The sequence below is a fragment of the Pseudomonas sp. NPDC087626 genome (genome assembly GCF_044743405.1).
Taxonomy (GTDB): domain Bacteria; phylum Pseudomonadota; class Gammaproteobacteria; order Pseudomonadales; family Pseudomonadaceae; genus Aquipseudomonas.
In genome coordinates, this window is sequence record NZ_JBIUWJ010000004.1 from 57,346 (window position 1) to 114,551 (window position 57,206).

53 protein-coding genes (2 of these 53 only partly in view) are annotated in these 57,206 nt (G+C 62.1%); 34 read left to right on the forward strand and 19 right to left on the reverse strand.

The window, feature by feature from the left end; all coding sequences use genetic code 11:
• Positions 1–989: the end of a TonB-dependent receptor gene (locus ACIOVD_RS05010; RefSeq protein WP_401126437.1), read on the forward strand. 1,108 nt of this gene lie to the left of the window's left edge; only the last 989 of its 2,097 coding nucleotides appear in the window; the start codon falls outside the window, past its left edge; the stop codon is at positions 987–989.
• Between the two features lie 52 nt (positions 990–1,041).
• On the opposite strand, the gene ACIOVD_RS05015 is transcribed toward ACIOVD_RS05010, so the two are convergent.
• The 4 genes from ACIOVD_RS05015 to ACIOVD_RS05030 all read right to left on the reverse strand — a co-directional run bounded on the left by ACIOVD_RS05015 (position 1,042) and on the right by ACIOVD_RS05030 (position 6,726).
• Positions 1,042–1,242 carry a hypothetical protein gene (locus ACIOVD_RS05015; RefSeq protein WP_095167425.1) on the reverse strand — a complete coding sequence of 67 codons (201 nt, stop codon included), beginning with the start codon at positions 1,240–1,242 and terminating at the stop codon, positions 1,042–1,044.
• A 245-nt stretch (positions 1,243–1,487) separates the two neighbouring features.
• Positions 1,488–2,594: an agmatine deiminase gene (gene aguA, locus ACIOVD_RS05020; RefSeq protein ID WP_095167427.1), complete on the reverse strand. Its 1,107-nt coding sequence runs from the start codon at positions 2,592–2,594 to the stop codon at positions 1,488–1,490.
• A gap of 5 nt (positions 2,595–2,599) precedes the next feature.
• A complete protein-coding gene (gene aguB, locus ACIOVD_RS05025) occupies positions 2,600–3,478 on the reverse strand; it encodes an N-carbamoylputrescine amidase (protein ID WP_401126439.1) in 879 nt (292 codons plus the stop codon).
• A 335-nt stretch (positions 3,479–3,813) separates the two neighbouring features.
• A complete protein-coding gene (locus tag ACIOVD_RS05030) occupies positions 3,814–6,726 on the reverse strand; it encodes an aminotransferase (protein ID WP_401126441.1) in 2,913 nt (970 codons plus the stop codon).
• 172 nt (positions 6,727–6,898) lie between these two features.
• Here ACIOVD_RS05030 and ACIOVD_RS05035 point away from each other — a divergent pair, with 172 nt between their 5' ends.
• The 3 genes from ACIOVD_RS05035 to ACIOVD_RS05045 are packed head-to-tail and all read left to right on the forward strand — an operon-like array spanning position 6,899 to position 10,612.
• Complete coding sequence (locus tag ACIOVD_RS05035; RefSeq protein WP_320334520.1) at positions 6,899–8,707, forward strand: ATP-binding protein; 1,809 nt, start codon at positions 6,899–6,901, stop codon at positions 8,705–8,707.
• Positions 8,704–10,107 (forward strand): sigma-54-dependent transcriptional regulator, encoded by a 1,404-nt coding sequence (locus ACIOVD_RS05040; protein WP_401126443.1) that lies wholly within the window; start codon positions 8,704–8,706, stop codon positions 10,105–10,107. The genes ACIOVD_RS05035 and ACIOVD_RS05040 overlap by 4 nt, the downstream gene beginning before the upstream one ends.
• Positions 10,108–10,156: 49 nt before the next feature.
• Positions 10,157–10,612, forward strand: coding sequence for a YiiD C-terminal domain-containing protein (locus ACIOVD_RS05045; protein WP_095167435.1), 456 nt, complete (start codon positions 10,157–10,159; stop codon positions 10,610–10,612).
• A gap of 23 nt (positions 10,613–10,635) precedes the next feature.
• On the opposite strand, the gene cysQ is transcribed toward ACIOVD_RS05045, so the two are convergent.
• Entirely contained in the window at positions 10,636–11,472 is an 837-nt protein-coding gene (gene cysQ, locus ACIOVD_RS05050; RefSeq protein WP_320333421.1) for a 3'(2'),5'-bisphosphate nucleotidase CysQ, read from the reverse strand.
• Positions 11,469–12,035, reverse strand: coding sequence for an ADP compounds hydrolase NudE (gene nudE / locus ACIOVD_RS05055; RefSeq protein WP_095167439.1), 567 nt, complete (start codon positions 12,033–12,035; stop codon positions 11,469–11,471). The genes cysQ and nudE overlap by 4 nt, the downstream gene beginning before the upstream one ends.
• An 88-nt stretch (positions 12,036–12,123) precedes the next feature.
• On the opposite strand from nudE, the gene yrfG reads away from it, so the two are divergent.
• Positions 12,124–12,786, forward strand: coding sequence for a GMP/IMP nucleotidase (yrfG, locus tag ACIOVD_RS05060; RefSeq protein WP_095167441.1), 663 nt, complete (start codon positions 12,124–12,126; stop codon positions 12,784–12,786).
• A 74-nt stretch (positions 12,787–12,860) separates the two neighbouring features.
• Here yrfG and lysM read toward each other — a convergent pair whose 3' ends face one another.
• Positions 12,861–13,301 carry a peptidoglycan-binding protein LysM gene (gene lysM, locus ACIOVD_RS05065; RefSeq protein ID WP_159993154.1) on the reverse strand — a complete coding sequence of 147 codons (441 nt, stop codon included), beginning with the start codon at positions 13,299–13,301 and terminating at the stop codon, positions 12,861–12,863.
• A gap of 136 nt (positions 13,302–13,437) precedes the next feature.
• Between lysM and ACIOVD_RS05070 the strand changes: the two genes are divergently transcribed.
• From ACIOVD_RS05070 to ACIOVD_RS05085, 4 genes are all read left to right on the forward strand, one after another.
• Positions 13,438–14,325, forward strand: coding sequence for a LysR family transcriptional regulator (locus tag ACIOVD_RS05070; RefSeq protein WP_320333419.1), 888 nt, complete (start codon positions 13,438–13,440; stop codon positions 14,323–14,325).
• A 94-nt stretch (positions 14,326–14,419) separates the two neighbouring features.
• Complete coding sequence (gene fdhD, locus ACIOVD_RS05075) at positions 14,420–15,259, forward strand: formate dehydrogenase accessory sulfurtransferase FdhD (protein WP_095167447.1); 840 nt, start codon at positions 14,420–14,422, stop codon at positions 15,257–15,259.
• Positions 15,256–17,604 (forward strand): FdhF/YdeP family oxidoreductase, encoded by a 2,349-nt coding sequence (locus tag ACIOVD_RS05080; RefSeq protein ID WP_401126447.1) that lies wholly within the window; start codon positions 15,256–15,258, stop codon positions 17,602–17,604. Before fdhD ends, ACIOVD_RS05080 begins: the two co-directional genes overlap by 4 nt.
• 234 nt (positions 17,605–17,838) lie before the next feature.
• Entirely contained in the window at positions 17,839–18,333 is a 495-nt protein-coding gene (locus ACIOVD_RS05085; protein WP_095167450.1) for a glycine zipper domain-containing protein, read from the forward strand.
• 63 nt (positions 18,334–18,396) lie between these two features.
• On the opposite strand, the gene ACIOVD_RS05090 is transcribed toward ACIOVD_RS05085, so the two are convergent.
• From ACIOVD_RS05090 to ACIOVD_RS05100, 3 genes are all read right to left on the reverse strand, one after another.
• Positions 18,397–18,828, reverse strand: a complete 432-nt coding sequence (locus tag ACIOVD_RS05090; protein ID WP_095167452.1) for a thioesterase family protein — start codon at positions 18,826–18,828, stop codon at positions 18,397–18,399.
• Between the two features lie 48 nt (positions 18,829–18,876).
• Entirely contained in the window at positions 18,877–20,112 is a 1,236-nt protein-coding gene (locus ACIOVD_RS05095; RefSeq protein WP_401126450.1) for a 3-hydroxyacyl-CoA dehydrogenase NAD-binding domain-containing protein, read from the reverse strand.
• 90 nt (positions 20,113–20,202) lie between these two features.
• A complete protein-coding gene (locus tag ACIOVD_RS05100; protein ID WP_401126452.1) occupies positions 20,203–22,152 on the reverse strand; it encodes an ATP-dependent DNA helicase RecQ in 1,950 nt (649 codons plus the stop codon).
• Between the two features lie 422 nt (positions 22,153–22,574).
• On the opposite strand from ACIOVD_RS05100, the gene ACIOVD_RS05105 reads away from it, so the two are divergent.
• Both ACIOVD_RS05105 and ACIOVD_RS05110 read left to right on the forward strand, forming a co-directional pair.
• Entirely contained in the window at positions 22,575–22,862 is a 288-nt protein-coding gene (locus ACIOVD_RS05105) for a hypothetical protein (RefSeq protein ID WP_095167457.1), read from the forward strand.
• Between the two features lie 102 nt (positions 22,863–22,964).
• Positions 22,965–24,095: a hypothetical protein gene (locus ACIOVD_RS05110; RefSeq protein ID WP_401126454.1), complete on the forward strand. Its 1,131-nt coding sequence runs from the start codon at positions 22,965–22,967 to the stop codon at positions 24,093–24,095.
• A gap of 72 nt (positions 24,096–24,167) precedes the next feature.
• On the opposite strand, the gene ACIOVD_RS05115 is transcribed toward ACIOVD_RS05110, so the two are convergent.
• Complete coding sequence (locus ACIOVD_RS05115) at positions 24,168–25,709, reverse strand: phosphoenolpyruvate carboxykinase (protein ID WP_401126456.1); 1,542 nt, start codon at positions 25,707–25,709, stop codon at positions 24,168–24,170.
• A gap of 179 nt (positions 25,710–25,888) precedes the next feature.
• Positions 25,889–26,791 (reverse strand): Hsp33 family molecular chaperone HslO, encoded by a 903-nt coding sequence (gene hslO / locus ACIOVD_RS05120; protein WP_095167464.1) that lies wholly within the window; start codon positions 26,789–26,791, stop codon positions 25,889–25,891.
• Positions 26,792–26,891: 100 nt separating this feature from the next.
• Here hslO and ACIOVD_RS05125 point away from each other — a divergent pair, with 100 nt between their 5' ends.
• Positions 26,892–27,701 carry a phosphatase PAP2 family protein gene (locus ACIOVD_RS05125; RefSeq protein ID WP_401126459.1) on the forward strand — a complete coding sequence of 270 codons (810 nt, stop codon included), beginning with the start codon at positions 26,892–26,894 and terminating at the stop codon, positions 27,699–27,701.
• Positions 27,702–27,752: 51 nt separating this feature from the next.
• Here the strand turns inward: ACIOVD_RS05125 and ACIOVD_RS05130 are convergent, their stop codons facing one another.
• The gene (locus tag ACIOVD_RS05130) at positions 27,753–28,157 is read right to left on the reverse strand and encodes an RNA-binding S4 domain-containing protein (protein ID WP_159993136.1); all 405 of its coding nucleotides are present in this window, start codon (positions 28,155–28,157) and stop codon (positions 27,753–27,755) included.
• A 280-nt stretch (positions 28,158–28,437) separates the two neighbouring features.
• Between ACIOVD_RS05130 and ACIOVD_RS05135 the strand changes: the two genes are divergently transcribed.
• Positions 28,438–28,860 (forward strand): ATP-dependent zinc protease, encoded by a 423-nt coding sequence (locus tag ACIOVD_RS05135; protein WP_237234996.1) that lies wholly within the window; start codon positions 28,438–28,440, stop codon positions 28,858–28,860.
• Positions 28,857–29,762 (forward strand): 30S ribosomal protein S6--L-glutamate ligase, encoded by a 906-nt coding sequence (rimK, locus tag ACIOVD_RS05140; protein WP_095167472.1) that lies wholly within the window; start codon positions 28,857–28,859, stop codon positions 29,760–29,762. The genes ACIOVD_RS05135 and rimK overlap by 4 nt, the downstream gene beginning before the upstream one ends.
• A gap of 130 nt (positions 29,763–29,892) precedes the next feature.
• Here the strand turns inward: rimK and ACIOVD_RS05145 are convergent, their stop codons facing one another.
• Positions 29,893–31,206, reverse strand: coding sequence for an ATP-binding protein (locus ACIOVD_RS05145; RefSeq protein ID WP_095167474.1), 1,314 nt, complete (start codon positions 31,204–31,206; stop codon positions 29,893–29,895).
• A gap of 108 nt (positions 31,207–31,314) precedes the next feature.
• Entirely contained in the window at positions 31,315–32,055 is a 741-nt protein-coding gene (gene ompR / locus ACIOVD_RS05150; RefSeq protein WP_095167476.1) for a two-component system response regulator OmpR, read from the reverse strand.
• 361 nt (positions 32,056–32,416) lie between these two features.
• On the opposite strand from ompR, the gene ACIOVD_RS05155 reads away from it, so the two are divergent.
• From ACIOVD_RS05155 to tauD, 7 genes are all read left to right on the forward strand, one after another.
• Entirely contained in the window at positions 32,417–34,741 is a 2,325-nt protein-coding gene (locus ACIOVD_RS05155; protein WP_401126462.1) for a Tex family protein, read from the forward strand.
• The gene (locus tag ACIOVD_RS05160) at positions 34,741–35,124 is read left to right on the forward strand and encodes a PaaI family thioesterase (protein WP_095167480.1); all 384 of its coding nucleotides are present in this window, start codon (positions 34,741–34,743) and stop codon (positions 35,122–35,124) included. Before ACIOVD_RS05155 ends, ACIOVD_RS05160 begins: the two co-directional genes overlap by 1 nt.
• Positions 35,125–35,396: 272 nt before the next feature.
• Entirely contained in the window at positions 35,397–36,980 is a 1,584-nt protein-coding gene (gene gshA, locus ACIOVD_RS05165; protein ID WP_095167482.1) for a glutamate--cysteine ligase, read from the forward strand.
• A gap of 261 nt (positions 36,981–37,241) precedes the next feature.
• On the forward strand, positions 37,242–38,219 hold the full coding sequence (gene tauA, locus ACIOVD_RS05170) for a taurine ABC transporter substrate-binding protein (RefSeq protein WP_159993134.1): 978 nt from the start codon (positions 37,242–37,244) through the stop codon (positions 38,217–38,219).
• A 15-nt stretch (positions 38,220–38,234) separates the two neighbouring features.
• On the forward strand, positions 38,235–39,029 hold the full coding sequence (tauB, locus tag ACIOVD_RS05175) for a taurine ABC transporter ATP-binding subunit (protein ID WP_401126465.1): 795 nt from the start codon (positions 38,235–38,237) through the stop codon (positions 39,027–39,029).
• Positions 39,026–39,865: a taurine ABC transporter permease TauC gene (tauC, locus tag ACIOVD_RS05180; RefSeq protein WP_159993130.1), complete on the forward strand. Its 840-nt coding sequence runs from the start codon at positions 39,026–39,028 to the stop codon at positions 39,863–39,865. The genes tauB and tauC overlap by 4 nt, the downstream gene beginning before the upstream one ends.
• Positions 39,866–39,909: 44 nt before the next feature.
• Entirely contained in the window at positions 39,910–40,746 is an 837-nt protein-coding gene (gene tauD, locus ACIOVD_RS05185; protein ID WP_401126468.1) for a taurine dioxygenase, read from the forward strand.
• 66 nt (positions 40,747–40,812) lie between these two features.
• Here the strand turns inward: tauD and ACIOVD_RS05190 are convergent, their stop codons facing one another.
• Positions 40,813–41,214, reverse strand: a complete 402-nt coding sequence (locus ACIOVD_RS05190; RefSeq protein WP_095167490.1) for a type II toxin-antitoxin system HicB family antitoxin — start codon at positions 41,212–41,214, stop codon at positions 40,813–40,815.
• 56 nt (positions 41,215–41,270) lie between these two features.
• Positions 41,271–41,453: a type II toxin-antitoxin system HicA family toxin gene (locus ACIOVD_RS05195; protein ID WP_182343081.1), complete on the reverse strand. Its 183-nt coding sequence runs from the start codon at positions 41,451–41,453 to the stop codon at positions 41,271–41,273.
• A 295-nt stretch (positions 41,454–41,748) separates the two neighbouring features.
• Here ACIOVD_RS05195 and ACIOVD_RS05200 point away from each other — a divergent pair, with 295 nt between their 5' ends.
• Positions 41,749–42,006, forward strand: coding sequence for a hypothetical protein (locus ACIOVD_RS05200; protein ID WP_401126470.1), 258 nt, complete (start codon positions 41,749–41,751; stop codon positions 42,004–42,006).
• A gap of 15 nt (positions 42,007–42,021) precedes the next feature.
• On the opposite strand, the gene betT is transcribed toward ACIOVD_RS05200, so the two are convergent.
• Positions 42,022–43,983 carry a choline transporter BetT gene (gene betT / locus ACIOVD_RS05205; protein WP_162530218.1) on the reverse strand — a complete coding sequence of 654 codons (1,962 nt, stop codon included), beginning with the start codon at positions 43,981–43,983 and terminating at the stop codon, positions 42,022–42,024.
• A 466-nt stretch (positions 43,984–44,449) separates the two neighbouring features.
• Entirely contained in the window at positions 44,450–45,376 is a 927-nt protein-coding gene (gene epsC / locus ACIOVD_RS05210) for a serine O-acetyltransferase EpsC (protein ID WP_095167496.1), read from the reverse strand.
• A 192-nt stretch (positions 45,377–45,568) separates the two neighbouring features.
• On the opposite strand from epsC, the gene ACIOVD_RS05215 reads away from it, so the two are divergent.
• The 12 genes from ACIOVD_RS05215 to ACIOVD_RS05270 form a co-directional block, all read left to right on the forward strand.
• On the forward strand, positions 45,569–46,564 hold the full coding sequence (locus ACIOVD_RS05215) for a D-cysteine desulfhydrase (protein WP_401126473.1): 996 nt from the start codon (positions 45,569–45,571) through the stop codon (positions 46,562–46,564).
• Positions 46,565–46,818: 254 nt separating this feature from the next.
• Positions 46,819–47,613, forward strand: coding sequence for a cystine ABC transporter substrate-binding protein (gene tcyJ / locus ACIOVD_RS05220; protein WP_095167499.1), 795 nt, complete (start codon positions 46,819–46,821; stop codon positions 47,611–47,613).
• Positions 47,613–48,278, forward strand: a complete 666-nt coding sequence (tcyL, locus tag ACIOVD_RS05225) for a cystine ABC transporter permease (protein ID WP_095167500.1) — start codon at positions 47,613–47,615, stop codon at positions 48,276–48,278. The genes tcyJ and tcyL overlap by 1 nt, the downstream gene beginning before the upstream one ends.
• Positions 48,279–48,282: 4 nt before the next feature.
• The gene (gene tcyN, locus ACIOVD_RS05230; protein WP_095167502.1) at positions 48,283–49,029 is read left to right on the forward strand and encodes an L-cystine ABC transporter ATP-binding protein TcyN; all 747 of its coding nucleotides are present in this window, start codon (positions 48,283–48,285) and stop codon (positions 49,027–49,029) included.
• Between the two features lie 469 nt (positions 49,030–49,498).
• The gene (locus ACIOVD_RS05235) at positions 49,499–50,275 is read left to right on the forward strand and encodes a hypothetical protein (RefSeq protein ID WP_401126476.1); all 777 of its coding nucleotides are present in this window, start codon (positions 49,499–49,501) and stop codon (positions 50,273–50,275) included.
• A 175-nt stretch (positions 50,276–50,450) separates the two neighbouring features.
• Positions 50,451–51,692 (forward strand): SfnB family sulfur acquisition oxidoreductase, encoded by a 1,242-nt coding sequence (locus ACIOVD_RS05240; protein WP_095167503.1) that lies wholly within the window; start codon positions 50,451–50,453, stop codon positions 51,690–51,692.
• 24 nt (positions 51,693–51,716) lie between these two features.
• The gene (locus tag ACIOVD_RS05245) at positions 51,717–52,910 is read left to right on the forward strand and encodes an SfnB family sulfur acquisition oxidoreductase (protein WP_401126478.1); all 1,194 of its coding nucleotides are present in this window, start codon (positions 51,717–51,719) and stop codon (positions 52,908–52,910) included.
• A complete protein-coding gene (locus tag ACIOVD_RS05250) occupies positions 52,910–54,277 on the forward strand; it encodes an LLM class flavin-dependent oxidoreductase (RefSeq protein ID WP_401126480.1) in 1,368 nt (455 codons plus the stop codon). Before ACIOVD_RS05245 ends, ACIOVD_RS05250 begins: the two co-directional genes overlap by 1 nt.
• An 82-nt stretch (positions 54,278–54,359) precedes the next feature.
• Positions 54,360–55,169 carry a MetQ/NlpA family ABC transporter substrate-binding protein gene (locus ACIOVD_RS05255; protein WP_095167508.1) on the forward strand — a complete coding sequence of 270 codons (810 nt, stop codon included), beginning with the start codon at positions 54,360–54,362 and terminating at the stop codon, positions 55,167–55,169.
• A 2-nt stretch (positions 55,170–55,171) separates the two neighbouring features.
• The gene (locus ACIOVD_RS05260) at positions 55,172–56,293 is read left to right on the forward strand and encodes a methionine ABC transporter ATP-binding protein (protein ID WP_401126483.1); all 1,122 of its coding nucleotides are present in this window, start codon (positions 55,172–55,174) and stop codon (positions 56,291–56,293) included.
• Positions 56,283–56,927: a methionine ABC transporter permease gene (locus ACIOVD_RS05265; protein WP_095167511.1), complete on the forward strand. Its 645-nt coding sequence runs from the start codon at positions 56,283–56,285 to the stop codon at positions 56,925–56,927. The genes ACIOVD_RS05260 and ACIOVD_RS05265 overlap by 11 nt, the downstream gene beginning before the upstream one ends.
• Before the next feature lie 55 nt (positions 56,928–56,982).
• A protein-coding gene (locus ACIOVD_RS05270; RefSeq protein WP_095167513.1) for a bifunctional 2-polyprenyl-6-hydroxyphenol methylase/3-demethylubiquinol 3-O-methyltransferase UbiG crosses the window boundary here: on the forward strand, positions 56,983–57,206 show its beginning. The gene runs 406 nt beyond the window's last position; the window shows 224 of its 630 coding nt (coding positions 1–224); the start codon lies at positions 56,983–56,985; the stop codon falls past the right edge of the window.

Below are 57,206 nucleotides of genomic sequence, written 5' to 3' on the forward strand. Positions count from 1 at the left end.
AACTGTACAACGCGGCCACCACGCCACCGGGCAACAGCCCCGTGCCGAACCTGGACCTGTACCACCCCGACCGGAACATCGTGCACACCGGGCGCATGCAGGTCTTCAGCGACTCCCACACCGAAGTCGAAAGCCGCGCCATTTACCTGCAGGACCAACTGCGCCTCAACGATCAATGGCAACTGCTGGCCGGCGTGCGTTATGACACCTTCGATATCGACTCGACCAACCAGCTCAAGAACATCTCCGAAGACCGCGACAGCCACAGCACCAGCCCACGGCTCGGTGTGGTCTGGACCCCGCTGCAGAACCACTCGTTCTACGCCTCTTGGAGCAAGACCTTCTCGCCCGTCGGTGGCGGCCTGATCGGCATCACGCCGGGCCTGACCACCAACGTCAACGACCTGAGCCCCGAGCTGACCAAGCAGAAAGAGATCGGCGTGAAGAGCGACTGGCTCGACGACCGCCTGAGCACCACCCTGGCGATCTACGAACTTGAGCTCTACAACCGTCGCACCAGCGATCCCAACGATCCGACCGTGACCCTGCTCACCGGCGTGCAACGTTCGCGTGGTATCGAACTGACTGGCGCCGGGAAAATCACCGGCAATTGGTATGTGCGCGGCGGCATGGGCTTTCAGGACGCCACCGTCGAGAAAGACAACAACGGCTTTGAAGGCAAGCGCATCAGCAACGTCGCCAAGCGCAACGGCAGCCTGTTCATCACCTGGAAACCGGAGATGGGCTGGTACGCCGAGACGGGCCTGACCCTGGTGGGCGATCGTTATGCCGACAACCTCAACACCACCGTCCTGCCCGGTTATGGCCGCTGGGACGCCCTGGCCGGTTTCCGCCAGAAAGACTGGGACCTGCGCGCAGCGCTGAACAACATCAGCGACAAGACTTACTACGAGTCGTCGACCAGCGCCTACCAGATCCAGCCTGGGGCACCCCGCAGCCTGGTCGTCACCGGGACCTACAGTTTCTAAAGGCAAAAAAAAGCGCTGCCATCCGGGCAGCGCTTGAGCAATCCATTGTTGTCTATCCTTGCATCACATCCCACAGCGCTTCCAGTTCTGCCTCGCTGAAAAAATCAGCGGGGTAGCGCTCGATCATCATCCTGCGCGGGTCGGGTTCCCTGACCTGTCGCGTTCCGTTGGACTTCAACCATTGCGCCAGCACTTGCAGCGACTCGCCATTGAGTGCCAAGGGATGTGCTGTCCGCTCGCTGACCCTGTTCATTGCAGCGCTCTCTCCCGGTTCTTGAGCGGCCAACTTATCCAAGGTTTATGACAGAACATCGCCGTTCTGCATTCCCGTGAATTACCCTCGGACCGATACAAGAGCTATGCCAAGGCGCCTGGCAGCCCGACGTGCGGCTATAAAAAAGCCCGCAGTCCTTCCGGGCTGCGGGCTGGCTGTGGATGCCTCGATGGCGCGGGCTAAAACGCCCGCTCATCGCCAGCCACAGGCTGTTACAACTTCACTCAACCTTTGTGCGGCGCAGGTTGCTGTTGGGTCAGGCAATGAATGTTGCCGCCACCCAGTAACAGTTCACGCCCCGGCACCATCACCACTTCATGCTGCGGGAACAGGTTCTGCAGGATTTCCTTGGCCGGGCCATCCAGCGGATCGTCAAAGCTGGGGGCAATGATGCCGCCGTTGACGATCAGGAAGTTCACGTAGGAACCGGCCAGGCGCACCGAAGGATTACGCTCCTGGCTGCCGTCTACCGGATCGACTCCCGCGCATTCTTCCTCGGTCGCATACAGCGGCCCCGGGATCGGCATCTTGTGCACGACAAACGGGCGACCCTTGGCGTCGGTGCTGTTTTGCAGGACGTTCATGGCCGCCTGGCAACGTGGGTAGTTCGGATCCTGCGGGTCATCCGTCCAGGCCAGCAGCACTTCGCCGGGACGCACGTAGCAGCAGAAGTTATCCACATGGCCGTCGGTTTCGTCGTTGTACAGACCGTCCGGCAACCAGATGATCTTATCCACAGCCAGTTGCGCGCTGAGCACCGCTTCGATTTCGCTGCGGCTCAGGTGCGCGTTGCGATTGCGGTTGAGCAGGCATTCTTCGGTGGTGATCAGCGTGCCTTCACCGTCGACGTGGATCGAACCGCCTTCGAGCACGAAGCCCTCGGTGCGGTAACGCGAACTGCGCTCGATCTCGAGGATCTTGCCGGCGACTTGCGCGTCACGGTTCCACGGCGAGTACAGGCCGCCGTCGAAACCGCCCCAGGCGTTGAAGTCCCAGTGCACGCCGCGCACTTCACCGCTGTTGTTGATGACGAACGTCGGGCCGGTATCACGCACCCAGGCGTCATCACTGGACATCTCGACCAGGCGAATATTCGGTACATCGAGGCGGGCGCGGGCGTTTTCGTATTGGCCGGCGGACACGGCAACGGTCACCGGTTCAAAGCGGGCAATGGCCTTGGCCACGGCCACGTGGGCGGCTTGTGCAGGCTTGCCGCCCAGGCGCCAGTTGTCCGGGCGCTCTGGCCAGACCATCCAGGCCTGGGTCTGGGGGGCCCATTCAGCCGGCATGTAGAAACCGTCGGCGCGGGGGGTGCTGTGCAAAGTGGTCATAACAATCAGGACTCCAGGGAACCGTCTAGGGTTTTCAGCGGGCCATACAGGTTCGGACGCCGATCGCGGAACGAACCCCAGGCGCTGCGGATGTGCTCCAGCTCATCCAGATCAAAACTGTGCACCAGTATGCCTTCTTCGGTCTGGTTGAGCTCCTCGACCTTCTCGCCGAACTGGTTGGCGATGAACGAAGAACCGTAGAAGGTGATGTCGTAGCCGTCCTGTTCCTCGTTGCCGATGCGGTTGCTGGCGATCAACGGCATCAGGTTGGCACCGGCATGGCCCTGCTGTACCCGCTGCCAGTGGTCGCGCGAGGAGATGCTCTTGTCGTGCGGTTCGCTGCCGATGGCCGTCGGGTAGAACAGGATCTCTGCGCCGAGCAGCGCCATGCTGCGGGCGCACTCCGGGAACCACTGGTCCCAGCAGATGCCCACGCCAATTTTCGCGTAGCGGGTGTTCCACACCTTGAAGCCGGTGTCGCCCGGATTGAAGTAATACTTTTCATGGTAGCCAGGGCCATCGGGGATGTGGCTCTTGCGATAAATCCCCAGGTTGCTGCCATCGGCATCGATGATCGCGATGCTGTTGAAGCGCGCCCGGCCAGCCAGCTCGTAGAAGCTGATCGGCAGGACCACCTGCAACTCCTTGGCGACTTTCTGGAAGTGCTTGATGGCCACGTTGTCTTCAACGCGGGTCGCCAGTTGCAGGTAGTCCGGGTTCGGCTTCTGGCAGAAGTACGGGGCCTCGAACAGCTCCTGGATCAGGATGATCTGCGCACCCTTGCCTGCGGCCTCACGGACCAGCTTCTCGGCGGTCTCGATGTTGGCTTCAAGGTCCCAGGAACAGGCCATCTGGGTAGCGGCGACAATAACGATACGACTCATGAATCATCTCCCGGGCGGGTGCAGGGGGTCGAGCGTGGCATCGACCGATGACAGTAAGGGGATCGGCCGGGCGCAGAAATCCACAGCGCGGCGTCAGGCGACTTTATAACCGATAAAAATCGGCTTTTGAAGTGACCGTAACGCGAACAGAACTTTTTTTAGCGATAAATACCGATAATAATCGGCATTTGTGGCTGATTGACCGATTCCATCGCGGGCAAGCCCGCTCCCACAGGATGACTTTGGGGGCTCAAAGATTTTTCAGGCACCCCTCAACCTGTGGGAGCTGGCTTGCCAGCGATGGCGGCCGAACGGCCACCCTCGCCAGCGCGGGTTTACAAGCCTTCGCCCAGCACCTTCACCAGCATGTCGACAAAAAAATCGACACTCTGGCGCGACGTGACCATCGGCGGCTTGATCTTGAGGACGTTGAGGAAGTCTCCGGTCGGCTGCATGAAGATCCCCAGCTCGCGCAGGCGGTCGCACAGCAGGGCGGTTTCTGCGGTGGCCGGCTCGAGCGTCTCGCGGTTGCGGACCAGTTCCACCCCTAGGTAAAAACCGGAGCCATGCACCGCACCGACCAACGGATAACGCTCGACCAAGGCCTCCAGGCGTTCCTTGAAGTAGCCGCCGACGACCTGGGCGTTTTCCCACAGCTTTTCTTCTTCCATCACGTCCAGCACCGCCATGCCGATGCGGCAACTCACCGGGCTGCCACCGGCCGAAGAGAAGAAGTAGCCTTCGGCTTCCAGCGCTTGGGCAATTTCCCGACGGGTAATCACCGCCCCCAAGGGCTGGCCATTGCCCATGCCCTTGGCCATGGTGATGATGTCCGGGACCACGCCCTGCTCTTCAAAGCCCCAGAAAAACTTGCCCATGCGCCCATAACCGACCTGCACCTCGTCGGCGATGCACACCCCGCCCCGCGCGCGGACCAGCCCATAGACTTGCTGCAGGTATCCCGCGGGCAACGAGATACCACCGGCATTGCCATACACCGGCTCGCAGATGAAACCCGCCAACGGGCGCTTCTGCTCGTCCAGTCGAGCCAGGTGGTGCTCGACGCTGCGCACGTAATCCGGCGCACTGTCGGGCCCGCGGAACTCACCCCGGTAGGTGTTTGGCGCGGTGACCGGGTGCACCCAGTCCGGGCGACTGCTCAGTGCTTGCGGGTTGTCGGCGATTGAGGTCGACACCGCGTCCGCCCCCACCGTCCAGCCGTGATACGCCTCCAGCACACTGAGCATGTCGCGAGCGCCGCTGTAGGCCCACGCCAGGCGGATCGCCAGGTCGTTGGCCTCGCTGCCGCTGTTGACCAGGAACACCCGGTCCATCGAGTCCGGCGCCAGCGCCAGCAGGCGCTCGGAGAATTCAGCGATGGCGGCATAGTGAAAGCGCGAGTTGGTGTTGAGCAGCGACCACTGCCGGCTGGCCTCGGCGGCCATGCGCGGGTGACCGTGGCCCAGCACCGCGACGTTGTTGAGCATGTCCAGGTAGGAGCGGCCCTGCATGTCGATCAGGTGGTTGCGCCAGCCCCGCTCGATGCGCGGCGGATCGACGTAATAGTGCTTTTGCGAACGGGCGAAGCTGGCATCCCGACGGGCCAGCAACGTGTGCGGATCGAGCTCGACCTCGGCATCGCAGGCCAACCCCAGCAACGCCGCCGGAGACGGGCACAATGCTTGCCAGGCCGGAGCCCGGGACGGCGTGCAGAACAGCGGCGGATCGAGTTCGGCGCCACGACACAATTGCACCCGCAACGCGCCGCCGGCCTCCCCCAGCACCTGGCCCTTGAGCACTGCGGCACCACTGTGCAGCGACGGGGTGACACCCCACAGGCGCACGCTCAGTTGGGCACTGTCGAGCTGCAGGCGGCCATCGGCGCTCAAGTGGATGACACCCGCAAACGGCGCCTCGATCGCAGTGCCCATCGGCACCTGCAAATCGACGTGCAGCGGGTAGGTGTCCGGTTCCACCGCACTGTCCGGACGGGTCCGGGACAGGCGGTACTGCCCGTAGCGACTGGCCGCCAGGCCGTGAGCCAGAGCCGCTTGCGCCAGTAGACGCTGATCGATGCCCTCCTGCTCCCAGTTACCGGCTTCGAAGTGTGCACTCAGCACACCCAGGTCGAGCAAGGCGAACTCGCGCCCCACCAGGCTCGGCAGCAAGGGCGCAAAGCCCTGGCTGGCGATCACCGGCAGCGACTCGCCGGCAGTCACCAGGATCGCCGCTTCCATCAGCTCGAAAGGCACCGACGTGGCGACGCGGAAGATCTCCCACTCGTGGCTCAAGTTGTCGCGGCTGTACTGGTTCTGCGGATCGATGCTCACCTGCTGTTCGCCGCTGAGCACCAGCACCGCCGCCCGCGCCACAATCAGTGGCCAGAGTGCCTGCAACTCTTCACGCTGCAGCGGATTGACCGCGTGGTAGGCGCGCACCGCCGGCAGGATCACCATGGGATCACCATCGGCATGGTGCAGCAGCGCCGCACAGGTCACCGACAGATCGGTGATGCGCCAGGTGCGGATCAGATCGCCGAAGTCGATCACCCCCTGCAACTGCCAATGCCGTTGCGCATCCCGCGTCCAGACCACGTTGTCGTCGGTGATGTCCATGTGGATCGCCTGCACCGGCAGCTTTGCCTGCAGGGGCCGCAAGCGCTGCTCGGCGTGCAGGGCGGCGGCGCTGATCAGCTCGCGCTGCTGCGGGTCGCCGATTACCGGCAGCAGGTGTTCGATCAGTGCACTGGCGTGGCGGGCATCCCACTGCAATGTGCGCTCCAGCCCCGGATGGGTGAACCCGGCCAGGGCCAGGTCCATTTCGCCGCAGAGCCGCCCGAACCCGGCCACCACCTCATGGCCCAGGTGATCGAGGTGGGTCAGGGATTGCCCGTCGATGTAGTCGAGCAAGCGCACGTGCAGGGACTGGCCGGCCAGCTCCAGGGTCAGCAGGTCGGCGCCGCTCTTCGCTGCGATGACCCGCGGCACATGCAGCCCCGGGCGTGTCGCCAGGTGTTTGAGCGCAGCGTGCTGAGCCTCAAGCTCCAGCGCGGCATAGTCGCCCCGGCAGATTTTCAGGACGAAGCGCCCCTGATCGCTGTCGAGCCGATAGTTGAGGTCCTGCTGGCTGCCCAGTGACTGCAGCGTCCCGCTCAGCCCGTAGTGCTCACGCAGCAACTCCAGTGCTTGTTCTGCGCTGACTTGCGGACTGGCCAGACTGGCGCGGTGAATCAACGTGGCGAGCAACATACAACGACCCCTGGAATTTTTGTAAGGCGTCTATATCGCCACTGCTCAGGGCGATACGCAACCCCCGGCAGCGGTCAGTGATCGGTCAGCGTGATGGAACGCGTTGCGCGAGTGTCTCGCCGCGCAAGCCTAGGCATAATGCAGCGGTACCCCCAGGCGATGCCCGATGCCCATGACTCCAGCCCTCCCCCGCAGACCCCGTTGGCGCAGCCTGGCCTTGCTTGCCCTGTGCCTGGCTCCCTTGCTGTGGCCGCTGGAGCACCTGGCCGAGCGTTATTACCGCAGCGAACTGGCCGGACAGAACCGCCAGACCCTGGACCTGTACGTCGCCAACCTGCTGGGCACCCTGCACCGCTACGAAGTGTTGCCGCAGATCCTCGGCGATCTGCCCGCCTTGCGCGCCGTCCTCGGGGCGCCGGACGATGGCGTGACCCAGGGCAACGCCAACCGTTTCCTGAAAAACATCAGCGCCCAGACCGGGGCCGAGGTCATGTACCTGATGGACGTGCGCGGCAACACGCTGGCCGCGTCGAACTGGGACAAACAGGACAGCTTCATCGGCCGCAACTTCGCCTTCCGCCCTTACTTCAGCGAAGCCATGCAGGGTCGCCTCGGACGCTTTTTCGGCCTGGGCACCACCTCCACCAAGCGTGGTTATTACTTCGCAGCTGCAGTGCGCGACGGCGAGGAAATACTCGGCGTGCTGGTGATCAAGGTCGACCTCGACCACACCGAAAGCCTGTGGGGCAAGACTCCGGAGCAACTGCTGGTAACCGATCACAATGGCGTGGTCATCCTCACCTCGCGGGCGGACTGGCGCTTCCGTGCAAGCCGGCCGCTGACGGAAGACGAACGCACCGCCATCGCTGCCGTGCAGCCCTACCCGACCCTCGATCCACGACCGTTGCAGATCGACCAGAACGCCTGGTTGACCCAGACCCAGCAGATCGATGAAACCGGCTGGCGCGTCAGCATTCTTGCGCCCAGGACCCTGATCGACCGCCCCGTGCGCACGGTGCTGGCCATCGGCGGCGCGACGCTGCTGGTGCTGATGTTGCTGCTGGGGCTGATGATGCAGCGCCGGCGCCACTATCTGCAGCGCATCGACTTCGAAGCCAAGACCCGGCGTGAACTGGAAGTCCGGGTGGCCGAGCGCACCAGTGACCTGGAAGGCCTCAACCGTAGGCTCCGGGAAGAAGTGCTGGAGCGTGAGCAGGCGCAACAGGAATTGGTCCGCGCCCAGGACGACCTGGTGCAGGCCGGCAAACTCTCGGCGCTGGGCACCATGTCGGCGAGCATCAGCCACGAACTCAATCAACCGCTGGCGGCGATCCGCAGCTACGCCGAGAACGCCGAGGTGCTGCTCGATCATCAACGCACCGACGATGCCCGCGGCAACCTCAAGCTGATCAGCGAACTGACCGGGCGCATGGCCTCGATCATCGCCCACCTGCGCGCCTTTGCCCGACGCGACCGCCATGCCCCGGAAAGCGTCGCCCTGCAACCGGCGCTGGACGATGCCCTGGCGTTGCTGGCCAAGCGTCGCCGCAGCATGGAAGTGGAGCTGATCCGCGACCTGCCGGCCGCCGCGCTGTGGGTCGAGGCCGGCGAAACCCGCCTGCGCCAGGTGCTGGGCAACCTGCTGGCCAACGCGCTCGATGCCCTTACCGAAAAAGGTCCACCGCGCAAACTCTGGTTGAGTGCCGAAACCACCGCCGAGGGCGTCAATCTGTACATTCGCGATAATGGCCCGGGGTTCTGCATGGAAGCCCTGGGCCGCGCCAGCGAGCCGTTCTACACCACCAAGACCCGCACCCAGGGGCTTGGCCTGGGGCTGGCCATCTGCGAAACCCTGATGCGCGCCTTCGGCGGTGAACTGTCGTTCGCCAACCACAAGGAAGGCGGCGCCCTGATCACCCTGCGGCTGCGCGCTGGCGCACCCGGTGTAAGCCTGCAACCGTCCGAGGACCGCAGTGAATGAGCAACCTGATCGACAATCGGATTGAAGTGGTACTGATCGACGACGATCCGCACCTGCGCCAGGCGCTGAGCCAAACGCTGGACCTGGCCGGGCTGAAGATTCTGCCGCTGGCGCAAGCCCAGGGCCTGGCCGCGCGCCTGGAGCGCGACTGGCCCGGCGTGGTGGTCAGCGACATACGCATGCCCGGCATGGACGGCCTGGAGCTGTTGGCCGAACTGCACGCCCAGGACCCGGAGCTGCCAGTCTTGCTGATTACCGGTCACGGCGACGTGCCTTTGGCGGTGCAGGCGATGCGCGCCGGTGCCTATGACTTCCTCGAAAAACCCTTCGCCAGCGATGCACTGCTCGACAGCGTGCGCCGGGCCCTGGCCCTGCGCCGCCTGGTCCTGGAAAACCGCAGCCTGCGCCTGGCCCTGAGCGATCGGAATGAACTGAGCACGCGGTTGATCGGTCACTCGCCGTCGATGCTGCGCCTGCGCGAGCAGATCGGTGCGCTGGCCCCGACCAAGGCCGATGTGCTGATCCTCGGCGAGACCGGCGCCGGCAAGGAAGTGGTGGCCCGCGCCCTGCACGACTTGTCGAACCGCCGCAACGGCCCCTTCGTCGCGATCAACGCCGGTGCATTGGCCGAGTCGGTGGTCGAAAGCGAACTGTTTGGCCACGAACCGGGGGCGTTCACCGGGGCGCAGAAACGACGCATCGGCAAGTTCGAATTCGCCAATGGCGGCACGCTGTTCCTCGATGAAATCGAGAGCATGAGCCTGGACGTGCAGGTCAAGCTCCTACGTCTGCTGCAAGAGCGGGTAGTAGAGCGGCTGGGGGGCAATCAGTTGATCCCGCTGGACATCCGCATCATTGCCGCGACCAAGGAAGACCTGCGCCAATCGGCCGACCAGGGGCGCTTTCGCGCCGACCTGTACTACCGCCTGAACGTCGCACCCCTGCGCATTCCACCCCTGCGCGAACGCGGCGAAGATGCTCTGATGATGTTCCAGCACTTTGCCGATGAAGCCAGCGAACGCCATGGCCTGGCGCCCCACGAATTGCTCCCGGGGCAACGTGCGTTGCTGCTGCGCCATCGCTGGCCGGGCAATGTGCGCGAGCTGCAGAATGCCGCCGAACGTTTTGCCCTCGGCCTGGAACTGGCGCTCGACTCCACTGCCGACGGTGGCAGTCCCGTGTCGCTGACTGCCGAACCCAGCGGCAACCTCAGCGAGCAGGTGGAAAGTTTCGAGAAGAACCTGATCGCCGCCGAACTGGCACGCTCCCACAGCTCCCTGCGCAGCGTCGCCGAAGCCCTGGGAGTGCCGCGCAAGACCCTGCATGACAAACTGCGCAAACACGGCCTGAACTTCGCCGACGCCGCCGGCGCCCACAACAGCGGCGAGGAGCTCGATTGAGCCACAGCCCGCCAGCTGTGATCCCGGCAACCCACCATGAGGCCCACGCATGAACCACGACAGTCGTTACCTGGAATCGATCCTGCACCACGACATCCCCCTGACGCGGGACATGGGCCTCAAGGTGCTCGATTGGCAGTCCGGGCAGTTGCGCCTGCAGCTACCGCTGGCAGCCAACGTCAACCACAAGAGCACCATGTTCGGTGGCAGCCTGTACTGCGCCGCCGTGCTGGCCGGCTGGGGCTGGTTGCACCTGCGCCTGCGCGAAGCCGGCATCGAGGACGGGCACATCGTGATCCAGGAAGGGCACATCAGCTATCCGCTGCCGGTGACCACCGACGGGATTGCCATTTGCGCGGCACCGAGTGCGGCGGTGTGGAACAAGTTCCTGGCCATGTACCAGCGTTATGGCCGGGCTCGCCTGACCCTGCAAACGCGCATCGTCAACGCCGACAGCAATGACGATGCGGTGACCTTCAGCGGGCAGTATGTGTTGCACCGCTGAAGAACATGAGCAGTGGTGCTGGTTCAGGCCCGAGCCAGTTCCAGCAGCTTTTGCCGCCACGAGGCCTTGGCCGGCAAGGCCAGGAAGAAGCTGTTGAGTAAGGATTCCCGGGCTGGGTAGGTGAAGGGCACACCGCTCAGCTCCAGCACTTCGCCGCCCGCGCCTTCGAGCACGCCTTGCGCTGCCGCGGTATCCCACTGGGACGTTGGCGCCAATCGCGGGTAGCAATCCGCCGCGCCTTCGGCCAGCAGGCAGAACTTCAGCGAGCTGCCGATATTCGCCAACTGCAACTCACCCAGGCTGGCACTCAAGCCCGCCAGCAAACGCTCTTGTTCCGGGCTGGAATGGCGGCGGCTGGCAACCACGGTAAAGGCTTCGCCTGCCCCCGGCGCCTGGCGGACCTGGATCGGTAGCGCGGCGCTGTCTTTGTCGGCACGCCAGGCGCCGAGCCCCGCACCGCCGAAATAGCAGCGGCCATTGGTCGGCATCGACACCACCCCAAACACCACGCGCCCCTGCTCGATCAGCGCGATGTTGACGGTGAATTCTTCACTGCCGGCGATGAACTCCTTGGTGCCGTCCAGCGGGTCCACCAGCCACCAGCGCTGCCAGCCAGCACGCACGGCTTGCGGGATATTGGCGTCTTCTTCCGAGAGCACCGGGATGCTCGGATCAAGCGCCGTCAGGCCCGCGAGAATCACATGGTGCGCCGCCAGGTCGGCGGCGGTGACCGGCGAATCGTCGGTCTTGGTCATCACCTCGGTACCGGTGCGCCAGAACGGCAGGATCGCCTCGCCAGCCTGCAGCGCCAGCTCGACCACCGACGCCAGCAACGGGTGTGCCTGGGGTAGATCTCTCATGGCTGGAACGCTCCGCGCTGGGTCAGCAGGTCGCGGGCCAGGTACAGCGCCGCCAAGGCCCGGCCTTCGGTGAACTGCGGGTTTTGCGCCAGCGCTGCCAGCTCGCGCAGATTGACCCGGTCAACCCGCATCGGCTCCGGCTCGTCTCCTTCCAGGCGCTCTTCGTAGAGCTCGGTGGCCAGCACCACCTGGATTTTCTGGCTCATGTAACCGGGCGACAGCGACAGCTCGGTCAGGTGCTCCAGTTGCCGCGCGCCAAAACCGGCCTCCTCCTTGAGCTCGCGCTCGGCAGCGGCCAGCACATCCTCGCCCGGCTCGATCAGGCCCTTGGGCAAGGACATCTCATAGGCATCGGTACCACCGCAATACTCTTCGACCAGTACTGCATGGTCGGCATCGAGCATCGCCACAATCATCACTGCGCCATACCCGGCGCCCTTGCCGACCAATCGCTCATAGGTGCGCTCCACGCCATTGGAGAAACGCAGTTGCACCTCTTCCACGCAAAACAGGCGGCTGGTGGCGACGATCTCGCGGGCTAGGACTTCGGGTTTTTGGCGCATAGCGGCTCCTTGGCGTGAACGGGTTACTATACCCGGCCTTTCCTGATTGTTTATGCCGGATATCTGTTTCCCGCTGGAGAAGCCTGCAATGCCCACACTGCCCTGGCGCGACATCGATACCGTTCTGCTGGATATGGACGGCACGCTGCTGGACCTGCACTACGACAACCATTTCTGGATGGAACACCTGCCCCAGCGCTACGCCGAATTGCACGGCATCAGCCGGGCCATGGCCGAGCTGGAAATGCAGCCGTTGTTCGAGCGCAACGCCGGTCAGTTGCAATGGTATTGCCTGGATTTCTGGAGCAGCGAACTGCGCTTGCCCGTGCGCGAGTTGAAGCTGGAAACCGCTCACCTGATCGCCCTGCGCCCGGATGCCGATACCTTTCTGGCGGCGATCAAGCAGGCCGGCAAGCGGGTCATCCTGATTACCAACGCCCACCGCGATTCGCTGTCGCTGAAACTGGAAAGGATCGAGTTGGCGCCCTACTTCGAGCGTTTGATCAGCTCCCACGACTATGGCTTCCCCAAGGAGAGCCGACAGTTCTGGGATGCGTTGCAGGCCGACATCGGCTTCGACCCAAGCCGCAGCTTGTTCATCGATGACACCTTGCCGATCCTGCGCAGTGCGCGGGATTTTGGTGTGGCGCATCTACTGGCCGTCAGCGTGCCGGATAGCCGCAAAGGGCCCAAGGACACTGCCGAGTTTGCCGCGGTGGGGGATTATCAAGAGCTTATTGCGGGGCTTTAGACCTGGTCGCCTGCATCGCGAGCAGGTTCGCTCCCACAGGGCGCGCATCAACCCTGTGGGAGCGGGCTTGAGGGTTACTCAGGAATACGCAACGTCTGGCCCGGGTAGATTTTGTCCGGGTGCGACAACAGCGGCTTGTTGGCCTCGAAGATTTTGTTGTACTGGTTGGCCGAACCATACACCGCCAGGGAAATCGCGCTGAGGGTGTCACCCTTCTTCACTACTACAAAGCGTGCAGCGGCCACCACTGGCCCGCTCACCGTGATCTGGTCATCGACACTGCCGACGCCGGCAATGTTGCCCACCGCCAGGAGGATCTTCTCTTTCTCTTCCTGACTGCTGACTTCGCCCGTTACAGTCACCTTGTCGCCATCCACCGTGGCCTGCACATTCGGGTTGCCCAGGCCGACCTTCGCGATGTGATCCTTCAACTGCTCGCTCGCATTGGCGTTACCCGGTGTCAGCAGATCCAGCAGTTTTTCGCCTGCTTCTTTCACAAAGCTCAAAAGACTCATGGTGCACTCTCCTTGGGTTTAATAGGTCCGGTCGCGAAAGACTAGACCAACTCTGCGCAACGCGGTTCCCAACCGACCAATGACGCACGGCAACCCAACCGCTAGAATCCGTCCCTCACCGCGCCCAGGAATGAAGATGGACATCAAACAGCTGAAATTCCTCATCGCCCTCGACGAAACCCGCCATTTCGGCCAGGCCGCCGCGCGCTGCCACATCACCCAGCCCACCCTGTCGATGCGCTTGCGCAGCCTGGAAGAAGAGCTGGACCTGCCGCTGGTCAATCGCGGCCAGCGTTTCGAAGGTTTTACCGCCCCCGGTGAGCGGGTGCTGGCCTGGGCGCGCACCGTGCTGGCCGCCTATGACGGCCTGTACGCGGAAGCTGCGGCCTGTCGCGGTAACCTGGTCGGCACACTGCGCCTGGGGGTGGTGCCGCTGTCGAGTTTCGATCCGCTGCCGCTCTTGCACCAGTTGCACGGCGAACACCCGAACCTGCGCTTCGAGCTGTCGGCCCTGAGCTCCGAGCAAATCCTCGAACAACTGGCGAACAACCGCCTGGACTTGGGTGTGTCCTATCTCGAGCGCCTGGATGGCGAGCGCTTCGACTCGCTGGCCTTCAGCGAAACCCGCATGGGCCTGCTATATGACCAGCGTTTCTTCACCTTCGGCGAGACGCCCTTGAGCTGGGAGGCGCTGATCGAGTTGCCACTGGGCATGCTCACCAGCGGCATGCACTTTCGCCAGTCCATCGACCACAATTTCCACAGCCGGGGCCTCAGCCCACAACCGTTGCTGCAGACCGATGCCGTTCATCAATTGTTGCAGGCCGTCCACGGTGGCCTGTGTTGCGCCATCATGCCCCTGGAAGGTGGCCTGGAAGCCTTGACCGAACACCTGCGCCTGCAGCCGATTGCAAACGCGCAAACCCTTGGCCGCCTGGGGCTGATCATGCGCCGCAGCGCACCGCGCTCAGCCCTGGCGGAAGCCTGTTTTGCGATTTATCAGAGATCACAAGCCGGCTCTTGATCGACGCCATCTATCGGTAGATCAGTATTAGCGATTAGACGCGACACTTTGCCGCGCCTAGGCTTAAAGCTGGATAACCCGCCGGTACAGCCCCATGAACGCCAAGCGCCCGACCTGCGCGGCGCCCGCCCTCGACACGCCCGCGCCCGCCGCCAGTCAGAGCTATCAGTATTGCAACCTCGACCTCAGTGCCAGCGCCAGCACCGCACTGGCTGAAGAGGTCGCGCTGGCGATTGCCTACAACGGCATCAGTCAGGCAGTGATGCTGGTGACCCCGACCGATCTCGAAGACTTTATCGTCGGCTTCAGCCTGGGCAGCGGGATCGTCAGTGACCTGAGCGATATCTACGACATGCAACTCAGCGGCTCGGGCTCTGCGCAGTACGCCCAGGTCAATATTGCCAGCCGTGCGTTCTGGAACCTCAAGCAGCAGCGTCGGCAACTGGCCGGTACCAGCGGCTGCGGGCTGTGTGGCGTCGAGGCCGTGGAGCAGGCCCTGCCGCAGCTCGCCGTCTTACCTGGTGCGCCCCTGCCGCCGGCCGAATGGCTGGAGGGCTTGCGCCAGCGCATCAATGCCTTCCAACCCCTGGGGCAGCACTGCGGGGCGGTGCACGCGGCGGTGTTCATGAATAACCAGGGCGAGTTGCTGCTGGGCCGCGAAGACATCGGCCGGCACAACGCCCTCGACAAGCTGATCGGCGCCCTGGTCCGGCAGGACATCCCGACGGCGGGCGGGGTGGCGATTGTCACCAGTCGCTGCAGCCTGGAACTGATCCAGAAAGCCCTGCGCGCCGGGATCCAGACCCTGGTCAGCCTGTCGTCGCCCACCGGCCTTGCCCTGCAGTGGGCGCGCCGGCACAACCTCAATCTCATCCACTTGCCGCACAAAAGTGCGCCGCGGGTGTATAGCCCTGCGATGGAGAATCAAGCGTGAGCACTCATCATCAAGCCGACCAGACACCCACTCCACGCTACAAGCCCTACAAGGGCCCAGCCGGTGGCTGGGGCGCGCTGATCAGTGTCGCCCAGGCGTGGTTGACCAGCGACAACGCGCTGAAAAACATCCGCATGATGCTCAAGACCAACCAGAACGGCGGGTTCGACTGCCCGGGCTGTGCCTGGGGCGATTCGCCGGAAAGCGGCATGGTCAAGTTCTGCGAAAACGGCGCCAAGGCGGTCAACTGGGAGGCCACCAAGCGCCGGGTCGACGCGGCGTTTTTCGCCAAGCACAGCGTCAGCGCATTGCTGGAGCAGAGCGACTACTGGCTCGAATACCAGGGTCGCCTGACCGAGCCGATGAGCTACAACGCCGAGACCGATCGTTACCAGCCAATCAGCTGGGAGGCCGCGTTCGCGCTGATCGGCCAGCACCTGCAAAACCTGGCGAGCCCTGACCAGGCCGAGTTCTACACCTCGGGCCGTGCCAGCAATGAAGCAGCCTATCTGTACCAACTGTTTGTCCGCGCATTCGGCACCAACAACTTCCCGGATTGCTCGAACATGTGCCACGAAGCCAGTGGCGTAGCGCTGGCGCAGAGTGTCGGGGTGGGCAAAGGCACGGTGACCTTCGATGATTTCGAACATGCCGACGCGATTTTCGTCTGGGGCCAGAACCCCGGGACCAACCATCCACGGATGCTCGAGCCGCTGCGTGAAGCGGTCAAGCGCGGTGCCCAGGTGGTCTGCATCAACCCGCTCAAGGAGCGTGGCCTGGAGCGCTTCCAGCACCCGCAGCACCCGATCGAAATGCTCACCAACGGCGACAAGCCGACCAACACCGCCTATCTGCGCCCGGCGCTGGGTGGCGACATGGCGTTGTTGCGCGGCATGGCCAAGTTCCTCCTGCAGTGGGAACGCGAAGCGCAGGGCAGCGGCGCGCCTTCGGTGTTCGACCATGACTTCCTCAACGAGCACACGGTCAACATCCTCGACTATCTGAGCCAGATCGACGACACCCCGTGGGAGCAGATCGTCGAACAGTCCGGGTTGAACCTGGAAGAAGTCGAGCAAGCCGCGCGCATGTACGCGGCCGGCAAGAACGTGATCATGTGCTGGGCCATGGGCATCACCCAGCACCGCCACTCGGTGCCGACCATCCAGGAAATCGCCAACCTGATGCTGCTGCGCGGCAACATCGGGCGCCCGGGCGCGGGCCTGTGCCCGGTGCGTGGCCACAGTAACGTGCAAGGCGACCGGACCATGGGCATCAACGAACGGCCACCGGTGGCGTTCCTCGATGCGCTGGAGCGGCGCTTCCAGTTCAAGGTGCCACGCGACAATGGCCACAACGTGGTCGAAGCCATCCACGCGATGCTCGAAGGTCGCTCGAAAGTCTTTATCGGCCTGGGCGGCAACTTTGCCCAAGCCACGCCGGACAGCCCACGGACCTTCCAGGCCCTGAGCAACTGCGACCTCACCGTGCAGATCAGCACCAAGCTCAACCGCAGCCACCTGGCCCACGGTAAAGCCGCCTTGATCCTGCCGTGCCTGGGCCGTACCGACATCGACCTGCAGACCGAAGGGGCGCAAGCGGTGACCGTGGAAGATTCGTTCAGCATGGTCCACGCCTCCAATGGCCAGTTGAATCCGCTGTCCAGGCTGATGCGCTCCGAGCCGTCGATCGTCGCCGGCATCGCCGCAGCTACCCTGGGCAGCGCTCCCGTGGACTGGAACTGGCTGGTGGCCGACTACCGACGCATTCGCGAGTTGATCGCCGACACCATTCCGGGCTTCAAGGACTTCAACCAGAAGATCGAGCACCCGGGCGGTTTCTACCTGGGCAACAGCGCCGGCGAACGGCGCTGGAACACCCCGTCAGGCCGCGCCAACTTCCGCGCCAATGCCTTGCCGCTCGACCTGGTGCACGAACGCACCAGGGCCACCGGGAAGTTGCCAGACTTGATCATGCAGTCCATGCGCTCCCACGATCAGTACAACACCACCATCTACGGCCTTGATGACCGTTATCGTGGGGTCAAGGGCCAGCGCGATGTGCTGTTCGTCAACGAAGCCGACATCATCCGCCTGGGCTTCAAGCCAGGGCAGAAGGCTGACATCGTGTCGATCTGGGATGATGGCCGCGAGCGTCGGGTGAAGGGCTTCACCTTGTTGGCATTCGATATACCCGCCGGACAAGCGGCGGCGTATTACCCGGAAGTGAACCCCTTGGTGCCGCTGGAAAGCACCGGGGATGGCAGTCACACCCCGACGTCCAAGTTTGTCGCGATCCGCCTGGAAGCGGCGAGTGCCAGTGGCTTGATCAAGGCCAGGTCGGCCTGAAGCCTGGCGTCGAATTGTCGGCCGCCTGCGCTTAACCAACGCCCACAAAAAAGGCCGCTTTGTTAGCAAAGCGGCCTGTCTCAAGTAACTAAAGACCTGCAAAATTCAATTAAGTTCCGCAGCAAAAACAACAACTTAGCAAAATGTGCGAAGGTCGTGTTACTCGTCGGATTTCGATTGTAACCAACCTGTCACAGCCTCAGGATCGCGGCGTCATCCCTCTGAGGCTCCTCTATGAAGTTCTCCTCGATTCTCTTGTTGTCCCTTGGCCTGATCAGTGGCGTCGCGTCAGCTGGAGGCACCACCGAAGCCGGTGTGGGCGGCGCATTGGGCGGGGTTCTTGGCTCAGTCGTCGGTCAGTCACTGGGCGGCAGCACTGGCTCAACCATTGGTGCAGCACTGGGCGGTGCTGGTGGTAGTGCGGTGGGCGCCGACAAACGCAGCCGTGGCGAAGCCGCGATCGGCGGTGCGCTGGGCGCAGCCGGCGGCAACGTGGTCGGTCGCAGCGTCGGCGGTACCTCGGGCAGCCTGATCGGCGCAGCAGCCGGCGGCGGTGCCGGTGGTGCGCTGGGTAACTACATGGGTAATAAAAGCTATGACGACGACCGTGACGATCGTGATGATCGTCGCTACCGCGGTGGTCGCGATGACCGTCGCTATTACCGTAATGGTCACCCTGGCCGTGGCCATGCCTATGGCCACCGCAAGCACAAGCATTATCGCGACTGACCCCGTCGCATCACGCAAATCCCGCGTAAAAGAATCGCAGCCCTCGGGCTGCGATTTTTCGTTTCAGGCCAGCAATCGCTCCAACGCCTCACGCAGCCCGGCAGGGATGGTCACCGGTTGGTTCGAAGCCCGATCGACAAACACGTGGACAAAGCGCCCGGCCGCACAGGCATCCTCCTCTCCGGCCTTGAACACAGCCAGTTCGTACTGCACCGAACTGTTGCCCAACTTGCCGACCCGCAGGCCGATGTCGATGCGCTCGGGGAACGCAATCGAGGCGAAATAATCGCACGCCGAACTCACCACAAACCCGACCACTTCGCCGTCATGGATATCCAGGCCACCGACCTCGATCAGGTAGGTGTTCACCGCCGTGTCGAAGAAGCTGTAGTAGGTCACATTGTTCACATGGCCATACACATCGTTGTCGTGCCAGCGAGTAATGATCGGCTGGAAGTGCCGGTAGTCGGCGCGTTGGGGCATGCGGTCAGTCATGAGGTTTCTCGTGCAAAGGGGCTGGCAGTGTAGTGGCTGCAGCGGGGCTCAGTCAGCCTGGTACTGCGCCAGCTGTCCGCCATTGGCGGCCAGCTGGCGGATGATCTTGGCAGGCTTCCACAAGGCGCCCTGCTCCGCCTCCAGGCGCAACAATCGCGCCTCGATCGCGGCCAACCCTTGCTGGTCCGCCCATGCCATCGGCCCGCCCTTGTCCGCCGGGAACCCGTAGCCGTTCAGGTAAACCAGATCGATGTCCCGCGCGGATTCGGCAATGCCTTCCTGGAGAATCTTGGCCCCCTCGTTGACCAATGCCAGCAGGCAGCGCTCGAGGATCTCTTCAGTGCCGATCTCGCGGCGTTGATAACCGAGCTGCTCACTGACCCGCAAGACCTGCGCATCGACCTCAGGATCGTGCTCGGCCTGGCGGCTGCCCGGCTCGTAGTGGTAGTAGCCGTTGCCGCTCTTCTGGCCGAAACGTCCTTGCTCGCACAGGCGGTTATCCACCTGGATTTCATCCTCATCCTGGCCGACACCGGCCAACTCGCGGGCGCGCCAGCCGAGATCGATACCGACCACGTCGTACATACGAAACGGTCCCATGGCAAAACCGAAGCCCTGCAGCGCGGCATCGACCTGGTAAGGGAATGCACCCTCGAGCAACATTTTGCGCGCCTCGAGCACATAGGTATTGAGCATCCGGTTACCGATAAAGCCGAAGCAGTTACCCGCCACCACACTGACCTTGCCCATGCGTTCGCCCAGGACCTTGGCTGCCTGCAGTACCGCCGGGGCGGTGTGCGCACCACGGACGATTTCCAGCAGTTTCATGATGTGCGCCGGGCTGAAGAAGTGCAGGCCCAGCACCTGCTGTGGACGCTGGGTGACCGCGGCAATGGCGTCGATGTCCAGGGCCGAGGTATTACTGGCCAGGATTGCCTGGGGCTTGAGCAGCGCGTCGAGCTGGCGAAAGATCTGCTGCTTGAGCTCGAGATTTTCGTAGACCGCCTCGATCACCAGGTCCACCTCGCTGATCGCCGCGTAGTCCGCAGCGGCCGTGACCCTGGCGATGCGCGCATCCGCCTCGGCCTGGTCGATACGGCCCTGGCGCACGTTGTGCGCCCAGGTCTGGGCGATGGCCGTCAGCGCCTGGTCGAGCATCTGCGGATTGTTGTCGACCCACTGCACCGGCACCCCGGCATTGGCCAGGCACATGACGATGCCACGGCCCATGGTGCCTGCGCCGATCACGGCGGCACGCTGAATCTGGAATGGCGTCTGGCTCATTGTTTGCTCTCTTGTTGGCGATCCTTAGACAGCGATCACCATAGTCAGCCGGCCAGCCTTTTTGAAGTCAATTACGCTGATGGGCGACATTCAGCAGATGGATGTTCCTACAGATAGATGGTGCTCGGCCCAACTGCGCACCTCGGCGTAAGGGTAAGCCTCCAACGCCGCAAAGCCGGGAATTGATCGGGCCTTGAGCTTGGTAAACAGCGGCATGCTGATGCCACACAAAAACCGCGTCAGCCGATCCGCGCTCGGCACCTGAGCGTTGAAGCCCTGGTGCCTGCGGATAAAGTCGCCGCACAGGGCCTCGAAGTTTTTATCCGCCAGTGCCGGCAATTCGGGGGGCGCCGGCAGACGGGCAACCTGACCATGGCAGACCGAGCAATGCCCACATTGCCGAGGCGCGTTGTTATCACCGAAATACTGCGCCAGGCGATACCCCAGGCAGTGTTCGGTGGCGAACAGATCGAGCATGGCGTGGATCCGCGCGACTTCCGTGCGTTCGTGCCGGGTGAAATACGCATGCAGGTCCAGGCTCAACGCCTGCCCATCGAAGTCGCTCTGGAGCAGGCTGTAGACCTCGGTCGTCTGCTTGCTTTCCAGCTCGATCCAGCCTTGCTCCTGGAAGTAATCCAGGGCCTTGACCACCCGGTTGCGCTCAGCCCGGTGCCGCAGGTACAGCGCGTCGAAATCGACCGTGACCCAAGTTCGCGCGCGGCTTGAGGTCTGGATGATGGCTTCGACAAAGTCCCGGCGCTCGCCGGTAAAACGTGCCAACAGCGCTTCAGGTTCCAGTACAAACTTGAACCGGTACTCGGCGAAATAGGCGTACCGCGGGGCGATCAGGCGCTTGAGTTCCAGTTGAACCAGGAGGGTCTTGAGCGGCAACTGACGAATGTTGCTGTGATCGGCCAGCGGCCCCAGCAAAAACTCCCATTGCCCCTCCGGCGCGCACGCTTGCAGCTCATCGAGCACACAGCGGATGCCATCGAGCTCCGGGGTGTCGCCATAAACGAAGTTTTCCAGCACGTTGAGGCTGTCACGATTGGCCAGTACCAGGCAGTCGGAGGGTTCACCGTCTCGTCCGGCGCGACCGATTTCCTGGCTGTAGTTTTCGATGGATTTGGGCAGGTCGAAATGCACCACATTGCGGATGTCGCTCTTGTCGATCCCCATGCCAAAGGCGATGGTGGCGACAATGCAATTGGACTGGCCGCCCATGAACCGGCGTTGAATCGCTTCGCGCTGATCATGGGGTAGACCGGCGTGATAGGCCTCGGCCGCAAGCCCTTGCTGGCTCAGGTGCTGGGCGATCTGTTCGGCGGTTTTCTGCAGGGTCACGTAGACGATGCTGGGCTGCCCGGCCCGTTCGCCCAGCCATTGCACCAGGCGCCGACGCTTGTCCTGGCCACGCACCGGCTCCACCAGCAAATTGAGGTTGGCCCGATAGAAGCCGGTGGTGACCACATCATCCGGAGCAATGGCAAACCTGGCCTGCATGTCGGCGATGACCTTGGGCGTCGCGGTGGCGGTCAGCAACAGGGCCTGGGGGATGTTGAACTGGCGCTGGTAGTCCGGCAGCTTCAGGTAGTCCGGGCGAAAGTTATGACCCCACTCGGAAATGCAGTGTGCCTCGTCCACCACCAGCAGCGAGATCGGCACCTGCTGCAGAAAATTGCGAAAACGCTCGTTCTTCAGGCGCTCCACGGAAATCATCAGGATCTTCAACTCGCCGCTGCGCGCCCGCGCCATCACCTCGTTGGCGTCATCACGGCTCTGGGCCGAATCGATACTGGCTGCGGCGATACCGTGCCGTTGCAGGAATGCCAGTTGATCCTGCATCAGCGCCAGCAGCGGCGAGACCACCAGCGTCAGGTGGGGCAACAGCAAGGCCGGCAACTGGTAACACAAGGACTTGCCGGAGCCGGTGGGGAAAATCGCCGCTGCCGAGCGCCCCGCCAGCACTGCACTGATCGCCGCCGCCTGGCCGGGACGAAACTGTGGATAACCGAAGACCTGTTCGAGGGTGTTGTGCATGAGCGGTCACTCCATTGACGGCGGCAATGCCAAAAGCCTAGCGGGCGAGTGCAGCACGTCGAGAAAAGGTCGGGGATAAAAAGATACGGAATGATACAGGGAGAACGTCCCATGACCCGCGACTCTGCAACGCTCGCGAATCGTGCATTTCAATGCGAAACATCCTACTCAGTTTTGTCGAGCTGACGCCGTCACGCCAAGCGTCAAACCTACCCAACACGGGGGAAATCCGCGTCTTGGCCATCCGCCCAAAAAAACCGCGAAACGCCTGTAGGCCAGCTTCCGATCGTCGTGTAATTCCCCTACAACAGCCGTCCATGCAGGCCATCTTGCTGCGCCTTGCCAGCACTCCCTATAGTTTGCAGCAAGGCGCAACCGCCCCTTACCGAGCGATTTCGTATATGCCTACCGGAACCTTGCCCATGAGCACCTTAACTCCGTTTTTCGAGCGCTATCGTCGGCTGAGCTCTGCCGCCGGCGATACCCCGGTACTGGTCATCGACACCCACGCCACTCCCCAGGCTCTGCTCGACGCGGCTCAACAACGCATCCGCGCCGCCAGCAACTTGCTGGAAACCTTTTACTGCCTGTGTTTCAACCAGGCGGACGTCAAGGATATTTCGCATATCGTCAACGCGTTATATCTATTGATTCAAGACGGCAGTGACTTGCTTGAAGTCATGCAACAGCGCATGCCAAAACAAACTTGAAGTTATCCACACACACTAAAACCCAGCAACACTAAGTGCCTTCCATACTTAGCTATTCAAACCTAACCTGCCTATTCATTAAAAATATTAAGGCAGCCCCCAATGACCACATTAACTGTATATTTCTGCGGAACCGGCTCGACTAAATTCGACGCTACGAATGATACGTACTGGAACGGCGAACTTGTTTCCACCCTGGCCAGCCACGAACTTAGTCGAGAGTTTGCCGAATGGGCAGTAATCGACGGCCCCGGCACCAGCAACTTGCAAGCCGACGAAATGTTCTACAAGTCCAAAGAATACGGCGTGGCCGGAAGCCTGTTCGGCAGTGGCTGGGCAGAAAACGTCAAGCACGCCCTGCAACTCATCAAGGGCCAGAGTTCCTGGCAACGCCTCGAACTAAGCGAAGAAGAATATAATCGCCTGAAAGCTGCCGGCATTCCCATTGAAGAGGTCAAAAAAGTCGGCTCATGGTTCTGGCGCAAGTACAATTACGGCAAACGTCCGGTAAGCCAACAGGAGTTACAGGAACAAATAATCAAAATGTTCCGCAAGGACGGTATTATCCCGACCACTGTCAATCTTGTTGGCTGGAGTCGCGGCGCGGTAAGTTGTCACATGTTGGCCAACATGATGCTCGATGATCCTGAACTGAAGCAGGTACCGGTGAATATCTTTGCCGTCGACCCTGTTCCCGGCCCCCTGAATTTTCAGCCTGAGCGGGTGACACTTGGCGCCAACGTCAAAGAGTATGTTGGCTTTTTTGCCCGCGACGAACGCTCCAAATGGTTTTGCTGCGTTATCCCGCAGACTCACAACAGCACCAGGACCCATATCTACCCCATGGCCGGCCGCCACGGCACCTTGGCCGGCAACGCTTCCCTCAAGGGTACCCGTGGTCCGAAACAATTGCCGGAACCCGGCCTGATCGTTCGCCACTTCGCCGAGCGCTGCCTGACCCGCTGGGGCGTTAAGCTCGACAAGATGCTCCAGCTGTCGACTGCCGATCTGCAGAACCACCACAATGCCATCGAACAAGCCGAGGCCGATTACGTACGCATGCGCAAAGAGTCCTATACCTACATCACCGAGCAGGAACAGGGCGAGCGTTACGTCTCCCATGGCAGCAAAGGCACCGCCTTCTCTACGGTCCAGGGTCCGACCCTGCAGCCGAAGGCAGGGCTGAGTGCGAGCCTGGTGTTTGAGCAGTCCAGCTACCTGGATATTCGCTGATTGTGCAGCGCTTCAATCACAGGCACAAAAAAGCCGCCCCGAGGGGCGGCTTTGTTTGCATCAGACCAACACTTACAGCTTAGGACCTGCAGCCTTGATGGCGTCGCTCACGTCGAACTTCTTGAAGTTCTCGATGAACAGGCCGGCCAGGGCCTTGGCAGCTTCGTCGTAGGCGGCTTTGTCAGCCCAGGTGTTGCGTGGGTTCAACAGGCCAGTCTCAACGCCCGGTACGGCCACTGGCACGTCGAGGTTGACGGTGTCCAGGTGCTCGGTCTCGGTGCCGATCAGAGCGCCGCTCTGGATCGCTGCGATCACCGCACGGGTAGTCGGGATGTTGAAACGCTTGCCGACGCCGTAGCCGCCGCCGGTCCAGCCGGTGTTGACCAGGTAGACCTTGGAACCGAAGCCGCGGATGCGCTTGATCAGCAGCTCTGCGTATTCGCCAGCCGGACGCGGGAAGAACGGTGCGCCGAAGCAGGTGGAGAAGGTCGACTTGATGCCGCTGCCCGAACCCAGGTCAGTCGAGCCCACCAGAGCGGTGTAGCCGGACAGGAAGTGGTAGGCCGCTTGTTCTTCGTTGAGGATCGACACTGGCGGCAGAACGCCGGTCAGGTCGCAGGTCAGGAAGATCACAGCGTTTGGCTCGCCACCCAGGTTCTGCTCGGAACGCTTGGCAACGTGCTCCAGCGGGTACGCGGCGCGGCTGTTCTGGGTCAGGCTGACATCGGCGTAGTCGGCGTGCTTGGCGTCGTCGATCACGACGTTTTCCAGGACTGCACCGTGCTTGATGGCTTTCCAGATAACCGGCTCGTTCTTCTCGGACAGGTCGATGCACTTGGCATAGCAACCGCCTTCGATGTTGAACACCACGCCTTCACCCCAGCCGTGTTCGTCGTCACCGATCAGGTAACGGCTTTCGTCGGCCGACAGGGTGGTTTTGCCGGTGCCCGACAGACCGAAGAACAGGGTCACGTCGCCTTCTTCGCCGATGTTGGCGGCGCAGTGCATTGGCAGCACGTCAGCGGCCGGCAGCAGGAAGTTCTGTACCGAGAACATGGCTTTCTTCATTTCACCGGCGTAACGCATGCCGGCGATCAGTACTTTCTTCTGTGCGAAGTTGAGGATCACGCAACCGTCGGAGTTGGTGCCGTCGCGCTCTGGCACGCACTCGAAGTTGGCCACGTTGAGCACTTGCCATTCTTCACGACCGGCCGGGTTGTACTGGGCCGGGTTGATGAACAGGCAACGACCGAACAGATTCTGCCAGGCAGTCTGGGTGGTCATTTTCACGGCCAGGTAGTGGTCTTGGGCAGCACCAACGTGAACGTGGGAAACGAAATGCTCTTGCGCGTTGTTGAAAGCCTCGACGCGAGCCCACAGGGCATCGAACTTGTCGGCCGGGAACTTGCGATTGATCGGGCCCCAGGCAATGGCTGCCTGGGTGGACGGCTCTTCAACGATGAAACGGTCGACCGGCGAACGACCGGTGCGGTGACCGGTTTCTACGACCAGCGCGCCAGTATCGGCAAGCACGCCTTCACCGCGCTGCAGGGCTTCTTTGACCAGATCGTCAACACTCAGATCGGTGTATACGGCGTTATTGGCTTGCGTCATGAGGTTCCCCGTCGGCCAGTGGCCGAGTGCTCCGAACGTTTTGTAGTAGAAAGTCCCGCACTACTACCGCGAAAAAAGTGGGCCGGATTATGCCAGAAAAGCCTGAAAAGAGTAGGGTCCTCCCGTCAGTACGGCGTTAATCCGGAACAAAGCAGTGAATTTACCTGCGCTGAAACGTTTTAGTGACGAGTATCTGACGGCGTATCCACACCCGCACCGGCGAACAATTGGCCGATATCGGCCGAGTCGAACAGGTAGCGCTGGTTGCAGAACTGGCAATCGATCTCGATATTGCCGCCATGTTCGACGACCAACGCCTGGGCATCTTCCAGGCCGAGGCTGACCAGGGCGTTGCCGGAACGCTCGCGGGAACAGCTGCAACGAAAGCGCAATTTCTGCACATCAAACAGGCGCACCTGCTCTTCGTGGTAGAGACGGTGCAGCACGGTTTCGTTGTCCAGGCTGAGCAGTTCATCGGCAGTCAAGGTGCCACCCAGCGCCGTGATGTGCTGCCAACTGGCGGCACGTTCTTCGTCGTCTTTCAGGCGGTCGGCCGGCAGTTGCTGCAGCAGCAGACCACGAGCCCGACGGCCATCGGCATGCAGCCAGAAGCGGGTACCAACCTGCTGGGACATGACGAAGTAATTAGTGAAGCATTCCGACAGGGTCGCACCATCAAGATCGACGATGCCCTGATACCGCTGGCCCTGGGTCGGGTCGACAGTCAGTGCCAGGACGCCATTGGGCATCATGTCCGCCAGGGTCGCATCAGGGGCGATCTGATCAGCTTCGTAACGCGCCAGGCCACGGATTTCCCGCTCGCTCGAGCACTCGATCATCAAGAGTGGCACCGGGCCTTCGGAACGCGCCTGAAGGATCAGCAAACCATCGAACTTCAAGGTGCCGACCAACAGCGACGCAGCCGCCATCAGCTCGCCAAGCATCTGCGCCACCGGCTCCGGGTAGGGGTGCTTGGCGAGGACTTCGGCATAGCTGCGCTCCAGCGCAACCAGTTCGCCACGGGTATCGCTGTCATCAAAAATGAAGCGCTGGGTGTAGTCGGTATCCGGTAGATCAGTCATAGGTCTGGGTATCTGAAGTGATGACAAAATGTGTGCAAGGGCCGAAAATCAGCTTCTCGCACTATTTTGGTGCGTGATTTATCGCCATGGGAGGCATTTTATGAACAATCCGAGTCTGTTCCAAGCAAGGTGGGACCTCGGCCGATTGACGCTGTGTAATTTAGTCCCGCTGGCCCTGCTGGGCTTCTGGTTATGGCCCGCGGGGCAGATGCTGTGTGTGATTTTCGACGAGTGGCTTTTTCATTTACTCAATGACCCCCTGGCGACCAATCCGACCTGGCTGCACATCTGGGCGGTTGCCAGCCTGAGACCCTTTGACGCGGTGGTCGGGGTGATCCTGCTGGCGCTGCTGATTCGCGGCAACTGGGTGTTCAGGGCCGGCGATGTGCGCCGCGCTTTTTTTGGCTTCTTCGCCATTCTGTTGCTGATGCTGGTGATCCGTACCCTGTTCTCCAAAGTCGCCGCGCACCTGGGCTGGCAGCACCAGAGCCCGTCGATGGTGATTGCCGGCGCGGTGCAGATGAGCGACTACTTCCCGGGCCTGGAAAAGACCTGGGAGCTCAAGGACCGTTCCAGCCAGAGCTTTCCCGGGGACCATGCCTCGGTGCTGATTATCTGGGCACTGTTCATGAGCCTGTTCAGCCGTACCCTGGGGCAATGGCTGACGGTCTGGAGCTTGGCCCTGCTGTTCATGCTGCCGCGCCTGGTAGCTGGCGCCCACTGGGGCCAGGACGATTACATCGGCGGTATGCTGCTGGCGGTCTGGGCATTAGGCTGGGGTTACTACACGCCGTTCGCTGCCAGGGCGTCGGAGTTCTTTATGCGGCTGACCGCGCCACTTTTCAAGTTACTGGGCCAGTTGCCGGTGGTTTCGCGGATGAGCGTAGTGCGAAATGTACCTACCAACTGATTGAATCATCGCCGCAAGGATCGCCACCTGCAGGTGGCGATCCCTGGTCCGCTATTCGTGGCTGCTGCCGTGAAACTTGAACAGGTCACGGCGCTGTTTCTTGCTCGGCTTGCCGTCGGTAGTGACACTCAGGGCGCCGGCCTTGCGCAGTGCCGCGGCATTCTCGCGCTTGACGATACTGGCGTCGGTCTCCGCGTACAGCGCCTGGGCCTCTGGGGCGCCGCGCCGAACAATCGATAGCGCCTGAACCACCACCGTGCGTTCTTCAAATCCGATGCGGATCTGTAACTCATCACCGACACGCGGCTCCTTGCCTGGCTTGCAGCGCTCACCTCGACAATGCACCTTGCCACTCTCGATGGCGGCCTTGGCCAGCGCGCGGGTTTTGTAAAAGCGCGCCGCCCACAACCACTTATCGAGACGGACTTTGTCGTCCTCTTCGCTTTTTTGTGCCATGGGTTTTCCTCATTCTGAAATATTTCTGAACTGTACTACCGTTTCTGTCATGCCATGAATTTCACCGCCGCAGCATACAATGCCCCACCTCCTCAGGCCGCATCCGAGGAGCGGCAATCCGGGCTGTAGATATCTGTCGCCTTTTAACCACTATTCTGCGTGAATACCGCCCATTCGACCGCGTTGCGGTGCGAGCGGGTATCTCACCGGTTGAGCACATTTGAAGACATTTGACCATTTGACCGTTGTCGGTCTGCGCGAGTGGGTGGCGCTCCCTGATCTGGGAGTTGCGGGCCTGCGTGCGAAAATCGACACCGGTGCCAGCACCTCCAGCCTGCACGCCACCGAGATCGAGCCGTTCGAGCGCGATGGCGAGAAGTGGGTGCGGTTTACCGCACACCTGGGCACGGTGGTGCAGTTGCGCCACCGTCGCTGTGAAGCGCCGCTGGTGACACGAAAAACCATCAAGAGCTCCAATGGTCACGCGCAGGTGCGCTACGTGATCAGCACCACCCTGGCACTCGGTGATCGGGTCTGGCGAGTCGAGTTCACCCTCGCCTGCCGCAAGTCCATGCGTTATCGCTTGCTCCTCGGCTCCAAGGCCCTGATCGACGGCCAGTTGGTGGTCAATCCCGGCATCAAGTACGTTCAAGACAAGCCGGTGTTCCCGGTGTCCACTCTCTCCTCCACAGGTGTTGCATGAAGATCGCTGTGCTGTCGCGGAACCCGCGTCTGTATTCCACTCGTCGTTTGGTTGAAGCCGGGACCGAACGCGGCCATGAGATGGTGGTGATCGATACCCTGCGCGCCTATATGAACATTGCCAGCCATAAGCCGCAGATCCACTACCGCGGCAAACCCCTGGAAGGGTTCGACGCCGTGATCCCGCGGATCGGCGCGTCGGTGACCTTTTATGGTTGCGCGGTGTTGCGCCAGTTCGAAATGATGGGCGTGTTCCCGCTCAACGAGTCGGTGGCGATTGCCCGCTCGCGGGACAAACTGCGCTCGTTGCAGTTGCTGTCACGCCGTGGCATCGGCCTGCCGGTCACCGGTTTTGCCCACTCGCCGGACGACATCCCTGACTTGATCGACATGGTCAATGGCGCGCCCCTGGTGATCAAAGTGCTGGAAGGGACGCAGGGCATCGGCGTGGTGCTATGCGAAACAGCGACCGCCGCCGAGTCGGTGATCGAGGCGTTCATGGGTCTCAAGCAGAACATCATGGTCCAGGAATACATCAAGGAAGCCGGTGGCGCGGACATCCGCTGCTTCGTGGTCGGCGACAAGGTGATTGCGGCGATGAAGCGTCAGGCCAAGCCGGGCGAGTTCCGCTCCAACCTGCATCGTGGCGGCAGCGCCAGCCTGATCAAGATCACCCCGGAAGAACGCATGACGGCACTGCGCGCGGCCAAGGTCATGGGCCTGGCGGTGGCCGGCGTCGACATCCTGCGCTCCAACCACGGACCGCTGGTGATGGAAGTGAACTCCTCACCGGGCCTGGAAGGGATCGAAACCACCACCAGCAAGGACGTGGCGGGGATGATCATCCAGCATCTGGAGAAGAACGGTGGACCGAACATGACCCGGACCAAAGGGAAGGGGTGAGGGCAGCGGCGAGCGGCGAGCGGCGAGCTTCAAGCTTCAAGCTTCAAGCGGCAAGAGAGGAGCAACATAGATCCTCTTGTAGCTTGTAGCTCGCAGCTCGCAGCTCGCAGCTCATAGCTCGCAGCTGCGCCTATACCGCATCCCGAGGCAACATCAACCCCAACGGCAACCGCACCCGCGCCTCCAGGCCACCACCGGAGCGGTTGCGCAGCTCGACATTGCCGCCATGCATCGAAGCAATCCGCTTGACGATGGCCAACCCCAACCCGGTGCCCTTGCCGCCCCGGGCACGGTCGCCGCGGGTGAACGGGTTGAAGATCGCCTCCAGCTCCGCCGGATCGATACCGGCCCCGCGATCCATGACACTCAGCACCACGTACGGAGCGCTGACATCCCCCGAGACGTAAGCCGCCACCTCGACATCGCTACCAGCGTGATGCAAGGCGTTGCCGATCAGGTTGTTCAGCAGGCGCTTCATCGATACCCGACGCAGCGGAAACGGTTGGATCGGCTCCAGGCGCAGGCGCACGCGTTCTTCGTTCTGGTTGTAGGGCGCCGCCACTTCACGCACCAGGTCGCTCAGGTCGACCTCCTCCACCGACTCGTCGCGACCATCACGAATGAATGCCAGGAACTGGTCGAGAATCGCGTCCATGTCCTCGATGTCGCGCACCATGTCGTCCGTCAGGTCGTTGTGGCCGCCCATCAGCTCCAGCGACAGGCGCAAGCGGGTCAGGGGCGTACGCAGGTCATGGGACACCCCCGCCAGCATCAACTCACGCTCACGCCCTGCCTGCTCGACATCCTCGGCCATCTGGTTGAAGGCCCGATACACTTCGGCCATCTCGCTGGGCGTGTCGCTGATCGGCAGCCGCACGCTGCGGCCCTGCCCCAGTTGCCGCGCGGCATCCACCAGGCGCTTGAGGGGCTGGTTGAGTTGGCTGACGAAGATCCACGCCGAGGCGGTGGATAACAGTCCGATGGCGAGGAACCAACCCAGCACGCTCCAGATTTTCTGGCCCCGCAGCGGATGCGGGTACAGCGGCACTTTCAGCCAGCCATCTCCCAGGCTCGGCGCCCGCACCCAGAGCGCTGGCGGTGCGTGCATGCGCAGGCGCACTTCGGTGTCGCCGCCCAGTTCGGCCTGCATCTGCCGTTGGTAGATTTCACTGTAGGGCCAATGCTGCTCACCGTCGGGCACGCCAGCGCCGACCACACGGATCAATCCGACGGAGTCGGCAATTTCAGCTCGGTTGGTTTCGTCGGCGGCCCAGTACGCGCGCAGTGTCAGGGCGACACCGTGGCTGTACTGACGATCCACCAGCACGTCCTCGTTCATCAATAGATAAACCAGGGTCAGCGCCTTGGAAAAAAGCACGACGATCAGCACCAGCCAGAGGGTGCGGGAGAAGAAACTCTGAGGGAACCACACAGGGGTTTTCATAGGACACAGCTACACACTTTGCAGGAGCGAGAGAGACTCGCAGAGTTGCGGATCACGAATCAACCGGATAACGCACTATCCGGCCGATTCGCTCCTACAAATGACTGATCACTTGGTCGCAGTGCCGTCCGGAACGAACACGTAGCCCACACCCCAGACAGTCTGGATGTAACGTGGCTTGGAAGGGTCGGGTTCGATCATCCGGCGCAAGCGGGAGATCTGTACATCGATGGAACGCTCCAGGGCATCCCATTCGCGGCCACGGGCCAGATTCATCAGCTTGTCGCGGGTCAGCGGCTGGCGCGCGTTCATCACCAGCGCCTTGAGGACCGCGAACTCACCCGTGGTGAGCATGTGTACTTCATCGCCGCGCTTGAGTTCGCGGGTGGCCAATGACAGCTCGTAGTCACCGAAGCTCACGCTTTCGTCTTCGCTGCCCGGCGCGCCCGGCACCGGTGTCGACTGACGGCGCAGGACCGCCTTGACGCGCGCCATCAGCTCGTCCGGATTGAACGGCTTGGCCAGGTAATCATCGGCTCCCAGCTCCAGGCCCTTGATGCGGCTCAACTCGTCGCCCTTGGCGGTGAGCATGATGATCGGGATCTGGTTGTTCGCGCCACGCAGGCGGCGGCAGGCGGTCAGGCCGTCTTCACCGGGCAGCATCAGGTCGAGGACGACCAGGTTGAACACTTCACGGGCCAGCAGACGATCCATCTGTTCGGTGTTCGGTACGGCGCGGGCACGGTAGCCCTTGCTGACGAAAAAACGTTCCAGCAGGCTGCTGAGCCCCGGATCGTCGTCAACGATTAGAATTTTTTCGCCTTCAGCAGTTTGTGCAGTGCTGCTCATTGGATGCTCCTTTGATCTCGGCGCGCATTATGGCGTAGCTGCCGTTATACGCACCGTGTGCATTGTTAGCAGATTTTTCCTCTACCGCCAGCGATACAGGCATTGTGCCTACAGGTTGCTTTAGCCCCCGAAGCGCGGAACGCTGGTTATAATGCGCGGCCTTTTGTGTCAGGCAACGTCAGATCGTTACCGTCTGTGGCGGCTTTTTATTTTTCCGCGCCGGGCAGTAATTTTTCGATTTCACGGGTCAATGGGATGCCTTTTGATCCAGGTAGCGGCGCAGGCCAGGCCGCTCAACCAGACTCGCCGGGCCTAGTCACTGCGCCCGCGAGCCTGCTTTCACAATTTGTCAGGTGGTTTTATGGACAGCATCAACAGCCGCATCGCCGAGGAACTCGGTGTCCGCCCACAACAGGTCGAAGCGGCCGTCGCGCTACTCGATGAAGGCTCCACAGTGCCCTTCATCGCCCGCTACCGGAAAGAAGTGACCGGCAGCCTCGATGACATCCAGTTGCGACACCTGGAAGAGCGCCTGCGCTACCTGCGAGAACTCGACGAACGGCGCATCAGCATCCTGGCCAGCATCCAGGAGCAAGGCAAGCTGACCCCGGCACTCGAGCGTGACATCAAGCTCGCCGACACCAAGACCCGCCTCGAAGACCTGTACCTGCCGTACAAGCAAAAGCGCCGTACCAAGGGCCAGATCGCCCTGGAAGCCGGCCTCGGCGAGCTGGCCGACGGCCTGTTCAACGACCCGACCCTCGCGCCAGACGCCGAAGCCGCGCGCTTCGTCGATGCCGAGAAAGGCGTGGCCGACGTCAAGGCGGCCCTCGAAGGCGCCAAGTACATCCTCATGGAGCGCTTCGCCGAAGACGCCAACCTGCTCGACAAGTTGCGCAGCTACCTCAAGCAGGAAGCCACCCTCAGTGCCCGCGTGATCGCCGGCAAGGAAGAGGAAGGTGCCAAGTTCCGCGATTACTTCGAACACGATGAACCCCTCAAAAGCATGCCGTCGCACCGCGCACTGGCAATTTTCCGCGGCCGCAACGAAGGCATCCTCAGCTCCGCGCTGAAAGTCGGCGACGAACTGCCGGGCACCATGCACCCGTGCGAAGGCATGATCGGCCAGCAATTCGGCATCGCCAACCAGAACCGCCCGGCCGACAAATGGCTGGGCGAAGTGGTGCGCTGGACCTGGAAGGTCAAGCTCTACACCCACCTGGAAACCGACCTGCTGGGCGAGCTGCGTGACGGCGCCGAAACCGAAGCCATCAACGTCTTTGCCCACAACCTGCACGACCTGCTGCTAGCCGCCCCGGCCGGCCCGCGCGCCACCCTGGGCCTGGACCCGGGCCTGCGCACCGGCTGCAAGGTCGCGGTGGTCGACTCCACCGGCAAGATGCTCGACCACGCCACGGTCTACCCGCACGTGCCGCATAACAAGTGGGACCAGACCATCGCGGTGCTGGCGGCCTTGTGCGCCAAGCACTCGGTTGACCTGATCGCCATCGGTAACGGCACCGCCAGCCGGGAAACCGACAAGCTGGCCGCCGACCTGATCAAAAAATACCCAGCGATGAAAATGACCAAGGTCATGGTCTCCGAAGCCGGTGCTTCGGTGTACTCGGCCTCGGAGCTAGCCTCCAAGGAATTCCCGGATCTGGACGTATCGATCCGTGGCGCGGTGTCGATTGCCCGGCGCCTGCAGGACCCGCTGGCGGAACTGGTGAAGATCGATCCGAAGTCGATCGGCGTCGGCCAGTACCAGCACGACGTGTCGCAGTTGAAACTTGCGCGTGGCCTGGACGCGGTGGTCGAAGACTGCGTGAACGCCGTCGGGGTCGACGTCAACACCGCCTCCGTGGCGCTGCTGGCACGCATCTCCGGCCTCAACGCGACCCTGGCGCAGAACATCGTCAGCCACCGCGACGAACACGGCGCATTCAAGACCCGCGCCGCACTGAAGAAGGTCGCCCGCCTGGGAGAAAAAACCTTCGAACAGGCCGCCGGTTTCCTGCGTGTAATGAACGGCGACAACCCGCTGGACTCCTCGGCGGTGCACCCGGAAGCCTATCCGCTGGTACAGCGCATTGCCGCTGAGACCGACCGTGATATCCGCTCGCTGATTGGCGACGCAAGCTTTCTCAAGCGCCTGGACCCGAAGAAATACACCGACGAAACCTTCGGCCTGCCAACCGTCACCGACATCCTGCAAGAGCTGGAAAAACCTGGCCGCGACCCGCGTCCCGAGTTCAAGACCGCCGAGTTCCAGGAAGGCGTCGAAGACCTCAAGGACCTGCAGCTGGGGATGATCCTCGAAGGCGTGGTGACCAACGTGACCAACTTCGGCGCATTTGTGGATATCGGCGTGCATCAAGACGGTTTGGTGCATATCTCCGCGCTTTCCGAGAAGTTCATCAAGGACCCGCGGGAAGCGGTGAAAGCCGGTGACGTGGTCAAGGTCAAAGTCATGGAAGTCGACATTCCGCGTAAACGCGTGGGCCTGTCGATGCGCATGAGCGACACCCCCGGCGAGAAGATCGACGGTGCCCGTGGTGCACGTCCAGGCTCGGCTCCACGCCAGTCTTCGAACAACGCACCGCGCAAGGAAACCCCGGCGACCGCGCCAAGCAACAACGCCATGGCGTCGCTGTTTGCCAACGCCAAGCAATTGAAGAAACGCTGATGGAGGTCCCTGCCGGGTTGTCCGAAAGCGCCTTCTTCAAGCTCTTGGGTTGCCGTTTGCACAGCCTGGAAACCGGGGTCGCGCAAGTCGCCCTGGGCCTTGCGCCAGAGCTGCGCAATCGCGGTGGCAAGCTGCACGGTGGGGCCCTGTTCAGCCTGGTGGACATTGCCATGGGGCTGGCCTGTTCCAGCGTGCATGGCTTTGACCAGCAGAGCGCGACCATCGAGTGCAAGATCAACTACATCCGCGCCGTCTCGGACGGCGAGGTGCTGTGCACGGCCCGGGTGCTGCACCCGGGCCGGCGCACGTTGGTGGTCGAGGCCGACGTGATGCAAGGCGACAAACTGGTCGCAAAAGCACAAGGCACATTCGCTGTCCTGTAGATGTCGCTCATCGATCTGGGTTAATTTCAGCGCAATGCAACCTGTGGGAGCGAGCTTGCTCGCGATGGCGGTGTGTCAGACGACGTTAATGTTGACTGAGACGCCCTCATCGCGAGCAAGCTCGCTCCCACAGGGATTGTGCAGTTGCCGACCGACCGGCATGAGGCCTGTGCGGCGAAAAAACCAGGCGAAAACGCCAGTTTCCACTTCACCCTTGTAGACCGTCTTGCCCACCCCCATATTGGGGCGACTGACGCGTGAAGGAATCCAACTTGAGCGAACTTCTCAACCGCCGCCTGGCTCTGCTCGGTGAGCGCGCTAACCTCTCTCTGCTCGAACAGTGCCTTCACGGCATCGAACGTGAATGCCTGCGCGTGACCAGCGAAGGTCGCCTGGCGCAAACGCCGCACCCGGAAGAATTGGGTTCCGCGCTGACCAACGAACAAATCACCACCGACTATTCCGAGTCGCTGCTGGAGTTCATCACGCCCGCCCTGCCGGACCCGGCAGATACCCTGGCGAGCCTGGACAGCATTCATCGCTTTGCCTACAGCAAACTCGGCAACGAGTACCTGTGGAGTCCATCGATGCCGTGCCCGTTGCCGGCCGAGGAAGACATCCCGATCGCCTACTACGGCACCTCCAACATCGGTCAGCTCAAGTACGTCTACCGCAAGGGCCTGGCCCTGCGCTACGGCAAGACCATGCAGTGCATTGCCGGGATTCACTACAACTTTTCGCTGCCGGAGAAGCTCTGGCCGCTGCTCAAGGAATCCGAAGGGTTTGTCGGTACCGATCGCGACTATCAGTCCTCGGCCTACATCGCCCTGATCCGCAACTTCCGGCGCTACAGCTGGTTGCTGATGTACCTGTTCGGGGCCTCGCCGGCACTCGACGCCGGTTTCCTGCGCGGTCGTTCGCACCAGTTGGAACAACTGGACGCCGACACCCTGTACCTGCCTTACGCCACCAGCCTGCGCATGAGCGACCTGGGTTACCAGAGCAACGCCCAGGCCGGCCTGACGCCGTGCTACAACGACCTGGACAGCTACACCGACAGCCTGCGCAAAGCGGTGGCCACACCCTATGCGCCCTACGTGGAAGTCGGCACCCACAAGGACGGGGAATGGGTCCAGCTCAACACCAACATCCTGCAGATCGAGAACGAGTACTACTCCAACATCCGCCCCAAACGTGTGACCTACACCGGCGAGCGGCCGATCCAGGCCCTGGTGGCCCGGGGCATCCAGTACGTTGAAGTGCGCCTCCTGGACATCAACCCGTTCCTGCCGACCGGCATCGACCTGCCCGAAGCACGTTTCCTGGACGCCTTCCTGCTGTACTGCGCGCTGAACGACAGCCCGCTGCTGACCAGCAACACCTGTAGCAACGCCACCTCGAACTTCCTCAGCGTGGTCAAGGACGGGCGCCGTCCGGGCCTGCAACTGCAGCGCGATGGGCAGCCGGTGGACATGAAGGAATGGGCCTTCGAACTGCTGGAAAAAATCGCCCCGGTGGCTGCATTGCTGGACCAGAGCCATGGCGCTGACACCCACAGCAAAGCCCTCGATGCACAGCTGGCGAAGATCAAGGACCCGTCCCTGACCCCGTCCGCTCAGGTGCTGGCGGCGATGAACGAGCACAAGGAAAGCTTCGCCCAGTTCTCCCTGCGCCAGAGCCAGGCCCACGCCGAGTTCTTCCGTAGCCAACCGCTTCCTGCCGCAGAACAGGCCCGGTTCGAAGCTGCGGCCCGCGCGTCCCTGGAGCAACAAACCGAGCTGGAACAGAACGAGGTCGGTGACTTTGATGTGTTTGTCGGCTCGTATCAGGCGAGTATTCTGGCGATCAGTAACTAACCGCCGAAGGTCCTGCGCACGTTATCGTCGCAACTGCGCCCGGAGCAAGCTCGCTCCCACAGTGGATTCTCGGTGTGAGCACAATCGTGCAATCACCATTAAACCCATGTGGGAGCGAGCCTGCTCGCGATGACCGCGTAGCGGTCGCTCCTCAAGCTTTCTTCACATAAGCTAATTCGAAAAAGTTATTTATTTTCGAATTCTTAGATCATTTAGTCTCATCACTCGCCGAAATCCCGGCCGCCTGATGAGGACTCGATGATGAAACTGCACTTCCCCCTACGCCTCCTGGCGGCCGCGTCCCTGGCTGCCGCGAGCTTTTTCGCCCAGGCGGCCGACGTCACTGTCGCCTACCAGACCACCGTTGACCCGGCCAAAGTGGCTCAGGCCGACGGCGCCTACGAAAAAGCTACCAACGCCAAGATCGACTGGCGCAAATTCGACAACGGTGCCGACATCATCGCCGCCATCGCCTCCGGCGACGTGCAGATCGGCTACCTGGGTTCCAGCCCGCTGACCGCGGCAATTACCCGCAAAGTCCCAGTCCAGACGTTCCTTATCGCCACCCAGATCGGCGCCGCCGAAGCCCTGGTCGCCCGCGACGGTTCCGGGATCAAGACCCCACAAGACCTGGTCGGCAAGAAGATCGCCGTGCCCTTTGTCTCCACCGGTCACTACAGCCTGCTGGCCGCGCTCAAGCACTGGAACATCGACCCCTCGAAAGTCACCGTGCTCAACCTCGCCCCGCCGGCGATCATCGCGGCGTGGAAACGCGGTGACATCGACGCCACCTACGTCTGGGACCCGGCCCTGGGCGTTGCCAAGGAAAACGGCAAGGTGCTGATCACCTCCGGCGAACTGGCCAAGTTCGGCGCTCCGACTTTCGATGCCTGGATCGTGCGCAAGGACTTCGCCGAGAAGCACCCGGAAATCGTCACCGCCTTCGCCAAAGTCACCCTCGATGCCTACGCCGACTATCGCAAAGACCCGCAAGCCTGGCTCGCCAACCAGGGCAACGTCGACAAGCTGGTGAAGCTGTCTGGTGCCAAGGCCAGCGACATTCCGCTGCTGCTGCAAGGCAACGTCTACCCGCTGGCGGCTGATCAGGTGCTCACCCTGGGTGCACCGACCACCAAGGCCATTACCGACACCGCCACGTTCCTCAAGGAACAAGGCAAGGTCGAGGCCGTGCTGCCGGACTACGCGCCCTACGTCAGCGCCAAATACATCACCAACTGATCGGAGCACATCGCGATGGCCTTGCTACAGCTGGAGCGCATCAGCGCACAGTACCCAGGCAGCCCGGAACCGGTACTGGCGGATATTTCCTTGACCCTGGGGCCCCAGCAACTGCTGGTCGCCCTCGGCCCGTCCGGCAGTGGCAAGACCTCGCTGTTGAACCTGATCGCCGGGTTTGTCGAGCCCAGCGCCGGGCGCATCACCCTCGACGGCGTCCCTGTCAAAGGCCCAGGTGCCGAACGCGGCGTGGTGTTCCAGGACGATGCATTGCTGCCTTGGCAGGATGTGCTGGCCAACGTTGGTTTCGGCCTCGAACTGGCCGGTGTACCCCGCGCCCAGCGTGAAATCCGGGCGCGGGAAATGCTCGCCCTGGTCGACCTCGCAGGCTTTGACAGCCGGTGCATCTGGCAGCTCTCGGGCGGTCAGAAACAGCGCGTCGGCCTGGCTCGCGCCCTTGCCGCCGACCCACGGGTGTTGCTGATGGACGAACCCTTCGGCGCCCTCGACGCCTTCACCCGCGAACAGATGCAGGAGCTGTTGCTGCAAGTCTGGCGCCGCACCGCCAAACCGGTATTCCTGATTACCCATGACATCGAAGAGGCGGTGTTCCTCGCCACCGACCTGATTCTGCTGGCGCCCAACCCCGGGCAAATCGTCGAACGCCTGACATTGGATTTCGGGCAGCGATATGCCGCCGGCGAATCGGCACGGGCGATCAAATCCGACCCGCGCTTCATTGAAACCCGCGAACACGTGCTCGCCCGTGTGTTCTCGCAACGCAGCGCCGCCCAGCGGCAGGAGCGCGCATGAGCACTTATGAGATCCCGGCCGCATCGGCCAAGACATCCAGCCCGACCAGTCCCCTGCCACTGCGGCGCAGCCTCGGCACCCGCTGGATCAGCGTCCTGACCCTGGTCAGCCTGATCACGCTGTGGTGGGCCGTGACCGCCACCGGTTTGATCGAACCACTGTTCCTGCCGCCACCCTCGGCGGTGCTGCAAAAGGGTTGGCTGCTGGCGACCAGCGGCTATATGGACTCGACCTTGTGGCAACACCTGGGCGCCAGCCTTGGGCGTATTGGCCTGGGCCTGGGGTTTGCCGTGCTGAGTGCCGTACCGGTGGGCATTGCCATCGGTCACAACCGCATCGCCCGGGGCGTGCTCGACCCGCTGATCGAGTTCTACCGGCCGATTCCACCATTGGCCTATCTGCCCCTGATCGTGATCTGGTGCGGCATTGGCGAGCTGTCCAAGGTCCTGCTGATCTACCTGGCGATCTTTGCGCCGATTGCCATCGCCACCGCCACCGGCGTGCGTACCGTCGACCCCGCCAAATTGCGCGCCGCGCAGTCGCTGGGTGCAACCCGGGCACAACTGATTCGCCACGTGATTTTGCCCAGCGCCTTGCCGGACATTCTCACCGGTGTGCGCATCGGCCTGGGCGTGGGCTGGTCGACCCTGGTCGCCGCCGAACTGATTGCCGCCACCAGCGGCCTGGGTTTCATGGTGCAGTCGGCCGCGCAGTTCCTGGTCACCGACGTCGTGGTCCTGGGCATCCTGGTGATCGCGCTGATTGCCTTTGCCATGGAGATGGGCCTGCGTGCCCTGCAACGCAAACTGGTGCCGTGGCACGGCCAGACCCATTGAATTGACTATGCCGACACTTCGGCACCCGGATTGAAGAGAGCCCCATGAGCAGCCTGACCATCACCCCCTTGAGCCATGCCCTCGGCGCGCAGATCAGTGGCGTCGATATTGCCCAGCCCCTGAACGTCGAGCAGCGCGACGCCATCGAGCAAGCCCTGCTCAAGCATCAGGTGCTGTTCTTTCGCAATCAACTGATCACCCCGCAGCAACAGGCGCGTTTTGCCGCCAACTTCGGTGACCTGCACATTCACCCGATTTACCCCAACGTGCCGGAACAACCTGAAGTGCTGATCCTCGACACGGCCCAAACCGATGTGCGCGACAACGCCGTATGGCACACCGACGTGACCTTCCTGCCGACTCCGGCCCTGGGCGCAGTACTCAGTGCCAAGCTGTTGCCAGAATTTGGTGGCGATACCCTGTGGGCCAGCGGCATCGCGGCCTATGAAGCCCTGTCCGAGCCTCTCAAGGTCCTGTTGCAGGGCCTGAGCGCCACCCACGATTTCGTCAAATCGTTCCCGCTGGAGCGCTTTGGCAACACCGCGCAAGCGCTCGAACAATGGGAAGCCACGCGCAAGAAAAACCCACCGCTGTCGCACCCGGTGGTCCGTACGCACCCGGTCAGCGGGCGCAAGTCGCTGTTCGTCAATGAAGGCTTCACGACCCGGATCAATGAGCTTTCGGACAGTGAAAGCGAAGCCATCCTCAAGCTGCTGTTCGCCCACGCCACCCGCCCGGAATTCACCATCCGCTGGCGCTGGCAGACCGACGACGTGGCCTTCTGGGACAACCGCGTGACCCAGCACTTTGCAGTGGACGACTACCGCCCCGCCCGGCGCGTGATGCACCGGGCCACGGTGCTGGGGGATGTGCCGTTTTAACCGAATTGTTGCCGGGGCCGACATGGGCCGGCAACGATCGGCTGTTTGCTCAGGCCGGCCCAGCGTTTAAACCGATAACTCACGTAACGCCGCCGCGGCCAAAAAACCGGAACGCGAGCTGTAGCGCTGATCGCGCCTCACGGTCTGGTCGATGCGCTCAAGCAACTGCTCCGGCAACGTTGCGTTAAACCGCACTGATTTGCCGAAATACGGGGTCACGTCAAATTCCACCACCGCCCAAATCCCACCCGCGTAATCCGGGTTCTGGAAGTGTTGGTCAATTTCATGCACCTGAGGTAACGGATCGCCATCGGCGACCAGCCCTTCGTAATGCAGCGCCAGTGCCTCTTTGACGTTATCCAACGCCTGCGCAACCGTCTCACCCGCGGAGAAACAACCGCCGACATCCGGGATAATCACGCCGTAATCGGAGTCGGGATCCTTGTGTAGCACGACTGGGAATTTCATGGAGATAGCCCCTTCCAATCCGCCCTCATCGGGACTTTTATCGATAGATTGCGGGTTCATTTAAGGCCCGCCTGTTTCAAAATACTGTTAATTGTTCCCTTGGGCAGATCCGCGTCAGGGTGCTTGATCGTCACTCTCCCTGGTTTGCGCGGATGTTTGTATTGATGGTGGCTGCCTTTAGTTGCCACCCAATACCAACCGTCCTCTTCGATCATCCTGATCATTTCTCGACTGCGCATCACCTTTGCCCTTTGTCATCAGCGTCGATGACAACGGTACACGGCAGGCATACAATTCAATACACACGATACACACTAGGATATAAAACAGCCGGCCGCAAACCAGCGATTGTTTTCCAGACCACCGGCTAACGCGCCTGTGCAAACACCTCAGCCAACCCATCGACAAATACCCGAACCCGTGGCGCCATGTGTCGGTTGTGCGGGCACTGGATCAGGCTGGCGACACGCAGGTCTAAACCGCATTTGGACGAAGCACGCCTATGCTCGATAGGACGCACAGGAGTGTACGACCATGCACAGCACCATCATCATCACCTTCGGCCTGGCCCTGCTGGCGCTGATGTTGTTCATCGGCCAGCAGCTAGGCTTCAGCCCACAGACCCTGACCTACAGTTTTGTCGTGCTGTGGCTGGCGCTGTCGACAATCAACGGCGCCATCGGCGTGATGGTTGGCGGGCAGTCAGTGATCCATGAGTTGATGGTGGGGTTCATGGTGTTTGCCGTGCCGGTGGCTGCCCTGGTGTTGTTCATGACCATGAGCAACACCTGAGCAGCCCGGCCCCGATCAACGCACCAGGTGCAGGAACTGCATGTGGCGCTCGTACTGGTCGAGGATGTCGTTGATGATCTGCTCCTTGGTGTAGCCCATCAGGTCGTAGTCCTGACTGCCCTCGCTCAAGTGCACTTCGGCGCGGTAGTAACGGCGGTTGCGCAGCTCCTTGGGGCCCATGCCGCCACGGGCGAACGACGGCGTGAAGTAGCCGCGCATCTGCACCTGGTAGATGAACGGGTGCTGGTCGCCGTGACCGATTTCCAGGCTGACGCTGTCGTTGGCCGGGTCCGGCTGTGCAACCACGTTCACCCCCTTCTCGACGAACACCGCCGTCACTTCCTCGATCGCCGGACGCACCGTGGTCTCGAGGAAGCGATACACCTCATCGCGGGACGGGAAGTGCACGGCCTGGCTCAAGCGCTGGCGCCAGCCGCCCTTGCCACGGCGCGAGGTCGAGACCGGGGCCAAGGAGTGCATCTGCGCGATCTTCTTCTGCGACTCGAGATAGAAGGCCTTGTGCAGCCCCCACATCATCAACAGCAAAATCATCGAGAACGGCAGCGAGGTCAGGACCACCGCCGACTTCAACGAGTCGATGCTGCCGGCGAACAACAGCGCACTGGTCACCAACGCGGTCATCGCCCCCCAGAACACCCGCAGCCATTTCGGCCCGTCTTCATCGGCATTGCCGCCCTTGGCCGACAGCGTCGAGAGCACCACAGTGCCGGAGTCGGCCGAGGTGACAAAGAACACGAAGCTGATGAACACCGTCACGGCGATCACCGTCTTGCTCCACGGGTAGGTTTCCAGCAGCAGGTACAGGGTCATCGACGGGTTGTCGATGGCCGACATGCCGAGCGCGCTCATGCCGTGGTTGAGTACCTGGTCGATGGCGCTGTTGCCGAAGATCGACATCCACGCCAGGGTGAAGCCCAGCGGAATCAGCAACACCCCGAAGACAAACTCACGGATGGTCCGGCCACGGGAAATCCGCGCAATGAACAGCCCGACAAAGGGCGACCATGCAATCCACCAGGCCCAATAGAACACCGTCCAGCCGCCCAGCCAGTCGCTGGGCTTGTCGTAGGCGTAGAGGTCAAAACTCTTCATCGGCAAGGCGCCCAGATAGTCGCCAAGGTTCTGGATCAAGGTATTGAGCAGGTGCTGGGTGGGGCCGGCAAACAGCACGAACAGCAACAGCGCGCAGGCCAGCAGCATGTTGATGTCGGACATCACCCGCACGCCCTTATCCACACCCGCGACGGCGACGATAATCGCCGCGCCCATCATCAAGGTGATCAGCCCGACCTGGACCCACTGGGTGTGCGCGACGCCGAACAGGTAATCGAGGCCGGAGTTGAGGTGCAGTACGCCAAAGCCCATGTCCGCGCCCAGGCCAAATACCGTGGCGATAATGCCAAAACCATCCACCGCGTAGCCGATCGGGCCGTTGATGCGCTTGCCGATCAGCGGGTACAGCGCCGAACGCAGGGCCAGCGGCAGGTTGTGCCGGTAGGCGAAGTACGCCAGGGCCATGCCGACAAAGGCGAACACCCCCCAGCCGTGCAGGCCCCAGTGCAGGAACAGAATCTGCATCGCCTGGCGCGCCGCATCGGCCGTGCCGGCTTCGCCCTGGGGCGGTAGCGACAGATGCGTCAGGGGTTCGGAAACGCAGAAGAAGAACAGCGTGATACTGATGCCGGCGGCGAACAGCATGCCGGCCCAGGACAGGTAACTGAATTCGGGCTCGTCGTGGTCGGCACCGAGCTTGATCTTGCCGTAGCCAGACAAGGCGGTGACCACCACGAAGACCAGATACAGGGTCATTGCCAGCATGTAGTACCAGCCGACCGTGTTGGCCGCCCAGTTTTGTGCTGCCAGGAGCCAGGCACCGGACTGCTGCGGGAAGGCGATGACCACCAGGCCGAACAGCAGGATGAAACTCGCCGCGAAATAAAACACCGGCGGATTCATGCGGATTTGACCGCTGGGAGGGGTAGCGGATGCACTCATGGACAGTGCACCTTCTGTGGGTAAAGCGTGGCTGTAAATTTCGGACTCAGCAAAGGCAAGCCTCCTGTTGTGAGCGGGCAGCGAACCACCGGTTTAACTTGAATGAACGTTCAAGTTAAACATGGATAGGGCACTAAGGACTAATTCCAAGGCTCGGCGGTACTCTCGTACGCTAGCTCAAGGAAGGGTATGACGTGAGGTTGAACGGAATCGTTCAACGGATATTTAGCAAATGGCCAGCCACCATTTACCAGGTCTCACAAGCCCTGTGGGAGCGGGCTTGCCCGCGATGGCGGTGGGTCAGGCGCCTTCGATGTTGAATATGCTCGCGATGGCGGTGGGTCAGGGGTAAGGGCGCAACCCTAAGCCGCCATCACCGCAGCAACGGATCCACCCCCCAAACCCAGGATCAAAAGACTCCGCAGGCTTACTTCTGCGTCCCATCATCATGCTGCAGATTGGCCTGGGTCAGGTTGCTCCCTGGCGGTACGCTGCGGGTCAGCCAGACGTTGCCGCCGATGCTCGAGCCCTTGCCGATGGTGATCCGTCCGAGGATGGTCGCACCGGCGTAGATCACCACATCGTCCTCGACGATCGGGTGACGCGCATGCCCCTTCTGCAACTGACCGTCCTCGTCCGCCGGGAAGCGCTTGGCGCCCAGGGTCACAGCCTGATAGATGCGCACGCGCTCGCCGATGATCGCGGTCTCGCCGATCACCACGCCCGTGCCATGGTCGATGAAGAAGCTGCGGCCGATCTGCGCGCCCGGGTGGATGTCGATGCCGGTGGCCGAGTGGGCAATTTCCGAGCTGATCCGCGCCAGCAACGGCAGGCCGGCTCGGTACAGGTGGTGCGCCAGGCGATGGTGAATCACCGCCAGGATCCCCGGGTAGCAGAGCAATACCTCATCGACGCTGCGGGCTGCCGGATCGCCGTGATAGGCGGCGAGCACGTCGGAGTCCAACAGGCCGCGCAACTCGGGCAAGGCCAGGGCGAAATCCTGGATCAGGCTGATGGCCCGTGCCTCGACCTCGGTATCGACCTGGGCGGTTTGCCTGGCGACATAGCGCAACTCCAGTCGCGCCTGACCCAGCAGGGCATTCAAGGCCACGTCCAGAGTGTGCCCGACGTAGAAGTCCTCGCTCTCCTCACGCAAGTCCACCGGCCCCAGGCGCATCGGGAACAAGGCGCCACAGAGGGCTTCGAGAATCTCCGCCATCGCTGCGCGCGATGGCAGCTCGCGACCACCCTGCTCACCGCTGCTGCGACCATTTTGCGCACGCCACTGGTCACGGGCTACGCGCAGTTGGCTGACGATGGTCTGTAATTGCCAATGGCTGGAACGCTCACTCACGGTCAAAACTCCTCGCACGCAGCGGCCCCATACCAGGCCGCCTGAATGGCAGTCACTTTACGGTATGGTCACAAACCGCAATTAAGAACGAATTGTGCGAGCCTTAGCACTTTTAGGAATATGCGATTGGCGGTTGCCCGGGTAAAACGGCCTGCCTATAGTCCAGACACCTCCTACTACCCGTGCGGACCCATGATCAAACAACAGCTTGCTCGCTTTCACCGACTGGATCTTCTCGTCAACGCCACCCCCTTGGAAAAGCTCGAGCGGCTGTCGACCTGGCTGGGGCGCGAGGTCTACGTCAAGCGTGACGATCTGACGCCGCTGGCCATGGGTGGCAACAAGCTGCGCAAACTCGAATACCTGGCCGCCGACGCACTGGCCCAGGGCGCCGACACCCTGATCACCGCCGGGGCCATCCAGTCCAACCATGTGCGCCAGACTGCGGCAATTGCCGCAAAGCTCGGTCTGGGCTGCGTCGCCCTGCTGGAAAACCCGATCGGCACGGATGACAGTAACTACCTGGGCAACGGCAACCGCCTGCTGCTGGACCTGTTCGATGCCAAGGTCGAGCTAGTGGACAACCTCGACAACGCCGACCAACAGTTGCAAGCCCTGGCGGAGCGCCTGCGCAGCAGCGGCAAGCAGCCGTACCTGGTGCCAATTGGCGGCTCCAATGCCTTAGGCGCGCTGGGGTATGTACGGGCGGGGCTGGAACTGGCCGAACAGATCAAGGACACCGGCCTGCAATTTGCGGCCGTGGTCCTGGCCTCGGGCAGTGCCGGCACCCATAGCGGCCTGGCGCTGGCATTGAGTGAAGTGCTACCGGAACTACCGGTGATCGGGGTCACCGTCTCGCGCACCGATGAAGACCAGCGCCCCAAGGTCCAGGGCCTGGCCGAACGCACCGCCGAACTGCTGGGGATCCAACTGCCGGCGAGTTTCAAGGTACAACTGTGGGACGAGTACTTCGCCCCCCGCTATGGCGAGCCGAGCGCCGGTACCCTGGCTGCGGTCAAGCTGCTGGCGAGCCAGGACGGCCTGTTGCTCGACCCGGTCTACACCGGCAAGGCCATGGCCGGACTGCTCGATGGCATTGGCCGGCAGCGTTTCGACAATGGTCCTATCCTGTTCCTGCACACTGGCGGCGCCCCGGCACTGTTTGCCTACGCTGCATCGTTCGCCTGAAGCCAATCCACGTCATGTAGGAGCGAGCTTGCTCGCGATAGCGCCCTAAAGCACTCCACGACATCCACCAAATAACCACAAAAGGAATAACAAACTCACTTTTTATTATTTTCAAGTCTAAAAATCCCGCCCTATAGTCTCGCCGCAGGCGCAATTGCCGCGAGACGCATACGCTGCTTCTAGGGCAGGATGTGGAATTCCCGATTTTGCCTGCTTCATAAAAAACGTCTTCATAAAAAACACAGGGGCTTGTCATGAATTTTTCCGCATTTCGTCGAAATCTGCTGGTGGGCTCGCTGGGCCTGGTACTTGGTGCCGGTCTGTTGGGGCAAGCGGTAGCCGGTGAGCAACTGCAAAAGATCAAGGACGCGGGCGTGATCAACGTCGGCCTGGAAGGCACCTACCCACCGTTCAGTTTTGTCGATGCCGACGGCAAGCTGGCAGGTTTCGAAGTCGAATTTTCCGAAGCCCTGGCCAAGGAGCTGGGGGTCAAGGTCAAACTGCAACCGACCAAGTGGGACGGCATCCTCGCCGCCCTGGAGTCCAAGCGCCTGGATGCGGTCGTCAACCAGGTAACCATCTCTGAAGAGCGCAAGAAGAAGTACGACTTCTCCGAGCCCTACACCGTCTCCGGGATTCAGGCCCTGGTACTGACCAAGAACAAGGACAGCATCAAGTCCGCCGCCGACCTGGCTGGCAAGAAAGTCGGGGTGGGCCTGGGCACGAACTACGAGCAGTGGGTGAAGGCCAATGTGCCGACCGCTGACATCCGCACCTACGAAGATGACCCAACCAAGTTCCAGGATCTGCGTGTCGGGCGCATCGACGCCATTCTGATCGACCGCCTCGCCGCGCTGGAATACGCCAAGAAAGCCAAGGACACCACCGCTGCCGGTGAAGCGTTCTCTCGTCAGGAAGCCGGTATCGCCCTGCGCAAAGGCGAGCCTGAGCTGCTGGCCGCAGTGAACAAGGCGATCGACAAGCTGCGTGCCGACGGTACGCTGAAGAAGCTTTCGGAAAAATACTTCAACGCTGACGTCACTCAGTAATGGGCGAGGCTTTCCAACTCGCGCTGGACTCCGCGCCCTTTCTGCTCAAGGGCGCGTACTACACCGTCATCCTCAGCCTTGGCGGGATGTTTTTCGGCCTGCTGCTGGGCTTCGGCCTGGCCTTGATGCGCCTGTCGCGCTTCAAGCTGGTGAGCTGGATCGCGCGCATTTATGTGTCGTTCTTTCGCGGCACGCCGTTGCTGGTGCAGCTGTTCGTGATCTATTACGGTTTGCCGCAATTGGGCGTCGAGCTTGATCCGCTGCCGGCGGCCTTGATCGGCTTCTCGCTGAACATGGCCGCCTATGCCTGCGAAATCCTGCGCGCCGCCATCAGTTCGATCGAACGGGGCCAATGGGAAGCCGCGGCCAGTATCGGCATGACCCGTGCGCAGACCCTGCGCCGGGCCATCCTGCCGCAAGCCGCGCGCACCGCATTGCCGCCCCTGGGCAACAGCTTCATCTCGCTGGTCAAGGACACCGCGCTGGCCGCGACCATCCAGGTGCCGGAGCTGTTCCGCCAGGCACAGCTGATTACCGCCCGCACCTTCGAAATTTTCACCATGTATCTTGCCGCCGCGCTGATCTACTGGGTTCTGGCCACGGTGCTGTCGCACCTGCAGAACAAGTTGGAAGAGCGGGTCAATCGGCACGACCAGGAGTCCTGACCCAATGATTGTCGTGGAAAAACTGACAAAGCAGTTCAAGGGTCAAGTAGTGCTCAATGGCATCGACCTGGAGGTCAAGGAAGGCGAGGTGGTCGCCATCATCGGCCCCAGCGGCTCGGGCAAGACTACCTTCCTGCGCTGCCTGAACTTTCTCGAAGAGCCGAGCAGTGGCCGGATCAAGGTCGGCGACATCGAGATCGATGGTAGCCGCCCGCTGAACCAGCAGCAGGGCCTGGTGCGCCAATTGCGCCAGCACGTGGGCTTCGTGTTCCAGAACTTCAACCTGTTCCCGCACCGCACGGCGCTGGAAAACGTCACCGAAGGGCCACTGGTGGTCAAGAAGATTCCCAGGGAGGAGGCCCTGGCACTGGGCCGCAAACTCCTGGCCAAGGTCGGCCTGGCGGGCAAGGAAGATGCCTACCCGCGCCGACTCTCCGGCGGCCAGCAACAGCGCGTGGCGATCGCCAGGGCGCTGGCCATGGAGCCGGAAGTGATCCTCTTCGACGAACCAACCTCCGCGCTGGATCCGGAACTGGTCGGTGAAGTGCTGGCGACCATTCGTGGCCTGGCGGAAGAAAAACGCACTATGGTCATAGTCACCCACGAAATGGGCTTTGCACGCGACGTGGCCAACCGCGTGGTGTTTTTCGACAAGGGCGTGATCGTCGAACAAGGCGAAGCCAAGGCCTTGTTTGCCAACCCCAAGGAAGAGCGTACCCGACAGTTTCTCAGCAAGTTTCTTAACGCCTGAAGTTTCGCGCAACCCGCAACTTCCCATTTGCAACAGTCACTTTCCACGGAAGGAAGTGGCGCCTGTTAAAAACAATAACTCCCCCCTGGTATTTATCCCTACGCGCACACGGAATAAATAGATACGTCCTCCCCTTTCCTCCGGCGGCGTACCTTGGCCCAGGCTCTGCGTCTCGCCGTCCCGAAAATAGCCTTCTTTATAGTTCTATAGCTTTGATCATCCGAGAAAAACCCCAATCACCTGTACGCTGGAAACGCCTCCAAGGTAGGACATTTCTGATTGACCAAGGATCACCAACTTCCCAACTTTGATCTATTGACACCCTATCAGGCGCGCTCTTATCTAGACGCCAATTAACTGCACACCGGCATTAACCAATCGGCTATCACTTGAACTCGACACCCTGAATCAATGTGAACTAACGCAACTTCGAAACGGACTTCGCTGCGGTATTTCAAGGAGAACACGCATGACCTGTCTGCGGAACAAAGTAGAACTGACGGCTCCGCGCCTGGCGCAATCGTCGGGATCCGCCATTAACGGTGTCTCAGCGGCTCATCTGCTGATCGAGATTGCCCCCTACGCCAGCATGGAAGAAGGCGACCTGATCGAGCTGTTCTGGGACACCTGCTATGTCGCCTCCAAGGTCCTGGAAGCCGCGGATATCGGCCAGCCCATCCACCTACGGGTGCCCGAGAGCTTTATCCGCAACGGCAGGTCCGGTATCCACTATCGGGTCATGCAAGTCGGCCAGGACCCGGCGCGCTCAGCGACCAAGCGAGTGCAGGTCAAGCTCGACTGCCCCGGCGGGCAACCACACAGCCAGTGCGCCGATGAAAACCAGGGGCTGGCGCCCTTGGGCATTCCAGAGATGATCCGCAAGCATGGGGTCAACCCGAACCAGATGAAACGCGGCGTGCCGCTGACCATCGAGCCTTACCTGAACATGGCCACCGCCGATGCAATCACCCTGCGCTGGGGCGATGTGCGCCTGGACCTGCCCAAGGTCAAGCCCGGCGAGGTCGGCAAGCCGATCAACCTGTGGGTGCCACCGGCAGTGATTCTCGAGGCCGGAGAGGACAGTCGCCTGGAAGTGACCTACTGCATTCTCGATCGGGTGGGCAACAACTCACGCTGGGCGCCGGCGCGCCTGTTGCGAATCGGCGGCTGCCCACCCGGCGCCAGGCTGCCAGCCGACCCTGAGGCAACAGCGCACGGACCTTCTATGTATATTCCTAAAAGTTAGTTTATTAATTTTTTATACGCGATTAGGGTATATGCACCGGACCACCGGACATTCTTGATTCTGATTTCGCCGCACGACGCGGCTTATCCATGAGATGTGAGGTAGGTATGGTCCGGAACACAATCACCCCAGTGCAGATCGCCAGGGCATTGCGTGCAGCCAAGGAGTGGCAGTGATGTCCAGTCTGGCCGAAGCAAACATCCAGAGCGATCTGGACATCGCCCCGCCGCTGCTGCCCGCACAGGTGCTCGGCAATGACGCACAAGCCCTCGAAGCTGCCCACGAACTCGCGGCTGTCGCCCGCCAGCAAGCCGCGCGCCGCGATCAGCAACGCAAATTGCCCTGGGCGGAAATCGAGCAGTTCACCCGCAGCGGCCTGGGCAGTATCGCCATTGGCAAAGCCTTTGGTGGCCCACAGGTTTCCTACGTCACCCTGGCTGAAGTCTTCGCGATCATTTCCGCGGCAGACCCGGCACTGGGGCAAATTCCGCAGAACCAGTTCGGCATCCTCAACCTGCTGCAACATGTGGCCAGCGAGCCGCAGAAACAGCAGTTGTTCCAGAGCGTGCTCAACGGTTCGCGCATCGGCAATGCCGGCCCGGAACGGGGCAACAAGAACACCCTGGAACTCAAGGCCCGTATCACCGCCCAAGGCGATGGTTGGGTGCTCAATGGCCAGAAGTTCTACTCCACCGGTGCCCTCTTCGCACACTGGATCGCGGTCAAGGCGCTCAACGACGACGGCAAGCAGGTGATGGCGTTTATCCGTCGTGGCACCCCGGGACTGCGGGTGGTGGACGACTGGTCGGGGTTTGGCCAGCGCACCACTGCCAGCGGCACCGTATTGCTCAACAACGTGCGGGTCGACGCCGACCTGGTGGTGGAAAACTGGCGGCTCAACGAGCGCCCGAATATCCAGGGTGCCGTCTCCCAACTGATCCAGGCCGCCATCGACGCCGGCATTGCTCGCGGCGCCCTCGACGACGCCATTGAATTTGTACGCACCCGCGCCCGGCCGTGGATCGATGCCAAGGTCGACCGCGCCAGTGATGACCTGTACGTGATTGCCGACATCGGCAAACTGAAGATCGAACTGCACGCCGCCGAAGCGCTGCTGCGCAAGGCCGGCAAGGTGCTGGATCAGGTCAGCGCGGCACCGGTCACTGCCGCTTCCGCCGCCCGCGCCTCGATTGCCGTCGCCGAGGCCAAGGTGCTGACCACCGAGATCTCGTTGCTCGCCAGCGAAAAGCTCTTCGAGCTGGCCGGCAGCCGCGCCACCCTCGCCGAATTCAACCTCGATCGTCACTGGCGCAATGCGCGCGTGCACACCCTGCACGACCCGGTGCGCTGGAAGTACCACGCCGTTGGCGACTACCGCCTCAACGGCACCTTGCCGAACCGGCATTCCTGGATCTGACCGACCAGACATCTGGAGATTTACATGACGTTTTCCCATTCCGTCGCGGTCATTACCAGCGATGAACAAGCCCTTATTGTCGCCAGCGACCTGGCCGAAGACTTGCGCCGCGACAGCGCCCTGCGCGACCGTGAACGTCGCCTGCCTTATCCGGAGCTGGAAGTGTTTTCGCGCTCGGGCCTGTGGGGCATCAGCGTCCCCCGCGAATATGGCGGCGCCGGGGTGTCCAACGTCACCCTGGCCAAGGTCATCGCCCTGATCGCCCAGGCTGATGGTTCCCTGGGGCAGATTCCGCAGAACCATTTTTATGCCCTCGAAGTCCTGCGGGTGAACGGCAGCGAGGCGCAGAAAACACGCCTGTACGCCGAAGTGCTCGCCGGCCAGCGTTTCGGCAATGCCCTGGCGGAACTGGGGACCAAGACCGCCCATGACCGGGTCACCCGCCTGACCCAGGATGGCCAGGGCTACCGCATCAACGGCCGCAAGTTCTACGCCACCGGCGCCATCTACGCCCAGCGCATTCCCACCTCAGTGGTTGATGACCATGGCGTCCAGCAACTGGCCTTCGTGCCCCGCGATAGCCAAGGCCTGACGGTGATCGACGACTGGAGCGGCTTCGGCCAACGCACCACAGGCAGCGGCTCGGTGGTGTTCGAGGACGTCTATGTGTCTGCCGACGACCTGGTGCCGTTTCAAAGCGCCTTCGAGCGTCCGACCCCGGTCGGCCCGCTGGCGCAGATTCTCCACGCCGCCATCGACACCGGTATCGCCCGCGCCGCCTACGAAGACGCGCTGCACTTCGTGCGGACCAAGACCCGCCCGTGGATCGACTCCGGCAACGACCAGGCCACCCAAGACCCGCTTACACTGAAAAGCTTCGGTCACCTGAGCATCCGCCTGCACGCCACCGAAGCGCTGTTGGAACGTGCCGGTGAATTCCTCGACCAGGCTCAGCGCGACACCAACGCAGACACCGTGGCAGCCGCCTCGATTGCCGTGGCCGAAGCCCGCGCCATCAGCAGCGAAATCTCCCTGGCCGCCGGCAGCACCCTGTTTGAGCTCGCCGGTAGCCAGGCGACGCTGGCCGAGCATGGCCTGGACCGGCACTGGCGCAACGCCCGCGTGCATACCTTGCATGACCCGGTGCGCTGGAAATACCACGCGGTGGGCAACTACTACCTCAATGATGAAAACCCGCCGCTGCGAGGGACCATCTGATGAGCAGCCCCGTGCACGCGAAGAAAAAAATCCTCCTCAATGCCTTCAACATGAACTGCATCGGGCACATCAATCACGGCCTGTGGACCCATCCACGAGACAACTCGACCCAGTACAAGAGCGTCGAGTACTGGACTGAGCTGGCGCAGCTGCTGGAGCGCGGGCTATTCGACGGTTTGTTCATCGCCGACATCGTCGGTGTCTATGACGTGTACCAGGGTTCGGTGGACGTACCGCTCAAGGAGTCGATCCAGTTGCCGGTCAACGACCCACTGCTGCTGGTTTCGGCCATGGCCGCGGTGACCCGTAACCTCGGCTTCGGCCTCACCGCCAACCTCACCTATGAACCGCCGTACCTGTTCGCCCGGCGCATGTCGACCCTCGACCACCTGAGCCGTGGGCGGGTGGGCTGGAACATTGTCACCGGCTACCTCGACAGCGCCGCCAAGGCCATGGGCCTGAGCGAGCAGGTCGAACATGACCGGCGTTACGACCAGGCCGACGAGTACCTGCAGGTGCTGTACAAGCTCTGGGAGGGCAGCTGGGAGGCGGACGCGGTACTCAACGACCCCCAGCAGCGCATCTACGCCCAGCCGGGCAAAGTGCACAAGGTCGAGCACCACGGCGAGTTCTATCAGGTCGAGGGTTATCACCTGTGCGAACCCTCGCCGCAACGCACCCCGGTGCTGTTCCAGGCCGGCAGTTCGAGTCGCGGCCTGCAATTCGCCGGGCAACACGCCGAGTGCGTGTTCATCAGTGGCCAGAACAAAACCTCGACCAAGGCCCAGGTCGACAAGGTGCGCGCCAGCGCCGTCAGCGCCGGGCGCAAGCCAGACGACATCAAGGTATTCATGGGTTTGAACGTGATTGTCGGAGCCAGCGAAGAGGCCGCCTGGGCCAAGCACGCCGAGTACCTGAGCTACGCCAGCGCCGAAGCTGGAGTGGCGCATTTTTCCGCCTCCACTGGCATCGATTTCTCCCAGTACGGATTGGACGAGCCTATCCAGTACGTGAAAAGCAACGCCATCCAATCCGCCACCCAGCACCTGAAAAACAACGACTGGACCCGGCGCAAACTGCTCGATCAGCACGCCCTGGGCGGTCGCTACATCACCCTCGTCGGTTCACCCGAACAGGTGGCGGACGAGCTGGAGTCGTGGATCGCCGAAACCGGCCTGGACGGCTTCAACCTGACCCGCATCGTCACCCCGGAAAGCTATGTGGATTTCATCGAGCTGGTGATTCCCGAGTTGCAGCGCCGTGGTTCGTACAAGACCGCGTATGACCAGGGCACCTTGCGCGAGAAGCTGTTTCAAGGGGCCGCGCAATTACCCGAACAGCACACCGGTTCGACGTTTCGCCGCTGACCGGTCCCACGAACCATTGTGGGAGCGAGCCTGCTCGCGAAGAGCCTCCCAAACAACCCAACTCTATGACTGGAAACCCATCATGAAAAACACCTTGTTCACCCACCCAGTCAAAGCACTGGCACTGGCCCTCGGCCTTTTCAGCTCCGTGACCTTCGCCGCCGACGCGCCGCTGAAGGTCGGCACCACCGCCGCCTTCGCCATTCCCCTGGAGGCCGCGGTCGAGGAGGCCGGCAAGCAAGGCCTGAAAGTCGAGCTGGTGGAGTTCAGCGACTGGATCGCACCCAACGTCAGCCTGGCCTCGGGCGACATCGACGTGAACTACTTCCAGCACATCCCCTTCCTGGAAAACGCCAAGGCCGCCGCCGGCTTCGACCTGGTGCCGTTCGCCCCGGGGATCATCAACAACGTCGGCCTGTATTCGAAGAAATACAAAAGTTTCGCCGAGCTGCCCGAAGGCGCCAGCGTGGCCATCGCCAACGACCCGATCAACAGCGGTCGCGGCCTGCAACTGCTGGCCAAGGCCGGCTTGATCACGCTCAAGGATGGGGTGGGCTACAAGGCCACCGAAGACGACATCGTCGCCAACCCGAAGCAGATCAAAATCCTCCAGGTCGAAGCCGTGCAACTGGTGCGCGCCTATGACGACGCCGACCTGGTGCAGGGGTACCCAGCCTACATTCGCCTGGCCAAGACATTCGACGCCGGCTCCGCGCTGCTGTTCGACGGTCTCGACCACAAGGAATACGTGATCCAGTTCGTGATCCAGCCCAACAGCAAAACCGACCCTCGGTTGATCAAGTTCGTCGACATCTACCAGCATTCGCCCGCCGTTCGCGCTGCCCTGGATAAAGCCCACGGCAAGCTCTACCAAGCCGGCTGGGAAAGCTGAGCATGAGCGCCGCGAGCCAACTGCGACTGGAAATTCCAGAGCCCCACAACGCGGTCCAGACTGAACTGCACCCCGATCTCAATCACGCCCACGTCCGTTTCATCGGCCTGGGCAAGACCTACAACGGCCAGCAAGGCCCGGTCGCCGCGCTGCACGGCATCGACCTGGCGATCCAGCGCGGTGAGGTGTTCGGCATCATCGGCCGCAGCGGTGCCGGCAAGTCGTCGCTGATCCGCACCATCAATCGCCTCGAACAACCAACCTCGGGCCGGGTGCTGATCGATCAGGTGGACATCGGCGAGTTCGACGAAGACCGCCTGGTGCACCTGCGTCGGCGCATCGGCATGATCTTCCAGCACTTCAACCTGATGTCGGCCAAGACCGTGTGGCAGAACGTCGAATTACCACTCAAGGTCGCCGGCGTGGCGAAACCGGCGCGCGAGCAAAAGGTCCGCGAGTTGCTCGAACTGGTGGGCCTGCAGGACAAGCACAAGGCCTACCCGGCACAGCTCTCGGGCGGGCAGAAACAGCGCGTCGGCATTGCCCGCGCGCTGGTGCACGATCCGGCGATCCTGCTGTGCGACGAAGCCACTTCGGCGCTGGACCCGGAAACCACCCAATCGATCCTCGGCCTGCTGCGCGAAATCAACCGGCGCCTGGGCCTGACCATCATTCTGATCACCCACGAGATGGCGGTGATCCGCGATATCTGTGACCGGGTGGTGGTGCTCGAACACGGCAAGATCGTCGAGCAAGGCCCGGTCTGGCAAGTGTTCGGCAACCCGCAGCACGAGGTCAGCAAAACCCTGCTGGCGCCGCTGCAGCACAGCCTGCCGGAGGACCTGCAAGGTCGCCTGCAAACCCAACCCGCCTCAGCCCAGGCCGCCGTGGTATTGCGCTTGCAGTTCACCGGCAGCAGTCAGGACGAACCGGACCTGGCTGCACTGTTCAGCGCCCTGGGTGGCCGGGTGCGCTTGCTGCAAGGCGGAGTCGAGCGAATCCAGGGGCATGCCTTGGGGCAATTGCTGCTGGCAGTGTCGGGGTCGACCCTGGACACCGAACAATTGCGGCAACGCGCCGCTGCATGGGCGCAACAGGTAGAGGTGCTGGGTTATGTGGTTTGAGCGTTTGCTGCAAGGCTTTATCGATACCTTCCTGATGGTCGGCGTGTCATCGCTGATCGCCTTGCTGGCGGGTATTCCGTTGGCGGTGATCCTGGTCACCAGCGCCAAGGGCGGGATCTACCAGGCCCCGGCGCTGAACCGTGCGCTGGGGGCCTTTGTGAACCTGTTCAGGTCGATCCCGTTCCTGATCCTGATGGTCGCGCTGATCCCCTTTACCCGGTTGATCGTCGGCACCACCTACGGCGTCTGGGCCGCCGTAGTGCCACTGACCATTGCCGCCACGCCATTTTTCGCGCGGATTGCCGAGGTCAGCCTGCGCGAGGTCGATCACGGCCTGATCGAAGCGGCCCAGGCCATGGGCTGCCGCCGCTGGCACATCATCTGGCACGTGTTGCTGCCTGAAGCGCTGCCGGGGATTGTCGGAGGGTTCACCATCACCCTGGTCACCATGATCAACTCCTCGGCCATGGCCGGGGCCATTGGTGCCGGTGGCCTGGGCGATATCGCCTACCGTTACGGCTACCAACGCTTTGACAGCCAGATCATGCTCACGGTGATCGTGCTGCTGGTGATTCTGGTGGCGGTGATTCAATTGGGCGGGGATCGGTTGGCGCGTGGCTTGAACAAGCGTTGAACCCTCGGCCGCAAAGGGTATATTCGGCTCACTCCCCTTGCCTGCGCAGCCGATCATGAAACACACCCCCGACGACCTCCAACAGATCACCGCCACCACCCTGGATCACTACAATTCGGTAGCCGAAGGCTTTCGCGAAGGCACTCGCGAGCATGACGTCAGCCAGAACATCGCGGCCCTGCTGCGGCACATCCAGGGTGAGGCGCCGCTGCAGATTCTCGACTTCGGCTGCGGCCCGGGGCGGGACTTGCAGACGTTCACCCGCCTGGGACATACGGC

Coding starts and splice junctions, on each gene's coding strand:
- ACIOVD_RS05160 (WP_095167480.1), top strand. CDS start 34,741: ATGGAGGTCCCTGCCGGGTTGTCCGAAAGCGCCTTCTTCAAGCTCTTG.
- tauD (WP_401126468.1), top strand. CDS start 39,910: ATGAGCAGCCTGACCATCACCCCCTTGAGCCATGCCCTCGGCGCGCAG.
- ACIOVD_RS05115 (WP_401126456.1), bottom strand. CDS start 25,709: ATGACGCAAGCCAATAACGCCGTATACACCGATCTGAGTGTTGACGAT.
- ACIOVD_RS05145 (WP_095167474.1), bottom strand. CDS start 31,206: ATGAAAACCCCTGTGTGGTTCCCTCAGAGTTTCTTCTCCCGCACCCTC.
- ACIOVD_RS05245 (WP_401126478.1), top strand. CDS start 51,717: ATGACGTTTTCCCATTCCGTCGCGGTCATTACCAGCGATGAACAAGCC.
- ACIOVD_RS05085 (WP_095167450.1), top strand. CDS start 17,839: ATGAAGTTCTCCTCGATTCTCTTGTTGTCCCTTGGCCTGATCAGTGGC.
- ACIOVD_RS05125 (WP_401126459.1), top strand. CDS start 26,892: ATGAACAATCCGAGTCTGTTCCAAGCAAGGTGGGACCTCGGCCGATTG.
- ACIOVD_RS05240 (WP_095167503.1), top strand. CDS start 50,451: ATGTCCAGTCTGGCCGAAGCAAACATCCAGAGCGATCTGGACATCGCC.
- tcyN (WP_095167502.1), top strand. CDS start 48,283: ATGATTGTCGTGGAAAAACTGACAAAGCAGTTCAAGGGTCAAGTAGTG.
- fdhD (WP_095167447.1), top strand. CDS start 14,420: ATGAACGCCAAGCGCCCGACCTGCGCGGCGCCCGCCCTCGACACGCCC.
- ACIOVD_RS05070 (WP_320333419.1), top strand. CDS start 13,438: ATGGACATCAAACAGCTGAAATTCCTCATCGCCCTCGACGAAACCCGC.
- ACIOVD_RS05260 (WP_401126483.1), top strand. CDS start 55,172: ATGAGCGCCGCGAGCCAACTGCGACTGGAAATTCCAGAGCCCCACAAC.
- ACIOVD_RS05195 (WP_182343081.1), bottom strand. CDS start 41,453: ATGCGCAGTCGAGAAATGATCAGGATGATCGAAGAGGACGGTTGGTAT.
- ACIOVD_RS05255 (WP_095167508.1), top strand. CDS start 54,360: ATGAAAAACACCTTGTTCACCCACCCAGTCAAAGCACTGGCACTGGCC.
- ACIOVD_RS05110 (WP_401126454.1), top strand. CDS start 22,965: ATGACCACATTAACTGTATATTTCTGCGGAACCGGCTCGACTAAATTC.
- ACIOVD_RS05040 (WP_401126443.1), top strand. CDS start 8,704: ATGAGCAACCTGATCGACAATCGGATTGAAGTGGTACTGATCGACGAC.
- ACIOVD_RS05100 (WP_401126452.1), bottom strand. CDS start 22,152: ATGCACAACACCCTCGAACAGGTCTTCGGTTATCCACAGTTTCGTCCC.
- ACIOVD_RS05090 (WP_095167452.1), bottom strand. CDS start 18,828: ATGACTGACCGCATGCCCCAACGCGCCGACTACCGGCACTTCCAGCCG.
- tauA (WP_159993134.1), top strand. CDS start 37,242: ATGAAACTGCACTTCCCCCTACGCCTCCTGGCGGCCGCGTCCCTGGCT.
- hslO (WP_095167464.1), bottom strand. CDS start 26,791: ATGACTGATCTACCGGATACCGACTACACCCAGCGCTTCATTTTTGAT.
- ACIOVD_RS05190 (WP_095167490.1), bottom strand. CDS start 41,214: ATGAAATTCCCAGTCGTGCTACACAAGGATCCCGACTCCGATTACGGC.
- betT (WP_162530218.1), bottom strand. CDS start 43,983: ATGAATCCGCCGGTGTTTTATTTCGCGGCGAGTTTCATCCTGCTGTTC.
- ACIOVD_RS05035 (WP_320334520.1), top strand. CDS start 6,899: ATGACTCCAGCCCTCCCCCGCAGACCCCGTTGGCGCAGCCTGGCCTTG.
- aguB (WP_401126439.1), bottom strand. CDS start 3,478: ATGAGTCGTATCGTTATTGTCGCCGCTACCCAGATGGCCTGTTCCTGG.
- ACIOVD_RS05095 (WP_401126450.1), bottom strand. CDS start 20,112: ATGAGCCAGACGCCATTCCAGATTCAGCGTGCCGCCGTGATCGGCGCA.
- ACIOVD_RS05265 (WP_095167511.1), top strand. CDS start 56,283: ATGTGGTTTGAGCGTTTGCTGCAAGGCTTTATCGATACCTTCCTGATG.
- ompR (WP_095167476.1), bottom strand. CDS start 32,055: ATGAGCAGCACTGCACAAACTGCTGAAGGCGAAAAAATTCTAATCGTT.
- nudE (WP_095167439.1), bottom strand. CDS start 12,035: ATGCGCCAAAAACCCGAAGTCCTAGCCCGCGAGATCGTCGCCACCAGC.
- ACIOVD_RS05155 (WP_401126462.1), top strand. CDS start 32,417: ATGGACAGCATCAACAGCCGCATCGCCGAGGAACTCGGTGTCCGCCCA.
- ACIOVD_RS05200 (WP_401126470.1), top strand. CDS start 41,749: ATGCACAGCACCATCATCATCACCTTCGGCCTGGCCCTGCTGGCGCTG.
- rimK (WP_095167472.1), top strand. CDS start 28,857: ATGAAGATCGCTGTGCTGTCGCGGAACCCGCGTCTGTATTCCACTCGT.
- aguA (WP_095167427.1), bottom strand. CDS start 2,594: ATGACCACTTTGCACAGCACCCCCCGCGCCGACGGTTTCTACATGCCG.
- tcyL (WP_095167500.1), top strand. CDS start 47,613: ATGGGCGAGGCTTTCCAACTCGCGCTGGACTCCGCGCCCTTTCTGCTC.
- ACIOVD_RS05130 (WP_159993136.1), bottom strand. CDS start 28,157: ATGGCACAAAAAAGCGAAGAGGACGACAAAGTCCGTCTCGATAAGTGG.
- ACIOVD_RS05015 (WP_095167425.1), bottom strand. CDS start 1,242: ATGAACAGGGTCAGCGAGCGGACAGCACATCCCTTGGCACTCAATGGC.
- ACIOVD_RS05235 (WP_401126476.1), top strand. CDS start 49,499: ATGACCTGTCTGCGGAACAAAGTAGAACTGACGGCTCCGCGCCTGGCG.
- tauC (WP_159993130.1), top strand. CDS start 39,026: ATGAGCACTTATGAGATCCCGGCCGCATCGGCCAAGACATCCAGCCCG.
- ACIOVD_RS05215 (WP_401126473.1), top strand. CDS start 45,569: ATGATCAAACAACAGCTTGCTCGCTTTCACCGACTGGATCTTCTCGTC.
- tauB (WP_401126465.1), top strand. CDS start 38,235: ATGGCCTTGCTACAGCTGGAGCGCATCAGCGCACAGTACCCAGGCAGC.
- ACIOVD_RS05250 (WP_401126480.1), top strand. CDS start 52,910: ATGAGCAGCCCCGTGCACGCGAAGAAAAAAATCCTCCTCAATGCCTTC.
- tcyJ (WP_095167499.1), top strand. CDS start 46,819: ATGAATTTTTCCGCATTTCGTCGAAATCTGCTGGTGGGCTCGCTGGGC.
- lysM (WP_159993154.1), bottom strand. CDS start 13,301: ATGAGTCTTTTGAGCTTTGTGAAAGAAGCAGGCGAAAAACTGCTGGAT.
- ACIOVD_RS05045 (WP_095167435.1), top strand. CDS start 10,157: ATGAACCACGACAGTCGTTACCTGGAATCGATCCTGCACCACGACATC.
- cysQ (WP_320333421.1), bottom strand. CDS start 11,472: ATGAGAGATCTACCCCAGGCACACCCGTTGCTGGCGTCGGTGGTCGAG.
- ACIOVD_RS05030 (WP_401126441.1), bottom strand. CDS start 6,726: ATGTTGCTCGCCACGTTGATTCACCGCGCCAGTCTGGCCAGTCCGCAA.
- yrfG (WP_095167441.1), top strand. CDS start 12,124: ATGCCCACACTGCCCTGGCGCGACATCGATACCGTTCTGCTGGATATG.
- ACIOVD_RS05105 (WP_095167457.1), top strand. CDS start 22,575: ATGAGCACCTTAACTCCGTTTTTCGAGCGCTATCGTCGGCTGAGCTCT.